Source organism: Streptomyces sp. NPDC050211, assembly GCF_040656035.1.
Taxonomy (GTDB): Bacteria; Actinomycetota; Actinomycetes; order Streptomycetales; family Streptomycetaceae; genus Streptomyces.
Genome location: NZ_JBFALC010000035.1, coordinates 55,919 through 101,635 on the forward strand (window position 1 = coordinate 55,919; position 45,717 = coordinate 101,635).

General features: G+C 68.6%; 39 protein-coding genes and 5 pseudogenes (1 of these 44 running past the window's edge). 16 read left to right on the forward strand and 28 right to left on the reverse strand.

From position 1 onward, the window contains the following. From AB0I98_RS29675 to AB0I98_RS29710, 8 genes are all read right to left on the reverse strand, one after another. Window positions 1-836, reverse strand: the 5' portion of a protein-coding gene (locus AB0I98_RS29675) for an aldo/keto reductase (protein ID WP_362947359.1). It extends 142 nt beyond the left edge of the window; 836 of the gene's 978 nt are visible here — the first part of the coding sequence; the start codon lies at window positions 834-836; its stop codon lies beyond the left edge, outside the window. Window positions 837-883: 47 nt separating this feature from the next. Beyond that, the gene (locus AB0I98_RS29680; protein WP_362947362.1) at window positions 884-2,083 is read right to left on the reverse strand and encodes an XdhC/CoxI family protein; all 1,200 of its coding nucleotides are present in this window, start codon (window positions 2,081-2,083) and stop codon (window positions 884-886) included. A gap of 145 nt (window positions 2,084-2,228) precedes the next feature. Next, window positions 2,229-4,436 carry a xanthine dehydrogenase family protein molybdopterin-binding subunit gene (locus AB0I98_RS29685; RefSeq protein ID WP_362947364.1) on the reverse strand — a complete coding sequence of 736 codons (2,208 nt, stop codon included), beginning with the start codon at window positions 4,434-4,436 and terminating at the stop codon, window positions 2,229-2,231. Further along, entirely contained in the window at window positions 4,433-5,413 is a 981-nt protein-coding gene (locus tag AB0I98_RS29690; protein ID WP_362947367.1) for a xanthine dehydrogenase family protein subunit M, read from the reverse strand. Before AB0I98_RS29690 ends, AB0I98_RS29685 begins: the two co-directional genes overlap by 4 nt. A 5-nt stretch (window positions 5,414-5,418) precedes the next feature. Further along, a complete protein-coding gene (locus AB0I98_RS29695) occupies window positions 5,419-6,060 on the reverse strand; it encodes a (2Fe-2S)-binding protein (protein WP_362947370.1) in 642 nt (213 codons plus the stop codon). Between the two features lie 237 nt (window positions 6,061-6,297). Further along, on the reverse strand, window positions 6,298-7,188 hold the full coding sequence (locus AB0I98_RS29700) for a helix-turn-helix transcriptional regulator (RefSeq protein ID WP_362947373.1): 891 nt from the start codon (window positions 7,186-7,188) through the stop codon (window positions 6,298-6,300). 382 nt (window positions 7,189-7,570) lie between these two features. Next, window positions 7,571-7,777 (reverse strand): hypothetical protein, encoded by a 207-nt coding sequence (locus tag AB0I98_RS29705; protein ID WP_362947461.1) that lies wholly within the window; start codon window positions 7,775-7,777, stop codon window positions 7,571-7,573. A gap of 383 nt (window positions 7,778-8,160) precedes the next feature. Further along, window positions 8,161-9,018 (reverse strand): helix-turn-helix domain-containing protein, encoded by an 858-nt coding sequence (locus AB0I98_RS29710; protein ID WP_362947376.1) that lies wholly within the window; start codon window positions 9,016-9,018, stop codon window positions 8,161-8,163. Window positions 9,019-9,580: 562 nt separating this feature from the next. Between AB0I98_RS29710 and AB0I98_RS29715 the strand changes: the two genes are divergently transcribed. After that, complete coding sequence (locus AB0I98_RS29715; protein WP_362947379.1) at window positions 9,581-10,498, forward strand: alpha/beta hydrolase; 918 nt, start codon at window positions 9,581-9,583, stop codon at window positions 10,496-10,498. A 644-nt stretch (window positions 10,499-11,142) separates the two neighbouring features. Here AB0I98_RS29715 and AB0I98_RS29720 read toward each other — a convergent pair. Next, window positions 11,143-12,099 carry a LysR family transcriptional regulator gene (locus AB0I98_RS29720; protein WP_362947382.1) on the reverse strand — a complete coding sequence of 319 codons (957 nt, stop codon included), beginning with the start codon at window positions 12,097-12,099 and terminating at the stop codon, window positions 11,143-11,145. Window positions 12,100-12,438: 339 nt separating this feature from the next. Here AB0I98_RS29720 and AB0I98_RS29725 point away from each other — a divergent pair, with 339 nt between their 5' ends. From AB0I98_RS29725 to AB0I98_RS29735, 3 genes are all read left to right on the forward strand, one after another. Further along, window positions 12,439-12,738: a hypothetical protein gene (locus AB0I98_RS29725; protein ID WP_362947384.1), complete on the forward strand. Its 300-nt coding sequence runs from the start codon at window positions 12,439-12,441 to the stop codon at window positions 12,736-12,738. A gap of 27 nt (window positions 12,739-12,765) precedes the next feature. Then, window positions 12,766-13,545, forward strand: a complete 780-nt coding sequence (locus AB0I98_RS29730; RefSeq protein WP_362947387.1) for an SDR family NAD(P)-dependent oxidoreductase — start codon at window positions 12,766-12,768, stop codon at window positions 13,543-13,545. 228 nt (window positions 13,546-13,773) lie between these two features. Beyond that, complete coding sequence (locus AB0I98_RS29735) at window positions 13,774-13,944, forward strand: helix-turn-helix domain-containing protein (RefSeq protein ID WP_362947390.1); 171 nt, start codon at window positions 13,774-13,776, stop codon at window positions 13,942-13,944. On the opposite strand, the gene AB0I98_RS29740 is transcribed toward AB0I98_RS29735, so the two are convergent. The 4 genes from AB0I98_RS29740 to AB0I98_RS29755 are packed head-to-tail and all read right to left on the reverse strand — an operon-like array spanning window position 13,923 to window position 17,395. Beyond that, the gene (locus tag AB0I98_RS29740; RefSeq protein ID WP_362947393.1) at window positions 13,923-14,774 is read right to left on the reverse strand and encodes an ABC transporter ATP-binding protein; all 852 of its coding nucleotides are present in this window, start codon (window positions 14,772-14,774) and stop codon (window positions 13,923-13,925) included. The genes AB0I98_RS29735 and AB0I98_RS29740 overlap by 22 nt on opposite strands. A 13-nt stretch (window positions 14,775-14,787) precedes the next feature. Next, window positions 14,788-15,573, reverse strand: a complete 786-nt coding sequence (locus tag AB0I98_RS29745; protein ID WP_362947396.1) for an ABC transporter permease subunit — start codon at window positions 15,571-15,573, stop codon at window positions 14,788-14,790. Continuing rightward, window positions 15,570-16,421 carry an ABC transporter permease gene (locus AB0I98_RS29750; RefSeq protein ID WP_362947398.1) on the reverse strand — a complete coding sequence of 284 codons (852 nt, stop codon included), beginning with the start codon at window positions 16,419-16,421 and terminating at the stop codon, window positions 15,570-15,572. The genes AB0I98_RS29745 and AB0I98_RS29750 overlap by 4 nt, the downstream gene beginning before the upstream one ends. Beyond that, window positions 16,418-17,395: an ABC transporter substrate-binding protein gene (locus tag AB0I98_RS29755; protein ID WP_362947401.1), complete on the reverse strand. Its 978-nt coding sequence runs from the start codon at window positions 17,393-17,395 to the stop codon at window positions 16,418-16,420. Before AB0I98_RS29755 ends, AB0I98_RS29750 begins: the two co-directional genes overlap by 4 nt. A 436-nt stretch (window positions 17,396-17,831) precedes the next feature. On the opposite strand from AB0I98_RS29755, the gene AB0I98_RS29760 reads away from it, so the two are divergent. Further along, window positions 17,832-19,223: a prolyl oligopeptidase family serine peptidase gene (locus tag AB0I98_RS29760; protein ID WP_362947403.1), complete on the forward strand. Its 1,392-nt coding sequence runs from the start codon at window positions 17,832-17,834 to the stop codon at window positions 19,221-19,223. A 79-nt stretch (window positions 19,224-19,302) separates the two neighbouring features. Then, the gene (locus tag AB0I98_RS29765; protein ID WP_362947455.1) at window positions 19,303-20,157 is read left to right on the forward strand and encodes a PaaX family transcriptional regulator C-terminal domain-containing protein; all 855 of its coding nucleotides are present in this window, start codon (window positions 19,303-19,305) and stop codon (window positions 20,155-20,157) included. A gap of 531 nt (window positions 20,158-20,688) precedes the next feature. On the opposite strand, the gene AB0I98_RS29770 is transcribed toward AB0I98_RS29765, so the two are convergent. Beyond that, window positions 20,689-21,165: an AbfB domain-containing protein gene (locus tag AB0I98_RS29770; RefSeq protein WP_362947457.1), complete on the reverse strand. Its 477-nt coding sequence runs from the start codon at window positions 21,163-21,165 to the stop codon at window positions 20,689-20,691. Further along, window positions 21,142-22,857: pseudogene (locus tag AB0I98_RS29775) on the reverse strand (family 43 glycosylhydrolase); the annotation flags it as partial. The gene AB0I98_RS29770 and the pseudogene AB0I98_RS29775, both read right to left, overlap by 24 nt. 867 nt (window positions 22,858-23,724) lie before the next feature. On the opposite strand from AB0I98_RS29775, the gene AB0I98_RS29780 reads away from it, so the two are divergent. The 5 genes and pseudogenes from AB0I98_RS29780 to AB0I98_RS29800 all read left to right on the forward strand — a co-directional run bounded on the left by AB0I98_RS29780 (window position 23,725) and on the right by AB0I98_RS29800 (window position 27,341). Next, the gene (locus AB0I98_RS29780) at window positions 23,725-24,918 is read left to right on the forward strand and encodes an alpha/beta hydrolase (protein ID WP_362947406.1); all 1,194 of its coding nucleotides are present in this window, start codon (window positions 23,725-23,727) and stop codon (window positions 24,916-24,918) included. A gap of 78 nt (window positions 24,919-24,996) precedes the next feature. Continuing rightward, window positions 24,997-26,127: a histidine kinase gene (locus AB0I98_RS29785; RefSeq protein WP_362947408.1), complete on the forward strand. Its 1,131-nt coding sequence runs from the start codon at window positions 24,997-24,999 to the stop codon at window positions 26,125-26,127. Further along, window positions 26,124-26,789 (forward strand): response regulator transcription factor, encoded by a 666-nt coding sequence (locus AB0I98_RS29790; protein WP_362947411.1) that lies wholly within the window; start codon window positions 26,124-26,126, stop codon window positions 26,787-26,789. Before AB0I98_RS29785 ends, AB0I98_RS29790 begins: the two co-directional genes overlap by 4 nt. Window positions 26,790-27,001: 212 nt before the next feature. Beyond that, window positions 27,002-27,106: pseudogene (locus AB0I98_RS29795) on the forward strand (IS481 family transposase); the annotation flags it as partial. A gap of 25 nt (window positions 27,107-27,131) precedes the next feature. Further along, complete coding sequence (locus AB0I98_RS29800) at window positions 27,132-27,341, forward strand: hypothetical protein (RefSeq protein ID WP_362947413.1); 210 nt, start codon at window positions 27,132-27,134, stop codon at window positions 27,339-27,341. Between the two features lie 101 nt (window positions 27,342-27,442). Here AB0I98_RS29800 and AB0I98_RS29805 read toward each other — a convergent pair whose 3' ends face one another. The 3 genes and pseudogenes from AB0I98_RS29805 to AB0I98_RS29815 all read right to left on the reverse strand — a co-directional run. Further along, entirely contained in the window at window positions 27,443-28,876 is a 1,434-nt protein-coding gene (locus AB0I98_RS29805) for a glycoside hydrolase family 43 protein (RefSeq protein ID WP_362947459.1), read from the reverse strand. Between the two features lie 145 nt (window positions 28,877-29,021). Beyond that, a complete protein-coding gene (locus tag AB0I98_RS29810) occupies window positions 29,022-30,533 on the reverse strand; it encodes a family 43 glycosylhydrolase (protein ID WP_362947416.1) in 1,512 nt (503 codons plus the stop codon). A gap of 514 nt (window positions 30,534-31,047) precedes the next feature. After that, window positions 31,048-31,634 (reverse strand): annotated as a pseudogene (locus AB0I98_RS29815) (response regulator transcription factor); the annotation flags it as partial. A 484-nt stretch (window positions 31,635-32,118) separates the two neighbouring features. On the opposite strand from AB0I98_RS29815, the gene AB0I98_RS29820 reads away from it, so the two are divergent. Continuing rightward, window positions 32,119-34,119, forward strand: coding sequence for a ricin-type beta-trefoil lectin domain protein (locus tag AB0I98_RS29820; protein WP_362947419.1), 2,001 nt, complete (start codon window positions 32,119-32,121; stop codon window positions 34,117-34,119). A gap of 149 nt (window positions 34,120-34,268) precedes the next feature. Here AB0I98_RS29820 and AB0I98_RS29825 read toward each other — a convergent pair. From AB0I98_RS29825 to AB0I98_RS29845, 5 genes and pseudogenes are all read right to left on the reverse strand, one after another. Further along, window positions 34,269-34,585, reverse strand: a pseudogene (locus AB0I98_RS29825) (transposase family protein); the annotation flags it as partial. 200 nt (window positions 34,586-34,785) lie between these two features. Then, complete coding sequence (locus tag AB0I98_RS29830) at window positions 34,786-35,028, reverse strand: integrase core domain-containing protein (protein WP_362947421.1); 243 nt, start codon at window positions 35,026-35,028, stop codon at window positions 34,786-34,788. Between the two features lie 151 nt (window positions 35,029-35,179). Further along, window positions 35,180-35,347 (reverse strand): annotated as a pseudogene (locus AB0I98_RS29835) (SLOG family protein); the annotation flags it as partial. Further along, window positions 35,334-36,056: a hypothetical protein gene (locus tag AB0I98_RS29840; RefSeq protein ID WP_362947423.1), complete on the reverse strand. Its 723-nt coding sequence runs from the start codon at window positions 36,054-36,056 to the stop codon at window positions 35,334-35,336. The pseudogene AB0I98_RS29835 and the gene AB0I98_RS29840, both read right to left, overlap by 14 nt. 74 nt (window positions 36,057-36,130) lie before the next feature. Further along, window positions 36,131-36,526 carry a hypothetical protein gene (locus AB0I98_RS29845; protein WP_362947425.1) on the reverse strand — a complete coding sequence of 132 codons (396 nt, stop codon included), beginning with the start codon at window positions 36,524-36,526 and terminating at the stop codon, window positions 36,131-36,133. Between the two features lie 512 nt (window positions 36,527-37,038). On the opposite strand from AB0I98_RS29845, the gene AB0I98_RS29850 reads away from it, so the two are divergent. Next, the gene (locus tag AB0I98_RS29850; RefSeq protein WP_362947428.1) at window positions 37,039-37,245 is read left to right on the forward strand and encodes a hypothetical protein; all 207 of its coding nucleotides are present in this window, start codon (window positions 37,039-37,041) and stop codon (window positions 37,243-37,245) included. A gap of 199 nt (window positions 37,246-37,444) precedes the next feature. On the opposite strand, the gene AB0I98_RS29855 is transcribed toward AB0I98_RS29850, so the two are convergent. The 5 genes from AB0I98_RS29855 to AB0I98_RS29875 all read right to left on the reverse strand — a co-directional run bounded on the left by AB0I98_RS29855 (window position 37,445) and on the right by AB0I98_RS29875 (window position 41,606). After that, window positions 37,445-37,756 carry a hypothetical protein gene (locus tag AB0I98_RS29855; RefSeq protein WP_362947431.1) on the reverse strand — a complete coding sequence of 104 codons (312 nt, stop codon included), beginning with the start codon at window positions 37,754-37,756 and terminating at the stop codon, window positions 37,445-37,447. Between the two features lie 125 nt (window positions 37,757-37,881). Further along, entirely contained in the window at window positions 37,882-38,178 is a 297-nt protein-coding gene (locus tag AB0I98_RS29860) for a hypothetical protein (protein WP_362947434.1), read from the reverse strand. A 554-nt stretch (window positions 38,179-38,732) separates the two neighbouring features. Beyond that, complete coding sequence (locus tag AB0I98_RS29865; RefSeq protein WP_362947436.1) at window positions 38,733-39,449, reverse strand: ParA family protein; 717 nt, start codon at window positions 39,447-39,449, stop codon at window positions 38,733-38,735. 181 nt (window positions 39,450-39,630) lie between these two features. Continuing rightward, entirely contained in the window at window positions 39,631-40,206 is a 576-nt protein-coding gene (locus AB0I98_RS29870) for a helix-turn-helix domain containing protein (protein ID WP_362947438.1), read from the reverse strand. Beyond that, window positions 40,203-41,606 (reverse strand): MarR family winged helix-turn-helix transcriptional regulator, encoded by a 1,404-nt coding sequence (locus tag AB0I98_RS29875; protein WP_362947441.1) that lies wholly within the window; start codon window positions 41,604-41,606, stop codon window positions 40,203-40,205. The genes AB0I98_RS29870 and AB0I98_RS29875 overlap by 4 nt, the downstream gene beginning before the upstream one ends. Window positions 41,607-42,421: 815 nt before the next feature. Here AB0I98_RS29875 and AB0I98_RS29880 point away from each other — a divergent pair. From AB0I98_RS29880 to AB0I98_RS29890, 3 genes are all read left to right on the forward strand, one after another. Beyond that, window positions 42,422-42,970, forward strand: coding sequence for an ATP-binding protein (locus AB0I98_RS29880; RefSeq protein WP_362947444.1), 549 nt, complete (start codon window positions 42,422-42,424; stop codon window positions 42,968-42,970). After that, window positions 42,967-43,659, forward strand: coding sequence for a response regulator transcription factor (locus tag AB0I98_RS29885; RefSeq protein ID WP_362947447.1), 693 nt, complete (start codon window positions 42,967-42,969; stop codon window positions 43,657-43,659). Before AB0I98_RS29880 ends, AB0I98_RS29885 begins: the two co-directional genes overlap by 4 nt. A gap of 117 nt (window positions 43,660-43,776) precedes the next feature. Then, on the forward strand, window positions 43,777-45,375 hold the full coding sequence (locus tag AB0I98_RS29890) for an alpha/beta hydrolase (protein WP_362947449.1): 1,599 nt from the start codon (window positions 43,777-43,779) through the stop codon (window positions 45,373-45,375). Window positions 45,376-45,717: the final 342 nt, after the last annotated feature.

Consider the following 45,717-nt stretch of genomic DNA (forward strand, 5'->3'; position numbering starts at 1 on the left):
GTGCCGGGGATCGGGGCGATGTCGTCGCCTTGCGCGAGGAGCCAGGCCAGGGCGATCTGGGCCGTGGTGGCGTCGACCTCGGTGGCGAGGGCCTGGACCTCGTCGACGATGCGCAGGTTGAGCTGGAGGTTCTCGCCGGTGAAGCGCGGATTGGTCTTGCGCCAGTCGTCGTCGGCGATGTCGTCGGTGGAGCGGAACGTGCCGGTGAGGAAGCCGTGGCCGAGCGGCGAGTAGGGCACCAGGCCGATGCCGAGTTCGCGCAGCAGCGGCAGCAGTTCGGCCTCCACGTCGCGGGTCCACAGGGAGTACTCGGTCTGCAGTGCGGCGACCGGGTGGACGGCGTGGGCGCGGCGGATCGTCTCGACCCCGGCCTCGGACAGGCCGATGTGGCGGACCTTGCCCTCGGCGACCAGCTCGGCCAGGGCGCCGACGGTTTCCTCGATGGGGGTGTCGGGGTCGACCCGGTGCTGGTAATACAGGTCGATGTAGTCGGTGCCGAGCCGCTTAAGGGAGCCTTCGACGGCGGTGCGGATGTTCGCCGGGCTGCTGTCGAGGACGTACGGTCCGCCGCCGGCGTGCGAGTACATGCCGAACTTCGTCGCCAGGACGACCTGGTCACGGCGGCCTCGGAGGGCCTGGCCGACCAGTTCCTCATTGATGAACGGCCCGTAGATCTCAGCCGTGTCGAGATGGGTGACGCCCAGGTCCAGTGCCCGGTGGATGGCGCGGATCGACTCGGCGTCATCGGTGCTCGCACCGGAGTAGAAGGCGGACATTCCCATGGCGCCCAGGCCGATCCGGGAGACGTTCAGCCCACCGAGTGAGACGTGCTGCATCAGATAGCTCCGTTCTTAGGTTTCCGATTTCCGGGCGCACTCGCCCCTCATCCAGGCAACCACCCGTCGGCCACGACCGGGCCCGCGTACGGGGTACTGCTTTTCGGGGGGTCCGCCAGTGCCCCCTTCGACGACGCCGTCACCGGGGCATGGATCGGGCCGGTACGGCGGGACAGGGGCAGGCCGGTGCCGTCGTGGGCGTGGGCGATGATCTCGGCGGTGATGGAAATGGCCGTTTCCTGGGGGGTGTGGGCGCCCAGGTCGAGTCCGATCGGGGAGTTGAGGCGCGCGAGGTCCGCCTCGGGTACGCCGGCGTCCCGCAGCAGTTCCAGGCGCTGTTCATGGGTGCGCCGCGAGCCCATGGCCCCGATGTAGCCGACCGGCAGGCTCAGCGCGAGGCGGAGAAGGGGGATGTCGAACTTGGCGTCGTGGGTGAGGACGCAGATGGCGGTACGGGAGTCCATTTCGGTGGCGGCCAGGTACCGGTGCGGCCAGTCGGCCACGACCTCGTCCGCATGCGGGAAGCGCGCGCGGGTGGCGAAGACAGGGCGGGCGTCGCAGACCGTGACCCGGTAGCCCAGAAAACGCCCCGCCTCGCTCAGCGCATCGGCGAAGTCGACGGCACCGAAGATCAGCATGCGGGGAGGCCGGGCACTGGTGTGGACGAGAACCGACAGCCGCTCGGGGCAGGTGTCGGCGTCTCCTCCGACCTCGATCCGGCCGGTGCGGCCGGCCCGCAGCAGCGCACGTGCCTGCGCCGCGACGACCTCGTCCTCGCGTCGCCCGCCCAGGATTCCGTCGTACGGGCCCTCGGCAGGCACGTAAAGGGTGCTGCCGAGGAGTTCTTCCGGGCCGTCCACGATCTGGGCCACCGCGGCGGGCCGGCCCGCCACCATCTCGGCGAGGGCTGCGGTGAGATGGGGCTGCACCATGGGATCCACCCGCTGTACCAGGATCTCGATCTCGCCGCCGCAGGTCAGGCCCACGGCGAAGGCGTCGGAGTCCGAGTAGCCGAAGCGCGTCAGCACCGGAGCACCGCCGGATTCGAGGGTCTCGCGGCACAGTTCGTAGACCGCTGCCTCCACGCAGCCGCCGGAGACGCTGCCGACCACGTCGCCGTCGGCGCTCACGGCGAGCGCGGTGCCGGGCGGCAGGGGTGCGCTGCCGCTGACATCGACGACGGTGGCGAGGGCGAAGGGCTGGGCTTCCCGGCACCAGGCGTACAGCGTTTCCGCGATGTTCAGCATGGACGGGTCTTCCTCAAGGACGTGGTGAACGGGCCGCCGCCGCACCGCCGGGGGGACGGAGTTCGCGGCGGCGGCCCTGGTGGGCCCTGCATGGCGGGGGGTGGCGGGGGGTGGCCCGCAGGGCGGTCGTGGCGAGCCCGGTTGCTCAGAGCAGGGCTTCGGCCGTGATGGGCAGGTGGCGGATGCGGCGTCCGGTGGCGTGGAAGACCGCGTTGGTGAGGGCGGCGGCCACCCCAAGCTGGACGACTTCGCCGATGCCCTTGACGCCGATGGGGTCGGCCTCGTGGTCCTCGCCGTCGAGGTAGATGGCCTTGAGGTCGGGGATGTCGGCGTTGACGGGGACGAGGTAGTTGGCGAGGTCGGCGTTGACGATGCGGCCGTCGCGCTGGTCCATGACCGTGTGCTCAAGGAGGGCCTGCCCGATGCCGCCGACCATGCCGCCGAGGGCCTGGCTGTCGGCGAGCTTGGGGCTGATGACGCGGCCCACGTCGTACACGCCGAGCATCCGCCGCACCCGGACAAGACCGAGGCGGGCATCGACGGCGACCTCGGCGAACACCGCGCCGTAGGAGTGCACCGAGGCCCGGTGAGACTCTTCGGGGGTGTAGGAGCCGAGCACCTCGAGGTGGGTGCGGTCGTTGCGGGCCAGCAGCCGCTGGTAGGTCTCCCCGCGCGTGGGGTTGTCCTTCACGTACAGCCGCCCGCCTCGTACGACGACTGTGGCGGCGTCGGCGCCGTACAGCGGCGAGTCCTCGTCCTCGACGGCGAGTTCGATTGCCTGCTTGCGCAGCTTGTCGCAGCCGTCCTGGACGGCGGAGCCGACGTTGGCCATGGTCATGGAGCCGCCGTGCGGCGGGGTCACCGGCATACGGGAGTCACCGAGCCGGAAGGTCACGTTGCGCATGGTCAGGCCGAGGGCATCGGCGGCGAGCTGACTCTGGGAGGTGTAGGTGCCGGGGCCCATGTCGCTGGTCGCGGCCTCGACCAGGGCCGTGCCGTCGGCGTTGAGCCGGACCGACGCCTGGGCTGCCCAGTAGAGGTGGTGGTAGACGCCGACGGCCATGCCGGTGCCGATCAGCCAGTCACCGTCGCGGGTCGAGCGGGGCTTGGGGTCGCGGCGGTCCCAGCCGAACTCGCGGGCGCCGGTGGTGTAGCACTCGCGCAGCCGCCGGGTGGAGAACGGCAGTCCGTTCGACTCGTCCTTGGCCGGCTCGTTGCGCCTGCGCAGCTCGATCGGGTCGATGCCGAGTTCGTGGGCGAGTTCGTCCATCGCCGACTCGACGGCGAAGGAGCCGGTGGCGTAGCCGGGCCCGCGCATCCAGCACGGCGTGTTCACGTCGAGCGACACCGTCCGGTACTCCTGGCGGACGTTGGGCGTGCTGTAGAGCATGTGACCGGGGGCCAGGATGCCCTCTTCCGTGAAGTTCTCATAGGTCGAGGTCTCGGCCGTCACGTCGTTGACCATGGCGGTCAGGCGCCCGCGCCGGTCACTGCCCAGGCCCAGCCGGAACTCGTACGTGGGCCGGTAACCGACCCCGAAGTAGAGCTGCTTGCGCGAGAGCACGAGTTTCACCGGGCGGCCCGTCTCACGGGCGGCGACGGCCGCGATCGTGACGTGCGGCCAGGAGCGGATCGCGCCGCCGAACCCGCCGCCGACGAACGGCGAGATGACCCGGATCGACTCCTGCGGGATACCGAACACGGCGGCCAGCTCGACCTGCGTGCCGGGCACCCACTGGGTCTTGTCCCACAGGGTCAGCCGGTTGCCGTCCCAGCGGGCGATGGTGGCGTGCGGCTCCATCGGGTTGTGGTGGTTGCGGCCTGTCCGGTACGTCACGTCCAGCCGTACGGCGGCGGAGTCGAGCGCCTTGTCCGCGTCGCCGCGCGCGTAGGTGACGGGCTTCCAGTCCGGGCGGTCGGCCGGGTCGGCCATGTCGGTCGACGGCTGCCGGGCGTCGTAGGAGACCTTCACCAGGCTTGCCGCGTGCTGCGCCGTCTCCAGCGTGGTGGCGACGACGACGGCGACCGGCTGCCCGTGGAAGAGGACCTGGTCGTTCTGGAAGACGTGCAGTCGATCGCCCTCCAGCGGGTCGATCGAGGCGGGGTTGTCGCGGTAGGCCAGCTTGGGCGCGTTGAGGTGGCTGATCACCTTCAGGACGCCGGGCTGGGCGAGGGCGGCGCGGGTGTCGATGCCGGTGATCCGGCCGCGGGCGACGGTGCTGTCGACGACGACGGCATGGACCACGCCCTTGATGTCGTGCTCGGCGGCGTACGTCGCCTTCCCGGTCACCTTCAGACAGCCGTCCACGCGGGAGAGCGGCGCGCCGACGGCTGCCTGCGGCTGGGGGCTCACTTGGTACCTCCTACGACGCGCAGCTGGCGTTCGACGGTCCGTTTCAGCAACTCGACCTTGAAGCGGTTGTGCTCCAGGGGGCGGGCCCCGTCGGCTGCCTGTTCGGCCGCCGCGGCCCACAGGCTTTCGGACGGCCGCTCGCCGATGAGGTGACGCTCGACCGCGGGCAGTTTCCACGGCACGGTGCCGACGCCTCCGGCGGCGACCTTCGCCTCCTGGATCCGTCCGCCGCGTACGTGCAGGGCGACGGCCGCGGAGGTGAGGGCGAACTCGTACGATTGCCGGTCGCGGACCTTCAGGTAGCCGGACTTGAGGGGACGGGGGTGGGCCGGGATCTCCACGGACGTGATCAACTCGCCCTGGCGGAGGGCCTGTTCGCGGTTGGGGGTGCTGCCGGGCCGCAGCAGGAAGTCGGCGAAGGGGAGACTGCGTTCCCCGTCCGGGCCGAGCAGGTGGACGGTCGCCTCCAGCGCGGCGAAGGCGACGGCCACGTCGGAGGGGTGGGTGGCCACGCAGTCCGCGGAGGTGCCCAGGATCGCGTGGGTGCGGTTGAAGCCTTCCAGTGCCGCACAGCCGGAGCCCGGCTCGCGCTTGTTGCAATTCGCGCTGATGTCACGGAAGTACGTGCAGCGGGTGCGCTGCATGACGTTCCCGCCGATGGTGGCCATGTTCCGCAACTGGGCCGACGCGCTCAGCTCCAGCGCCTGCGAGATCACGGGGTGGAGGGTGCGCACCTTGGGATGGGCGGCGGCCTCGGCCATCCGCACCAGGGCGCCGATGCGCAGGCCCCCGCGCTCGGTGACCGTCACCTCCCGCAGGGGCAGAGCGGTGATGTCGACGAGTGTTCTGGGTCGTTCGACGGTCTCGCGCATCAGGTCGACCAGGGTGGTTCCGCCGGCGATGTAGCGTCCGCCGCGCCGGCCCGCGTCCAGGGCCTCGCGGGTGGTGTCCGCCGTGGTGTAGGAGAAGGGGTACATGGCACTCACTTCCCGTGCGCGGTCTGCTCGACCGCGCGCACGATCTTGACGTAGCAGCCGCAGCGGCAGATGTTGCCGCTCATCCACTCCCGGATCTCCTCCTTGGAGCCGGTGTGGCCCTCCTGGATGCAGCCGACGCCGGACATGATCTGGCCGGGGGTGCAGTAGCCGCACTGGAAGGCGTCCTCGTCGATGAACGCCTGCTGCAGCGGGTGCAGTTCGGCGCCGTCGGCCAGGCCCTCGATGGTGGTGACCTCGGCGCCCTCCAGACGGACGGCCAGCGTCAGGCAGGAGTTGACCCGGCGGCCGTCGACCAGGACCGTACAGGCCCCGCAAGCACCGGCGTTGCAGCCCTTCTTGCTGCCGGTCAGCTCCAGATGCTCGCGCAGCAGATCCAGCAGCGAGGTCCGGTTGTCGACGGTGACGGTGTGCCGCTTCCCGTTGACGGTCAGGGAGACACGGCCGCTGGGCGGCGCGTCAGCGGCGGCCGCCTCCTCGGCGCCGAGGCCGAACGGTCCCGCGACCAGGCCGCCCGCCACCACAGCACCACCGACAGCGGCGGTCGTGGCGACAAAGGTGCGTCGGGACGGTTCCGACGGGGGCGTGACCGGCGGAGGAACAGATGCATCAGTGACTTCAGTAGACATGCGTACGCTTTCGACTCGGTGGAAGGTCAACGGCCTTGCTCATCGGCGCACTTGCAGGAGAAGTGGCGTCATCTGCAAGACGTGGCAACAACCGGCTGGTCTGCCCCGTCGTCTGGCGATGACGGATGCTGCGTCGACGCATGAGGGCGTGCGTCGGCAGGTCCGCTGGACCCATCAGGCGCGCGACCGTCGTTGCCGCTCTGCTCCGGATGCGACCCGGCGCTTGCGTCGCGGGTGTCAGCCGGCGGGGTTGTGTGTCTGTCCGGTGGTGTGGGGGCTGGTGGTGTGCGTGGTGGTCCAGCTGGCGAGGATGTTGAGGGCCTCGGCGGAGGGAGAGGCGGGTTCGGGGGTGTAGATGACGAGGGACTGTTCGGGGTCGCCCTCGACGGCCAGGACTGCGAATTGGAGGGTGAGGTCGCCGACGAGCGGGTGGTGCAGGCGTTTGGTGCCGGTGGTATGGGCGCGGACGTTGTGATCGGCCCACATGCTGCGGAAGGTGTCGCTGTGCAAAGACAACTCGCCGATAAGCTCGGTGAGTTGCGCGTCATCGGGGTGACGGCCGGCGTACAGGCGGAGCCTGGCCACGCACGTCTCGGCCACCTGGTCCCAGTCGGCATACAGCCTGAAGGCGGCGTCGTCGAGGAAGACGTAGCGGGCGAAGTTGCGCTCGCGGCGGGGCCGGGCTTCGAAGTCCGTGTAAAGAGCGCAGGCGAGCTTGTTGGCTGCCAGAACGTCCAGGCGTCGCCCCTCGATCACCGCGGGGACGCTGAGTGCGTCCAGGGCGCGGTAGAGGACCGGGTGGACCCTTTGGGGGGCGAGCGGGCGCTTGCGGCGGGTCCGGGCGGTGGGCTTGGGCTGGGCGAGGGTGAAGAGATGGGCGCGTTCGGTGTCGTCCAGTTGCAGGGCGCGGGCGACGGCGTCCAGGACGGTTTCGGAGACGCCCTGGGTGCGGCCTCGCTCCAGCCGGACGTAGTAGTCGACGCTGACCCCGGCGAGCTGGGCGACTTCCTCGCGGCGCAGCCCCGGTACGCGGCGGGGCCCCGGGTGTGGGGTGAGGCCAGCCTGCTCAGGGGTGATCCGGGCCCGGCGGGTGCGCAGGAACTCACGGATCTCGCTGCTGCGGTCCATGGGACCACCGTAGGACGGCGTTTCGCCCGCCGGGGCCTTGTAAGGGGTACTGGCAGACCCCCCGAAGAGCGGGGCCCGTACGGCGGCGCACGTGGGCACCGCGGGTGGTTGCCTGGACGGCGGGTACTCACGAGCGCGCCCCCATGCCGGCGCTACCGAGGTCGCCGATGCAAAGCCAAGGGAATTCATCGCGCAGCCGATCTGGGCCTGCGGAGTGCGCAGTGATGAGCGCGGCGCCCCGGTCGATGGCAGTCGCTCACCGTCAACGGTCGGCTCGCGCTGACCAGTCAGGGCATACGCGGACGGCGAGTACAGCGGCGGCAGCGGATCCATCGACGTGGCGGTCACCCTCGACGAGGGCGTGATCAAACCGACGTCACCGTCACCCTGCGTGCCACCGACCCGACATCGCACGATCTGCAGGAGCGCTTCGCCAGTCCAGGTCGTACGTGGCGAAGGCTTCGGCGTCGGTCCACTCGGCGCCCGTGAGGTTCGACTGCAGATCCTCGCGCTCGAAGCGGCCGCGGGCGTGGCGGCGGCCGAACTCCTCGAGCTCGGCATTGGTCCAGCGGCGGGAGGCTGCGAACACGTCGATCAGATCGCGAGGCGCCCCGCGGTCGGCGAGGGCGCGCGCTGATCGGCGGTGAGCGCAACCCCAGGTTCTGGCCCGGCTCGCCGTCGGCGCACTGAAGGACAAAGAACCCCCAGTGCACTGGTGGAGCCGGTTCGCCCAGCTCTTCCAGCGATTCGGGCCGCTATCTCAACTGATCGCGGCGGGGCGCTGCACGCCTCGGCCAATCAGGTGGCGTGGCTGACTGCGCTCATCTGGACCCCGAACCTGCTTGCAATCGTCCTCGGTGTCTGGGTCGACCACCGCGTCCACAAGCGGCGCCTGATGGTTCTCGCTGACTTGTGCGGGCGGCAGTGCTGCTCTCTCTCGACCCAGCACGGTTCATAGGCGCAACCGGAGAGTCAGGTGGCCGATGCGTTGATGCGGGTGCTGGCGGCCCAGGAGGCGAGCAGGCGCAGGCCGTCATGCGCGGGCGTGCCGGGTTCGGCGGTCCACACGAGGAGGTGCTGGTCGGGGTCGGTACCGGCGGTGAGCGTGTCCCAGTCCAGCGTGAGATCGCCGGCGACAGGGTGGTGGAGCGTCTTGGTGCCGACACTTCCGGTGGTGACCTGGTGGCTGCCCCACCAGGTGCGGAAGTCGTCGTCCCGTACGGACAGTTCGCCGACCAGGGAGGCCAGGCGCGCGTCCTGCGGGTACTTGGCGGCTTCCATGCGCAGCATGGCCACGGCCAGGCGGGCGACGGCGCTCCAGTCGGGGTAGAAGGTGCGCATGGCGGGGTCGGTGAACAGGATCCGGACGTAGTTGCGGTGCTTGTCGGGGATCTTGGAGAAGTCGGTGACCAGGGCGGCGGCGAGGGTGTTCCAGGCGAGGACGTCGGTGCGGCGGCCGATCACGATGGCCGGGGTGGAGTTCAGGTCGTCCAGGAGGCGTCGCAGCTGGGGCTGGACCTTCTGAACGCTGCGGTGCCGGGGCCGGACGGTGTCCCGTCCCGCCAGCTTGAACGCGTAGTCCCGCTGGTCGTCGCTGAGGTGCAGGACCCGCACGAGCGCCTGCAGAACAGTTCCCGAGGGTTGCAGGCGGCCCTGTTCGAGCCGGATGTAGTAATCGGTGCTGATGGACGCCAGCCGGGCGACCTCCTCCCGGCGTAGCCCCGGGACGCGGCGCGGGGTGTCGGGCAGACCGACGGTGCGGGGGCTGAGTTCGGCACGGCGGGCCTTGAGGAACTCGCCCAGCTCTTTCAGGGGCGCATTGCTGGTCATGGCCCCAGTCTGCACCGTAGCCCGGCCAAGCTGGGTGGGAGAGTTTTTCCTACGGCAGCCGTTTCCCAGGAGGGCTCTCTCCCATTTGCGAAGCACCTGGGCCGTGTGAACGTAGAGGTCGAGGCCGTCCCGGAAGCCTGCGAAGGCAGCCGGAAACGCAGCCCGATCGCACCGTTTCTTGCATGGCAGGAGCCGCACCATGGCAGAGCAGCAGTCCGCAGCGCAGCAGCTGATCGGCGAGTGGCGCCGGAGCTGGCCGACCTGACCCACGACGTCCTCTTCGGCGACATCCGGGGGCGCCCCGGCCTCCGGCACCGCCCTGATCGGCGCCCGCGACGGCACCGCCTCCGAGGCCCACCCCGGCGAGACCGTCGCCTGCCCTCCGTACGAGGAGCAATGGCACGGCGCCGCCCGGCCGCTTCATGGACTACATCGCGCGGTGGGAGTGCAAAGGCGACGGCATCCCCGCGACCACCTGGAACGAGCCGGTCATCGACGACCAGTACCAGGCACCCCGTACCCGCACCCAGTAACCCCCTTTTTCCAGACAAGGAACTCCCTGGTGAAGACCGAAGTCAGCTTCCCGAGCAAGGGCCTGAAGGTCGCAGGCATCCTGTACCTGCCCGACACCTACTCGGGCCGGCCGCTGCCCGCGGTGGTCGTAGGCCACCCCTGGGGCAGCGTGAAGGAACAGACCGCCTCCGTCTATGCCGAGCGCCTGGCCCGCGAAGGCTTCGCCGCCCTCGTCTTCGACGCCGCCCACCAGGGCGAGAGCGAGGGCGAGCCCCGCAACCTGGAGGACCCCTTCCAGCGCACAGAGGACTTCCGCTCCGCCGTCTCCTACCTCGCATCCCGCGGCGACATCGACCCTGACCGCGTCGGCGGCCTCGGTATCTGCGCCTCCGGCGGCTACCTTTCGTCCGCTTCCCAGACCGACCGCCGTATCAAGGCCGTAGCCACTGTCAGCGCCTTCGACATCGCCGGCGGACTGTTCGAGGGCGTGGGTAGGGTGCAGGGCCTCGAGGTTCGCGACGCCCTGCTGGACCAGGCCGGTGTGCTGCGCAACGCAGAGGCACGCGGCGAGGGAGTCATCAACCTGACCCTGGTCCCGCCCACCGCGGCGGAGGCCGCCGCCTTCCCGGAGCGCAGCATCTACCGCGAGGGACACGAGTACTACCGCACCCCGCGCGCCCAGCACCCGCGTTCCGCCAACTGGGCCGTTGTCCGGGCCGACGTGATGGCCCAGTACAGCGCCTTCGCGCACCAGAGCTGGATCTCCCCGCGCCCGTTGCTGATGATCGCGGGCACGGACGCCGACACCCGCTACTTCAGCGAGGAGGCCATCGCCCAGGCTGCCGAGCCGAAGGAGCTGTTCCTGATCGAGGGCGCGACCCACATCGACCTGTACGACAAGGACGCGTACGTGACGTCCGCGGTCGCCAAGCTGTCGGAGTTCTTCGGCAAGCACCTGGGGCTGTAGCACCCCCAGCGGCTGGCCTGCTCATGGCGCGGGTCGGCCGCACCCGGGCTGCCCGCGACAACCACACTTCGACGGGCGGCCACGAAACGAAGACCCGACACGCGACATCACACAGCAGAGGGCAGCACTCCGATCACACTGAACGTCGGAAGCACCGCGATCCCCGCCGCCCTGAACAACACGCTCACCGCCCAGCGTTTTCAAGGACAGACTGTCCTTCACCGCTTGCTGCGAGAGAAGGCGGGCAAGCCGCCGTACCGGGAGATGGCCGCGAAGGCGTGCTACTCGACGCCGGCCCGGGCGAGTGGGAGTGCCGCTGGCGAGAGGCGGACGCGGAGGTTCGGGCGCCCTCGGCCGAGGAGCGGGCGCCGACCTGGCCGGGAACACTTCCCTGCTGGCCCGGCAATGCTCACAGACTCACCGGTCTGGAGACCGGTCGGCTCCAGGTAGCGGCGCGGGCACTCGGCGTACCTGACATGCCGTCACCCGTTGTCACCCCTGCTCACCTCTCCTGCGCGGGATCGGTCTGGGGAATTCGGCGGGATCCCGTGCTGACCCCTGGGCCGCAGTTCCTGAAGAGCGCGTCCGGCAGCCCTCGTCTACGGGGCCGCTGCCGGGGTGCCGCATCCTCCTCTTTTCCCCGATCAGCGTTGACTCTCGGGTGGTTCCTCTTCCGTTCCGGCCATCGCCGGCGGTGTCCGTTTCGGTAGCGGCAGCCCGGTCACGGCGTTCGCGAGGTCGGCAACAGGGTCCCCCCGTTTCTCCCGGTCCTGGCGCCAGACGGCCAGGGTCGTCACTTCCAGGTGGGCACCGTCGATGGGCAGGCAGAGCACCTTCTCGTCCGCGAAAATGCGCTGGACGACGCCGCTTTCGTCGTTCGCCATGACGGTGAAGGCGTGTCCTGTGGAGACGACATGAGGGAGGCCGACCGGGCTGTCGACGGTCAGCCGCCGGTGCACTCCGGCGTCGTGGAGGAGGCCGTCGACGTGTCTCAGCAGCGCCGGGGAGTCCTCCTGCCCGTACATGGCGAAGGTCAGCGGGGCTAGTTCCTCCAGACGGACCGACGCGCGTCCGTCGAACACGGACCCGGCCGCGACGACGATCCCGAGCGGACGGCGGCTGACCGGGTGGGTACGCAGACCCTGGTCCACGACCGGGCCGCAGACCAGGGCCAGGTCCACTTCCCCGGCGTGCACCGAGTTCAGGAGTTGGCGGGAGGCCCCGGGACGGATGTCGATCTCCAGGTCAGGGGCCGCGGCGTTCACGGCGTCCAGGACCCTGGCGCGTACGGCGCCGGGTATCTCCCCGCCGATGCCCACGGTGGCGGTGCGTGACGGACCGTGCACCGCGGACGCCAGGGTGGCGGGGACGGCGTCGAAACGGGCGATGATGTCCCGGGCGAGCGGAAGCAGTGCCTCACCGGCCGGCGTGAGGCACGTGGTGCGGTGGTCACGGAGGAACAGTCGCTGCCCGAGTTCCTTCTCCAGGTCCTGGATCCGCCGGCTCAGCGGTGAACTCGACATGTTCAGGCGATGTGCCGCGCGGGTGAAGTTGAGCTCCTCGGCCACGGCGATGAAGTAGCGCAGGTGCCACACGTCCACCGCTGCACCGTACCCGGTGCGTCCGTCGCGGTCGCACTCACGTCCGCCGATCGGACGTGGACCGGTACCGGGCCCGGCCCTAGCGTGAGCAGTGACGTCGAACGGCTGCGACGAGCTCCTGGCCCGGCCGCCGGCACGAGACCGGCCGGCGGCCGGGCCGTGGCACACCACCCGCCTGAGAAAGGGGCACCTCCATGCCTCCTGCCGGATCTGCGACACCCACCCTCACCGAGAGGCTGGAGTCCTCACTGGCGCATCCGGCGACCGGCGACGGGTTCAACGTGCACGCGGAGCTGGAGGCAGTACTCGCCGGTGTCGGCCTGAGCGCTGAGAACTCGGGTGGTACGGGACGAGCTCGATCTGATCGTCCGTTCCTCGCTCGGCCTGCGTTGGTCCGCCCTCGGCCCGTTCCTCGGCCTTCACCTCGGCGGCGGACCGGTCGGCTACCGCGGCCTCGTCGCGCCCGGCGTACCGGACGAGGAGCACCCGGTCATGCTCCGCGACAAGGTGGTCCAGCTCGTGGAGGACACCTACGGGCTCAACCGGTACGGACACTTCACCACCACGCGGGACGACAGACAGCGGGCGGTCCTCGACGCGCTCGCCGGACTGCCGCTGCCCGAACCCTGCAACAACTGACTGGGCACAACTGAGAGGAAGCGGTCAATGGACCTGCAATTGGACGGCCGCCGAGCCGTCGTCACCGGAGGCAGCCGGGGCATCGGCTTCGCCGTGGCCCGTGCTCTGGCCGCCGAAGGCGCGGACGTGGCTCTCGTCGCGAGGAACGGTGAGGCGCTGGAGAAGGCGGCGGCGCAGCTCGCCGCCGACAGCAGGGGCCGCGTGATCGCCGTGGCCGCGGACACCGGGGACGACACATCGGTGACGGAGATGGCCCGCGGTGTCGTCGAACAACTGGGCGGCGTCGACATCCTCGTCAACGCGGCTGCCCGGCCCAATTCCGGCGCCATCGCCGAAGACGACTTCGAAACGGAGATCAACGTCAAGGTCCGGGGATATCTGCGCACCGTCCGCGCCTTCGCCCCGCTGATGCGGGACCAGGGCTGGGGCCGCGTCATCAACATCGGCGGGGTCGCCGCACGCCAGACCGGCTCGGTGGTCGGGTCGGTCCGCAACATCGCGGTGGCGGCCATGAGCAAGAACCTCGCCGACGACCTTGGCCCTCACGGGGTGAACGTGGTCGTCGTACACCCGGGTCCGACCCGCACCGAGGCGTTTGAGCAGCACGTTCAGTCGCTGGCCCGAGCCCGGGACGTCTCCGTCGAGGAGGCGGAGCGCCTGGCGGCGTCGACGGTCTCGATCGGCCGCATGGTGACCGCCGAGGAGGTCGCGGACGTCGTGGCCTTCCTGGCCAGCCCCCGCAGCGTCGCCCTCAACGGCGACCCGGTCGTCGCCAGCGGAGGAATGCGCGGACCCATCCACTACTGACGGGCCGCGCTAATCGCCTCCCCGAACTGCTCTCTCGCCTGCGTGCGTTGCGGCGCCGGGCCGCGCCCTCGCCGCGGGCCCAGGGGGACGTACCGGCCGGCGGCCTGCTGGGGACCGCCTCCCTGTGCATCGCCCCGGACGCCCGCCGCGCCTGGTGGGCCGACGAGGAACTGCAGCTGCCGAGAACCGAGTTCGATCTGCTGGAGCTGATGGTGCGACGAGGGGATCGTGCTGGCACACTCGACGGTCTCCAGCCGGATATGGGGCTACGACTGCGGGCCGCACACCAACAATCTGGCGTGCTGCGTCGGCTGTCTGCGGCGCAAGCTCGCCGACGCCGGCGCGCCCGACCTGATCCACACGGTGCGTACCGTGGGCTACGGGGTGCGGCGGCCATGAGCCTCGCTTCCCTGCAGTTCCAGGCCGAGATCCTGGGCCACGTCGCCCGAAGCCGTGTCGCCGTTGTGGTGTTTGGCGCGCTGGATCTGCTCGTACACGTGCGCACGCAGTTCGGCGAAGCGCGTGCTGGAGCGGGTGTGCAACTGGTCGCGCTCGTCGGGGAGATCGATCGTCAGGTCTTCCAGCACCACGGTCGGCGAGGTGGACAGGATGATGGTGCGCTGGCCGAGATAGACGGCTTCGTCGATGTCGTGGGTGACGAACAGGACGGTGACGCCCAGTTCGCGCCACAACCGCCGGATGAGGTCCTCCAGTTCGGCGCGGGTCTGCGCGTCGACGGCGGCGAACGGCTCGTCCATGAGCAGCACCTTCGGTTCGAAGGCGACGGCGCGGGCGATGGCGACGCGCTGCTGCATTCCGCCGGACAGCTGCCACGGATAGGCCTGGTGGGCGTCGGCGAGACCGACCACCTCCAGCGCGTGGTCGACCAGTTCCTTCTCGCGGGCCTTGCCGAGCTTCTTGCGGCGCAGGGGCAGGGCGACGTTGTCGCGGACGTTCATCCAGGCGAACAGGGAGCGGCCGTATTCCTGGAAGACGACCGCCATGCCGGGCGGGGGTCCGTCGACCGGGCGGCCGTCCAGGCGTACTTCGCCGCTGGTCGGGTCGAGCAGGCCGGCCATGCACTTCAGCAGGGTGGTCTTGCCGCAGCCCGACGGGCCGACCAGGCATACGAGTTCGCCGGCATCGATATGGAATGTGAGATTCCGAAGTGCTTCGACGCTGCGATTGCGTCCGGTGTAGATCTTCTGCAGGTTGCGTACGTCGAGCATCGACGTCTCCTTGTCAGGGGTTGCGCTGGGCCCGGCGCAGGCCGTGGTACCAGGCCAGGACCCGGTTCTCGGCGATGCGGAAGAGCAGGGAGAGGGCGAATCCGAGCAGGCCGAGCAGCAGGACACCGCTCCACATCTCGGGGATGGCGAAGGAACGCTGGAACTGCACGATGGTGAAGCCGAGTCCGTTGCTGGCGGCGAACATCTCGCTGATGACCATGAGAATGATCGCGATGGAGAGGGCCTGGCGCATGCCGGTGACGATCTGCGGGCTGGCCGAGCGCAGCACCAGGTGCCACAGCCGGGACGGGCCGCTGATGCCGTAGGAGCGGCAGGTGTCGCTGAGGACCTCGTCGACGGCGCGGACGCCTTCGACGGTGTTGAGCAGGATCGGCCACATACAGCCGCTGACGATGACGATCACCTTCATGGTGTCGCCGATGCCGGCGAACAGCATGATGACGGGCACGAGCACCGGGGGCGGGATGGCCCGGAAGAGTTCCAGGACGGGCTCCAGGACATCCCGCACGACGCGGCTCATGCCGACCACCAGGCCGAGCCCCACCCCGACGACGACGGCGAGGAGATAGCCGGCGACCAGCCGGGCCAGGCTGGGTACGACGTCTGACAGCAGCCGCTCGCCCGTCCACACTTCCCCGAACCTGCCCAGGATGGTGGACAGCGGGGGGACGTAGAAGTCGGTGCTGTCCGCGGTGGCGAACCACCACACGGCGAACAGGACCGTGGGCAGGCCCAGGACCAGCCCGGTCCGCCTGGCCAGTATGAGGACGTTCGTCACTGTCCCTCCCTGCGCATCGATTGGTGCCAGTGCAGTGCCCGCCGCTCGACCGCCCGCGCCACCAGGTTGACTGCGACCCCGAGGAGTCCGGTGACCAGGACCAGGGCGTAGACCCGGGGTACGGCGCCGGAGGTCTGCGCGACCGCGAGCTGGTTGCCGAGGCCGGGCGCGCCGATGACGAGCTCGGCGGTGATCGCCAGGACCAGTGCCACCGTCGCGGCCAGCCGCACGCCGGTCATCACGTACGGCAGCGCGGTGGGCCATACGACATACCGCACCCGCCCCCAACTGCCCATGTGATAGCTGCGGGCGGTGTCCTCGGCGACCGGGTCGACGTCCTGTGTGCCTGCCAGCACCTGGACGAGCACCTGCCAGAAGGAGGCGTACACCACCAGCAGCAGCTTCGACTCCAGGTCGGTGCCGTAGAGCAGCACCGCCACCGGGATCAGGGCCACCGACGGGATGGGGCGCAGGAACTCGATGGTGGAGGCGGTCACCGCGCGCAGTACCGGAACGGAGCCGATCACCACGCCGGCGACCACACCACCCACGACCGCGATGGCCAGGCCCAGGCCCCACCCCGTCAGGGTGTCACCGAGCGCCGTCCAGAACGCGTTCTCGGCGAGCAGGTGCCACAGCGCGCGGCCGGTCTCCGACGCGGGCGGAAGGTAGTCGGCCGAGACCGCACCGGTGCGGGGAAGCACCTCAAGGACCGCCACCAGACCTGCCAGGCCGGCGAGTCCGCGCAGTGCGGCGGTGGTGCCCGGGCTGCGCCGGGCGGGAGCACCGCCGGGACCGGTACCGGTCCCGGCGGGCTTCGTCTTCACGGACGTGATGGCCGATGTCATGAGAACAGGGCGTTCAGGTCGGGCTTCTTGTCGCTGAAGAGACCGTCCTTCTCGCCGAGCGCGGCCAGCTTCTCCAGGGAGGCCATGTCGTACTGCGCGGGCCAGGAGGGCAGCGTCAGGTTCTTGAGCACCGCGCCGTCGATCTTGGTGTACGTGGTGAGGATCTGGCGTGCCTCGTCCGGGTGTGCGGAGGCGTAGGTGAGCGACTCGGTCATCGCCTCGGCGAACTTCTTCACCAGGTCGGGGTTTTCCTTCGTCAGCTGGGTGGAGGTGAAGTAGGTCGCCACCGTGAGCTTGGGGTCGGTCTCGGCGAACGGCGACGCCACGACCCGGGCCCCCTGGGACTTGGCGATCGTCAGCGCGGGCTCGCCCATCCAGGCCGCGTCCACCTGGCCGCCGTCGAGGGCGGCCGGCATCTGGTCGAAGGCCATCTCCACGAACTTGACCTTCGAGGGGTCACCGCCGTCCTTGCGGACGGCCTCGCGCACGGTGGTGTCACCGATGTTCTGCAGGGTGTTCACCGCGACCGTCTTGCCGACGAGATCCTTGGCGGACTTGACCGGGCTGTCCTTCTTGACGGCGACGCCGGTGACGTCGGCGCCGACCTTGCCGTTGGTGGCCGCTCCGTTGACCACCGACGTGACCGGAACTCCCTTGGTCTGGGCGATCATCAGCGACGTGGTGTTGCTGAACCCGAACTGGAACTGTCCGCTCACCACACCGGGGATGATCGCTGCACCGCCCTGGGCGCTCTCCATTTTCAGATCGATGCCGCGGCTGCTGAAGAAGCCCTTCTTCTGGCCCAGATAGAGCGGCGCGACATCGACGATCGGGATGATGCCGACCTTGACCTGTGTGGTTTTGCCGCCGCCCGAGGACGACGAACCACTCGTCCCAGCGGACGAGGACCCGCATCCGGCCGCACCGGCGACCGTGACCACTGCTATCGCAAGCCCGAGAATGCGCCGTCGCATAGGGCTCCTCCTGACGGAAGTGTGAATGAGAAAATGATTAATTTGCGCAGTTATGCGCCGAGTTGAGCGAGTTGCGCGAACGTTATGACGCTGTCGAACAAGTCGTCAATGGGAGAGTCGCGGACGTTTCGCGCATGGTGCCTGGCTTCCGCCGGCGTGGTTTGTGGGGTGGGGCTGGGCCTCCCGCGATGACTCCGTGTGGAGTGAGGTGGATCGCGTCGGGGTCGAAGCTGTGTATGTTGTGCAGCTTCTTGACGGCCGCAATCTACACGCCTAACTTCGCGGTGTCATGCCCCAGCACAGAGGGACCGTGAAGGCTTGCCCCCGGCTTCCCGGTCTCCGGCTGCGCCCCTTCCCCGGAGGAGACGGGACTCCCCTGTCGCTCCACGCGCAGTGCTGTTCCCGCCACCTTCACCGAGACAATGGAGTCCGCATCGTGAAGTCCCGCATCCGCAGACGTACGGTCGTCGCCCTGGCGGCACTGCTGCTCGCCACACCCCTCGCCCCGTCCGCCCAGGCGGCCGAGACCGACGCCCACGTCGAAGGCACGTTGCCGTCCGGCGCGAGCTACGTGATGGACAAGCCGGAATCCTGGAACGGCACGGTCCTGCTGTTCAGCCACGGCTACACCCCGGCGGGCCTGCCCAATCCCGCGCGGAACGCCCCCGACGACGCCACCAAGTCCATTCTGCTGAAGGAGGGTTACGCCCTCATCGGCTCCTCTTACGCGAGCAACGGGTGGGCGGTGAGCGAGGCGGTCCCGGACCAGCTCGCCACGCTCGACGCCTTCACCTCGCGCTTCGGCACGGCCCGGCGGACCATCGCCTGGGGCGCCTCCTACGGTGGGCTCGTGACCTCGATGATCGCCGAGCGCCACCCGGACCGCATCAGCGGATCACTGTCCATGTGCGGTCTGCTCCAGGGTGGCGTGGCCAACTGGAACAGCACCCTCGACCCGGTCTTCGCGTTGAAGACACTGCTCGCCCCGGATGCGGACATCCGCCTGACCGGTCTGGGGAGCCAGGCGGCCGCTGCCGAGGCGTCCGGCACTCTGGCCGGGGCCGTCACCGAGGCGCAGAACACGGCCTCGGGGCGGGCCCGTATCGCGCTGGCCGCCGCCCTGCACAACATCCCCGGCTGGAACGACACCTCCCAGACCCAACCGGAACCGACTGACTGGGACGCCCAGCAGGCCAACCAGTTCCAGACGGTCATGGGCCTGGTGCAGATGCCTGCCTTCTCCTGGCGTCAGGAAGCCGAAAGCCGGGTCGGGGGCAACATGTCCTGGAACACCGGTGTCGACTACGCCGCGATGCTTCACGACTCCCCCCTCTACAAGGAGGTCAGCGAGCTCTATACCAAGGCTGGTCTGTCCCTGACCAAGGACCTCACCACGCTGAACGGCGCTCCTCGGATCGCCGCCGACACCGAGGCCGTCGACAAGATGGCCCTCACGAGCTCCTTCACCGGCCGGCTGGCCAAGCCGCAACTGACCGTGCACACCACGGGCGACGGCCTCATCCCGGTACAGTCGGCGAGCGCCTACAACCGTGCGGTCACCGCGGCAGGCGCCGCCCCCCTGCTGCGTCAGGCCTTCGTCGAGAACGCGGGGCACTGCACGTTCAGCAGCGCCGAAGGGGTCGCCGCCCTGCACACCCTGGAGACCCGTATCACCACCGGCCACTGGCAGGGCACCGATCCAGCCGCCCTCAACGCCCGTGCCACGGAGGTCGATCCCTCCGAACCGGCGCGTTACGTGAGCTACCAGCCCGCACAGTACCCGCGCCCCTACGACCTGGCCCACCCCACCGACCGGTACCGCCCCTGACGCCACGCCGCCCGCCGTGCCCACGGCGGGCGGCCATACCCTTGCCAAGGTGGCGCTCTCCCAGGTGAACTCCCTCGACGTGGACGACAGGTACCCCGACGCCGCCCCGGACTCCCCGGTCGGCCCGCAGCTGCGCCCCCAGTCACTGCTGCTCGCCTTCTTCGGCAACCACGTCCTGGAAGAGGGCCCGCTGTCTGTGTACTCGGGCAGCATCATCGACGTCCTCGCACGTGTGGGAGTCGGGGAGCAGGCCGTCCGCTCCACCCTCACCCGTATGGTGGGCCGCGGCCTGCTGCAGCGCCGGCGACAAGGGCGGCGCATGTACTTCGGCCTGACCCCGCACGCGGCGCAGATCCTCCACGACGGCCGGAAACGTATCTGGCACACCAGCGCGGTCAACGACGACTGGGACGGGAACTGGACCCTGTTCGGTTTCTCGCTGCCCGAAGCCTGGCAGCGTCAGCGCCACGACCTGCGCTCACATCTCACCTGGTCCGGCTTCGGTTCCCTCTACAGCGGGCTGTGGATCGCGCCGGGTGATGTCGACGTCTCCGAGATCGTCGCCGAGCTGGGCATCGCAGACCACGTCAAGATCTTCCACGCGCGGGCCGACGCGGCAACCGACATCGACGTGATGATTCGCGACACCTGGGACCTTCAGACCATCGCCGCCCGCCACACCGCCTTCGAGAACCGATGGATCGCCCACGTCGGCAATCCGTCCGGCGACCCACTGGCCACCCACCTGCGCCTGGTCGCCGAGTGGCTGGACACCATCCGCACGGATCCCCGGCTGCCCGCCCGGCACCTGCCACCCGACTGGCCCGCCCGATCGGCGGAGGAGACTTTCCGGCGCATCGCGGAACAGGCGGGGGAGCCTGCCCGCCGGGTGGCCGCCGAGCTGCTGGAGACAGCGCCGCTGCAAACCTCCTGAGCGGTTCCCTGTCGTTGGGCTCCGTGTACCGGGCCCGCGGCGCAGGGTGGCGTCCCGCAGTCGGACCGTCGCAGGCAGTGAACCCACCACGTCCGCACGCCGGTTGAGCGGGCTCACGACCAGCGCCCCGGCTTGTACGCGCCGGGCGCCCGTCGGACCGCCAACTCGGCCCGGAAGCGGGCGATCTCCTCCGGTGTGAACACGGTGGCTTATCCATGAGCCTCCTTCGGACCGGCGTGCTCGTCGACCGACCTCGACCTGCGACAGGCACGGCCGCGCACCGCGACGGGCTGATGGTGCGCGGCCTTCGCCTTGCCTCTCCCGGTTCTCGGTACTCCGGCGACTGGGCCGTCGGAGAGCGGGCATCGTTCACGCCGCGAGGGTCTCGGGGCGCTCTGTAAGGTGGCGTTCCACGAGATGGCGTCCGACGAGATGGCCGCGCAGCATGTTCCGGCGCGGGCCAGGGTGACGGAAGACAGGTGACCCGCGCGGCAGAGCCGTACGGGTCACCTGGCGGGCGAAGGAATGCGATCAGGCCCAGGGGCTGACCGCCTTGAAGGAACTGTCGGCGCGGAACGTGGCGTTGTCCTGGAAGGGGTCGACGCGCAGCTCGTAGTTGAAGTGGCGGAGGTAGCGGCCGGGGTAGTTGTACGACTCCAGGCCGACCGAGCCGGGGGCCGAACCCGGCCGGGCGCAGTAGGTGGCGTCCTTGTTGAAGAGCGTCGTGCCGTTGCTCGCGTCGAAGCGGATCCGGAAGTCCAGGTGGCGCAGGTAGCGACCGGACGCGTCACGGAACGAGTAACAGCTGCCGTCGGCCAGGCCGGGGACGACGGTGAAGGTGGCGCTCTGCTTGACCGCCGTGGTGCTGGAGGACGTCACCGAGTCGAGGTAGCCCAGGCTGTCCGACCGTACGACGGCGTAGCGGCCGGGGAAGTTGACCGACTGGAGCGAGCGGGTGGTGTTCGTGGGCAGGGTGGTGCCGCCGGAGACCGGGTCGATGCTGCTCAGGGTGGGGACGACCTTCTTGATCAGGCCCGCCGAGTCGAACTCCATCTTGTCGATGGTGGTTTCGCGGTGGGTGCCGTCACCGCCGGGGATGGCGAACCGGTGGTAGGCGATGTACCAGTCGTCGGTGCCCGGCACCTGGACGACCGAGTGGTGGCCGGGTCCCTTGATGCCGAGGGAGAGGTCCTTCTCCAGGATCACGCCGCGCTTGGTCCACGGGCCGGTGGGGGAGGAGCCGGTGGCGTAGGCGACGCGGTAGTTCTCGTCCCGGGTGTCGTTCTCCGACCACATGAGGTAGTAGGTGCCGTTGCGCTTGATGACGAAGGTGCCCTCGTTGTAGCCGGTGGGGGTGATGTCGGTGACCTTCGAGGAGTCGAAGGAGACCATGTCGTCGTTCAGCGGGACGACGTAGGCGTGACCATTGCCCCAGTAGAGGTACGACTGCCCGTCGTCGTCGGTGAAGACCGCCGGGTCGATCATCTGGCCGGTGTAGGCGCCACGGGCGACCAGCGGCTTGCCCAGGGGGTCCTTGAACGGGCCGGTGGGCGAGTCGGAGACCGCTACGCCGATGTTCGTGTCGGCGGAGTAGTAGAAGTAGTACTTCCCGTTCTTCGCGGTCGCCGTCGGGGCCCAGGCGCGGGCGTCGGCCCAGCTGATGTCGGGACCGAGGTCCAGGATGACGCCGTGGTCCGTCCAGTGGACCAGGTCCTTGGAGGAGTAGGCCTTGAACTGCGTGCCGCTCCAGCCCGCGAAGCCGTCGGTGGTCGGGTAGATGTAGTACGTGTCGCCGAACCGCACGATGTTCGGGTCGGCGTTGAGCCCCGGCAGGACCGGGCTCTTCATGATGAGCGCCGAGACCGTCCAGGTGCGTTTCGCGCCGTCGGAGCCGGTCACCTCGTACGTCACGGGCTTGGTGAAGTCGCGCGGGGTGCCGGAGGCCGGGCTGATGGACGCACCCTGGGCAATGGTGAACTGCGGGGCGAGCGCGGTGAGGTCTGTGCCCTCCTTCACCGGCAGCGTGATCCTGCTGCCCGCGTCGTCGACGATGGCGGCGATCTTCAGCGACGGGTGGGTGGCCGCGGCGATGCCCGTGGTGTTCCCGCTGAGTTCGAGGACCTCTCCGGGTGCCAGCGCGCGGTTGTAGACCCGGAAGTCGCGCATCTTGCCCTTGAAGAGCTTGTCACCGCTGTAGAGCGACTTGCCTATGGAGTTGGCCGTGGTGATGCCGGACCCGATGGAGCCGGGGGTGAGGGTGACCGACGTGTTGCGGGCCACCTCCACGCCGTCCTGGTAGAGGACGCCCGTGGTGCCGGTCTGGGTGTAGGTGACGTGCTTCCAGACCGAGCGCGGCAGCGCGGCGGAGGTCTGGGTGTTCTGTTCGGTGGAGAAGTTCCCGGAGGCGATGGCGGTCCGGAACGAGTTGCCGGTGGTGAACAGGTACCCGTTGCCGGCGCCGTTGGCGGTGTTGCCGAAGCCGTAGAGGAAGTACGGCGTGGCCTGGGCGGTGTCGATCTGCACGTCCATCGAGACGGTGATCGAGTTCATGCCGCTCATGATGTTGTCCGGCACCTTGATATAGGTGTCGGAGCCGTTGAAGGTGAGCCCTTCGGCACCTGACCAGCTTGCAGTGCCGTTGACGGTTCCGTTGCGGCCGTTGCCGGAGGCGTCCACCGCCACGGTGCCCGAGGTGGCGTCGAGTCTGTACCAGAGAGCCAGGCCGTCGGTGATCTCCGCCGCCTGGGCGGGGGCCGCCGGGCCGACGACGCCCACCAGGAGCGAGGCGGCGGCCGCGGCGGCCAGAGCGGCGGGTCGGAATCTTCGGCGGCCCTGAGGTCTCACGCTGTGCATGGGTTCACATCCCCTGAAGAAGAGAAGAAGACATGCCTGAGGAGGGGGCTGGAGACCTCGGCCGAGGCCCTGACGTTCCGCCCGTATGACATCGCGTTGCGTGAGTGTGAATTGGGGCATGAGTCACCGTCAATAGTTTTCGAACAGCGTCCGACAGGTCGAACCATTTCTTTCCGGCTCGGCAACTCGCAGCCGCCCGCGGACGCTTGGTACGTCCGACCGCCGGACAAACACGAGAGGTCTTCACCGTCGCCGGCATCCGCCGCCGGGGAGGATTCGTCCCTTCTGTGAATACTCTCGCCGTCACCGCACAGACCGGCGCGGTGCTCCGAGCGCCGGCGACTTCGTGGTAGCGGCCCGCAACCGCGCGAGAAAGTGAGGGCAACGGCGGCCTTCGCCGCCCGGCGGATTGCTTCCGCACGGCTGCCGCCGCGCGGCGCGGTGATGCACTGCTTCACCGAGTGGCGCGACGAGGGCACCGACCAGACCATCGACGACCTGCGTGCGGGAGCAGCGGCTCGCAGTCAGCGCTTTGCAGTGTGGGTGATGTTCGTACGGCCCTGGCCGCAGCTGAGACGGTGTCCTACCGCATCCGCAGTAGGACACGGCCGTCAGCCTGCTGATGCGGTAGGTGAGAGCCTGCGCATGAGGGACGAGTCCACCTGGTGATCCTTGCGACACTGCCGGCCCAGCAGTCGATTTCAAGGAGTACAGATGAGGCTCGGAAGGGTCCCGGCCCTGGTGTGCGCGGCATTGGCGATCACTCTCACAGGCGCGTGTTCGTCCACGTCGTCCGGCACCGCGGCATCCAAGGCCACCGCGTCGTCGTCGGCTGGCGACAACTGCACGGACACGGGAAGCAGCCAGCCGCCCGCAGCGCCGCCCGCCGCTGCTTCGCAGGGGGAGCCGAGTGCCGGGGCCCCCGGCAGCAGCGTCGGCCCGGGCGGCCTGGCACAGGCGATGAAAGGCTTCGGCAAGACGGTCAAGCCCATCGACGACAGCACGAGTACGGTGCTCGACACCAAGGGGCAGCGGCTGGTCACGTGTGAGACGTCGTCGGTCAAGGTGACGACGAAGAAGGACGTCATGTTCTCTACGGTCACCACCCGCTACGGCGACAAGCAGCAACTCAAGCTCGACCTGTTGATCCCGCAGGGCAGCGGCGACAAGCCGCTGGTCGTGTACATTCCCGGCGGCGGCTTCCACACCCCCATGAAGGGCGGCGGCGCGACCGGCGTGCAGACGTACCTCGCGCAGCAGGGGTACGCGGTGGCGAGCATCGTCTACCGCGGCCTGGAGGACGGTATCTATTCCGACGCGGTCGTCGACGCCAAGTCCGCGATCCGGTTCCTGCGCGCACACGCGAGCGAGTACGGCTACGACGCCGCGAACGTAGCCGTGTGGGGTCAGTCCGCCGGCGGCTGGCTCGCGGCGATGGTCGGCACTACCAACGGGGTGAAGAAGTTCGACAAGGGTGCCAACCTCGACCAGAGCAGTGTCGTGCAAGCCGTCGTCGACGAGTACGGCCTGTCCGACCTGACCAAGGTCGGCGCCGACTTCGACGAGGCGGCCGAGAAGGAGCACCAGACCGCCACGATCACCGAGGCACAGTTCGTCAACGGCAAGAACAGCGGTAAGACCATCGCCGACGACCCTGCCGCCGCCAAGGCCGCCAATCCGATCAATTACATTGACGGTGAGGATCCCGCCTTCATGCTGGCGCACGGCAGCGCCGACAACATCGTGTCACCCAGCCAGTCCCTGCTCCTGCACACGGCCCTGCGCAAGGCCGGGGTGAGCAGCAACCGCTATGTGATCGAGGGCGAAGGGCATGGTGCAGCCGGTTTCAACACCGTGCTCTACATGACGAAGATGGTCGGCTTCCTCAACAAGCACATCGGGAAGTGATGGATGGACGACGGCCGGGGTGACACCGGGCACACGACACCAGCCGGCAGGAGCCGGCCGGGTCCTGTGCTGCACCGAATGATCAACAATGTCTCACCGGCCAGCGCCGCCCTCCTCGCTGTCGTCCTGGTCCTTCTTGCACTGCCACCGCACGGCGGTTGGCGCCAGCTGCTGGCGCTGGCCGCGATGGTCATCCTTTCCTTCGCACCGCTGGTCCTGCGCACCCGTGCGCCCCTGGCCACGGTCGCCGCGACCACCGCCATCGAGTCCGCCTACATGGCACTGCTGCCGTTCGTCTTTCCCATTCCGATCACCACCATGTGCGCGCTGCACTCGGCCGCCCTGCACAGCTCGCGACGCAGGACTTGGACGGCGGCCGCAGCGGCCGCGCTCTGCATGACCGCCTGCGCCTCAATCGGACGCCCCGTACCCCTCTTCGGAAACGGATATCTGATCATCATCGGCTGGATCGGTTTGGCCACCGCCCTCGGCGACTCCGCACGCAACCGCACGGCATACGTGGAAGCACTGCAGGAACGCGCCGCCCACGCCGAAGCCACCCGCGAGGAGGAGGCCCGTCGGCGGGTCCTCGACGAACGGCTGCGCATCGCCCGTGAACTGCACGACTCTGTCGCCCACCAACTCGTCTCGATCACCGCCCAACTCGGCGTTGCCCGCTATCTATTCGCCCGCGGCAGGGCCGTCCAGCCGCAGACCATCGACCAGGCACACCGCAGCAGCCAGGCCGCTATGCGCGAATTGCGCTCCGCGGTGGGGCTTCTCCGCGCCGAATCCGGCGGTGAATCGCCGCGCACGCCCTTGCCGGGGCTCACGATGTTGCCGGAGCTGATCACCTCGGCCGAGGCAATGGGCATCACGGTACGGTCGCAGCACTCCGGAGCGCCCCGCCGGCCACCGCCCGGAGTCGGGCTGGCCGCCTACCGCATCCTGCAGGAGTCCCTCACCAACGTCGCCAAGCACGCCGGACCGCGCGCCGAGGCGCGGATGACGGTCGAGTACCGAGACACCGCCCTGCATCTGACCGTGCGCAACCGCCTCCTCGGGCCGGTGGCCCCACCCGATCCGGCGTGTTACGGCATCGCGGGCATGCGCGAACGCGCCGCTGCCGTCGGCGGCACCCTGAACGCCGGCCTTGATGGAGGAGACTTCCTGGTCGAGGCCCACCTGCCGCTGGAGGTGGCTTCGTGACCATCCGTGTCCTGCTCGTCGACGACCAGACACTGCTGCGAGCGACGTTCAAGATGCTCATCGACTCCGAACCGGACCTGGAAGTGGTCGGCGAGGCCGCCACCGGACGGGAGGCCGTCGAGCAGGTCCGGGCCCGGCGGCCCGACGTTGTCCTGATGGACATCCGCATGCCCGGTCTCGACGGCATCGAAGCCACCCGGGAGATCACCCGTCTGGGCACCCCGGCGAAGGTCCTTATCCTGACCACCTACGAGACCGACGAGTACGTCACCGAGGCGCTGCGCGCCGGCGCCGCCGGATTCCTTGGCAAGACCGCCGACCCGGAAGAGGTCGTCCACGGCATCCGCCGTGCCGCACAGGGTCGGCCCCTCTTGTCCGCGGTCGCCACCGAGATGCTTGTAGAGCACTTCCTCGCCACACCCGATGAGACAACCACGGCCGTCGATCCGCGCTTGGAAGAGCTCACCCAACGCGAACTGCAGATGGTCGCGCTCGCCGCCGAAGGGCTCTCCAACGAGCAGATCGGGCAACGGCTCAACCTCGCCGTCCTCACTGTCAAGACCCACGTCAACCGCGCCATGGCCAAATTGGGGGTCCACGACCGCGCCGGCCTTGTCGTCCTTGCCTACCGCTCAGGGCTGGTCAACCACCTTCTTGGCTGAACCGCAGCGGATGAACGGACCCCAGGCCACGAACGCCGTTGGGTGCAGATCCAATGAGCCTCACTGGTCTCGACCCTTTGCACGGGCGGGGGCGTGCTTCGGGTAGAGGCTGCGGATGGGCGTGACAACGCCCGTCTGACCCCTCCCAACCGAAACGGGGAGGTTCGACGACACTCCCGGCGTCGGTCACCACCGCCAAGCGGTGGGCCTACCGCTCCAGCCGACCGCACCACAGTCTGCGTCGCACGCCGACCCGCACCGAGCGGCGCATCATCAAGGTACGGCTGCTACGGCGGTGGGGTCCGGCACAAGTCGCCGGTCTGCTGCACCACCCTCTTCCCGGTGCTGTGGACCTTGGACACCGAGGATCGGAAGTCCCCCGACGCGGCGAAGGGCACCCGGAGCGTCATCGACAAGGCCAAGCGCAACGACGTCGTCCTCATGCATGACATCCACGCCACGTCGGTCGGCGCCGTCCCGCGGATTTTGCGCACGCTCACCGCCCAGGGCTGCCGCCTCGTGAACGTGAGTCATCCCGCGCGCCACATGTGACGCGCGGGATGACTCGTGGGTGGGATGCCGGCGCCTTGCCCGCTGGGGGCGGCGGGCGGCGGGTGGGAGGGCGCCGTGAGGGCGCCGGCATCCCGGTCGGGTCAGCTCGTCACGCGGAAGGTGGCGTCACCGCGTCCCGTCGCGTTGGTGATCGGGTCGAGCCGCAGTTGGTAGGAGTAGTGGCGGATGTAGCGGTCGGGGTAGTTGTACGACTGGAACGACGACCATGTGGAGTCGGCGAGTCCGGCGACCTGGCGGAAGGTGGCGTCCTGGGCGAACGCGGTGGTGCCGTCGTTGTAGGCCAGTGAGAAGTCGAAGTCGGTGTGGCGCAGGAAGTATCCGGGGAAGTTAACCGACTCGAAGGAGACGGTGCCGGAACCGGCCAGGCCGGTCCTCAACCGGAACTGGGAGTCGTCGACGGGGCTGACGTTCTGGTCGATGCGCACGTCGAAGTTGGTGTGCCGCACGTACCGGTCCTGGAAGTTGTACGACTGGAGCCGGTTGACCGTCGTGTTGGGCCAGCGTGCGAGCACGCGGCTCTCCTCGGCGGCCGTCATGTTCAGGATCCAGCCGTGGCGCTTCTTGGTGCCGCCCATGTTGTAGCTTCCCGACGCCTGCCTCTGGTAGCTGGCTGGGTCGGAGGGGTTGGTCGTCAGGACCGGCATGTACCCGCCGCCCGTGGCGTACTGGTCGAGGTAGAGGGCCCACTTGTTGCTGCCGTTGAACTTCATCCACATCGGGCCTTCGACCTGGGAGCCGGTGAGGCCGATGCCGGAGAGGTTGCCGAGGTTGGTCCACGTCCCCAGGATCGAGTTGCTGCCTTCGAGCGTGATCTGGCCGTCGCCGGAGGCCCGCACGTACCGGTAGTTGCCGACGCCGGACGGCGTCTCGATGATCTGGGTGTCGATGATGCCCTGGGTGCCGGCGCGGTCGATGTAGAGCTGGGGGGTGGTGATGGTGCGGAAGTCCATGGTGCGGGCGTAGTAGATGCGGTGCTTCAGCACGCCGTTGAGGGTGGCGTTCGTCGCCCAGTACAGGACGTAGTCGTTGGTCTCCGGGTTCCAGATCGCCTCGGGCGCCCACGCGTTGCGGCCGTCGGGGATCGCGCCGGCGACGTTGAGGAGCCGCGGCTGCGACCAGGTGGCCAGGTCTGTGGACTCCCACACCACCAGGTTGCGGCTGCCGTTGGACATGGAGTCGCCCCACGTCTGTCCGCAGTTGATGCACAGGTCGGTCGCGATGATCCAGTACTTGCTGCCGTCGGGGGATCGCACCAGTGCGGGGTCGCGCACCCCCTTCGTACCGACCGTGGAGCGCAGGACCATGCCGCCGCCGTTGAGGTCGTTCCAGTTCACGCCGTCCGTGCTGTGCGAGAGGTACATCTGCTGATTGGTCGAACCCTCCCCGGTGAAGTGCACCATCAGGTAGCCCGGATCAGCGGCGGCGGCCCGCTGCGGTGCGGTCAGAGTCTGGCATGTGAGGAGAAGGCCGACGGCGACCAAGAGCGTCGCCAGCCGTGAGAACAGCGCGGATATGTGCATTTTTTGTCTTTCTTCGAGTGCATTGATCACATGAGAGTGGGGTCAGCGGACCGTGCAGCAGGCGGCCGGTGCTGTTTCCAGGGACGTCTGGGTCTGCCAGGGGATCAGTGATGACGGCGGCCAGGCGCGTGTGTGGCTTTCACGTTCGTGACCACTGGAAGCTGGCGGCGGTGCCGCAGGTGCGCTGTTCGAGCAGGGCGGCGTCCGCGGTCGAGGCGCCGACGACGTTGACGCACTTGCCGCTGTGGCGGACTTTGAGCTGGTTGTATCCGTCGACGGCGACCCACTGGAACTGCTGGTTCCGGCCGGAGTGGCAGGGGTACTGGATGATGTTGGCGCCGTCGGCGGTGGACACGCCGTTCACGTCCAGGCACTTGCCGCTGTTGAGGCTCTCGATCTGGAAGTAGCCGTCGCCCACGTCGACGAAGCGCCACTTCTGCCAGGGCCTGCCGTTCGAGGTGTACTGGCCGATCTTCGCGCCGTTGTCGGTGTTGGGTGCCTGGACGTCCATGACCTTGCCGCTGTTGCGGTTGGTCAGCCGGTAGTACGTCACCACCGGCTCGCCGGACGGAACGGTCAGCGCGGTGCCCATGGCCACCGGCACGCCGAGGTTCGGTGACCCGTCCGTGTTCCAGGTGATCTTCTGGATCCGGGTGGTGCGGGTGGTGCCGCAGCCCTGGGACGACGAGGAGTTGGCGTGGTAGACGATCCAGTCCTCGGTGCCGTCCGGGGACCGGAAGAAGCCGTTGTGGCCCGGACCGTACACGCTGTTCGTGTCACTGCGCTGGAAGGCCGGCTCCATGCTCTTGACCCAGGAACTCGCGTTCAGCGGGTCGCCGCCGGTGAGGGTGAGCAGGCCCAGCTTGTAGTCCGGGCCCTGGCAGGCGCTGGCCGAGTAGGTGAGGAACGTCTTTCCGTCGTGCTGCACCGCGACCGGGCCCTCGTTCATCGGGGTGCCCTGCTTCTCCCAGGAGTAGGTCGGGGTGGAGATCTGCGTACGGGATCCGGTCACGGTCCACGGATTGCTCAACTCGACGATGTAGATGCTCGGATCGGATCCGGCCCACTGCGGCGTCGGCACCCCCGACCAGGTGAAGTACAGCCGGCCGTTGATGGTGACCACGTTTCCGTCGATGCCCCACCAGTCGTTCGCACCGAAGATCATGCCCTTGTACGTGTACGGGCCGAGCGGGTCGGTGCCGGCGCTCTCCAGCACGTGCACGCGCTGGTCCTCGATGTCGCCCGTACCGGCGGAGTAGTAGATGTACCAGCGTTTGCCGTTGGGGCCATCTAGCAGGTGCATCTCCGGCGCCCATATGTAGTGGTCACGGCCAGCGGCGTGGGCACTGAACACCGGCACCGGCGCCGCTGCCTTCAGCGCCTCGATCGTGGGCGCCTTCCGCATCGTCAACGCCCCGCTGTACGGCGTCGTCATCAGGTAGTAGTTGCCGTTGTAGTAGGTCATGTACGGGTCGGCGCCGGAACTGTTGAGCGGGTTCGTGAACGTCGCCGTGGCCGCCTGCGCGCCGGGTGCGGTCAGCACCGTCCCGAACGTCAGACCACCGACGAGGGCGGCGAGAGCCGTCGCCGTGGCGCACAGCCGCCGGAGGAGAGAAGAGCTTTTCCGCACCCGGGTGTTTGAATTGCCCATGACAGAAACATCCTTGTTCGCGTCGGGGAGCGTAAGCGCGGTGTTCTTCCAAAACGCGTTGTCGTGTCGGGCCGTGCGCTCGGACGCCGTCGCGTTCCTGTCATGGCCCGGGGTATTGGGGCTGGTCGTGCCGTTCGTCCGAACGAGGTGGTAGAGGACGACCAGACCGTTCACTGCAGTCGCTTGCGCAGGTCGATACGCGAGCGAGGCGAGGACCAACGGCCCATTTTGTTCGATATTTAGAATGCCGTTTGGAAATTCGGCCAGACGCTATAGGGGCGGTAAGAAGGTGTCAAGACGGCTGGGGAAAGAGGGGCGGCTGCCGTGGCGATGAGATCGGCAGAAAGCTGTTACGGCGATCCGTCCGGCAAGGGGCCGCCGCATCCTCGCTGGTAACCTGCGGCGCCAACCGTCGTTTGTCGGAAAGTCGTTGAATTTGGTATCAGCGGTTTTCAGCCCGGTGAGCCCGAGTCCCCGCTTTCATGGTCCCGGGCATGGGCGATGGTCCACGTTTCAGCTGGGTCATGTGGGTCTTGACGGTCTGCTCGGCCACCACCAGCCTCGCGGTGATCTCGGTGTTCGACAGGCCCTGCGCGACCAGTAGCAGGACCTCCCTCTCCCGTGGCGTGAGGCTGTTCAGTCGCAGGCGGGCGTTCCGGGCGGGGCGGCGCCGGGAGACGCCCTCGATGAGGCGGCGGGTGACGGACGGGGCGAGCAGCGCGCCTCCGGCGGCGATCACCCGTACCGCCTGGACGAGTTCGGCGATAGGCGCGTCCTTGAGCAGGAAACCGCTGACTCCTGTCTGCAGAGCCTCGTAGACGTAGTCGTCACAGTCGAAGGTGGTCAGGATGATCACCTTGGGGCAGTGGACCACACCGGGCGGCGGGTCGAGCAGCCGCCGCGCGGCCTCCAGGCCGTCCATCTCCGGCATCCGTACGTCCATCAGGACCACGTCGGGGTACGTGCTGCGCCTGACGTCGATGCCGAGCCGGCCGTTGGGCGCCTCACCCACGACGTCGATGTCGCTCTACGCGGACAGCACCGCGGCGAACCCCGAACGCACCATGGCTGGTCGTCCACGACGACCACTCGGATAGTCATGCCCATCTCTCTCTTCCGGCTCCTCTGACGAACTGGTGCGCCCCGGTCGCCTCGCGGCGCGTAAGCGTGGCTGCGGCGACATCGCCGCGCTCCTGCAGGCGGGGCGAAGACCGCGCTGCAGTCTTCCCGCGCCGCGGGGACCACCGCCTCGGTCGAACGGCCTGAACAACCGGCCCTGACAGGTGAACCTCAGCCGAATGGCGGATTGATCGGGCACGGGCAGGCGGAGTCCGCATGAGTCCTCGAACGGCGCCCGCAGCATGCGGCCCCCATCCGGCAGCCGGATCGTCGGCCTCGCCAGGCGCGTGGACGCCGCCAGCTGATTCAGCCACACAGAAACCTATGAGAAACGACAGAACCATTGACCTGCCGGTGCCCCACCTCTACTTTCTGACCGACCCAGCGAACCCCGTGCGGTATTTCGGACGGGACCCAGTGTCCTCGCGATGTCAGTTTTCTCCCTCCCTTCCCCCTGGAGAGCCGCATGTCGCACAGCCCTGCTCGCAGATGGGCCAGACGCGTCACCGCCCAGGTCCTCGCCGTCGGGCTCGGCGTCATAGGTCTGGCGGCCCTCGACCGACAAGAACCCTCGGCGCCCCTGTCCGCCGAACCGGCCGCCGTGAGCACCAGCCAGATCGGCGTCACACCGCCGCCGATGGGCTGGGCGTCCTGGAACAGCTTCGCCAGCAGCATCGACTACAACGTGATCAAACAGCAGGCAGACGCCCTGGTCTCCTCCGGCATGGCGGACGCAGGCTACAAGTACGTCAACCTCGACGACGGCTGGTGGCAGGGCGACCGGGACGCGAACGGCAACATCGTCGTCGACGAGAACCTGTTCCCCGGCGGCATGAAGGCCATGGCCGACTACATCCACAGCAAGGGCCTGAAGGCCGGCATCTACACCGACGCCGGCAAGCAGGGCTGCGGCTACTACTACCCCACCACCCGCCCGGCCGCCCCCAACACCGGTATGGAGGGCCACTACCAGCAGGACCTGGAGACCTTCCAGCGCTGGGGCTTCGACTACGTCAAGATCGACTGGTGCGGCGGCCGCGTGGAGGGCCTGGACCAGGAGACCCAGTACAAGCAGATCGCCGCCGCCAACGAGGCCGCCTCGGCGGTGACCGGCCGCAAGCTCGTGCTGTCCTTCTGCGAGTGGGGCACCGGACGGCCCTGGAACTGGGCGACCGGTTACGGCGACCTGTGGCGCACCAGCACCGACGTCATCTTCTGGGGCCAGACGCCCACGACGGCCATGATGCTCACCAACTTCGACCAGGCCCTGCACCCGGCCGCCCATCACACCGGCTACTACAACGACCCCGACATGCTGATGACCGGGATGAGCGGCCTGACCGCCGCGCAGAACCGGCTGCACATGGGCCTGTGGGCGATCTCCGGCGCTCCGCTGCTGGCGGGCAACAACCTGGCCACGATGAGCACCGAGACCCGTGATATCCTCACCAACCGCGAAATGATCGCCATCGACCAGGACCCACGCGGGCTGCAGGGCGTCAAGGTCGCCGAGGACACCCGGAACCTGCAGGTGTACGGCAAGGTCCTCTCCGGCACGGGCAAGCGCGCCGTGCTGCTGCTCAACCGCACGGGCTCGGCGGCATCGATGACCGTGCGCTGGGCCGACCTCGGCCTCACCTCGGCCACCGCGTCCGTACGCAATGTCTGGACGGGCACCGATGCCGGCTCCTTCGCCACCAGCCACACCACGACCGTCCCGGCGAACGACGCGGTCCTGCTGACCGTCTCCGGCACCGAGGCCCCCGGCTCCACCTTCGAGGACACCACCACCGCCCCCACCCCGACCTTCAGCAACGTCACCACCTCCACGGCGGGCACGAAGCTGGTGGACATCACCTACGCCAACGGCGGCAGCACCACCCGCAAGGCCACCATCCAGGTGATTGGCCAGTACAAGTACGTCGTGGCCTTCCCGCCGACCGGCTCGGCCACGACCTACCGCACCGTGTCCGTGCTCGCACACCTGGCCAAGGGTGCCAACACCGTGAAGTTCGCGACGGTCTCTGGCAGCACGGCCCCCGACGTCGACGCCCTCCGCGTCCAGGGCATCCCCGGCACCGACGGTGTCGCCCTCGTCGGCTCCGCCTCCAACCGGTGTGTGGACCTTGACAAGAACACCAACGTCAACGGCACCCAGGCACAGATCTGGGACTGCTCCGGCGGACGCAACGAGACCTTCACCCAGACCTCGCGCGGCGAACTCGTCGTCTACGGCAACAAGTGCCTCGACGCCGACAACAACGGCACCACCAACGGAACCAAGGTCATCATCTGGGACTGCACAGGCGGCACCAACCAGAAGTGGACCGCCAACTCCAACGGCACCATCACCAACAACCTCTCAGGCCTCTGCCTGGACGCCACGAACGCGGCAACAGCCAACGGCACCAAGCTGATCCTGTGGACCTGCAACGGCCAGAACAACCAGAAGTGGACCCGCAACTGACATCCACCACAGGAGCATGATGCAGAACCGGCGAGGCGCGACAGTGCCTCACCGGTTGTGCCTTCGCGTCGCAGGAACGCAAACGAGGGTGCGCTACGGGCGTGCAGCGGCTGTGCCCTCGTGGGCGTGAGCCCGGACGGGGACTTCGAGGCGAAAACGTCCTCCAGTGTGCGCAGCCGCAGCCGCAGCCCGGGCCGGTCAGGGACGGCGAAGCCGCGGGCCGTCAGCAGCGGGCGGACCTCTCGGACCGCTGCGGAGACGGTGGAGCGGTCCACGCCGTACAGCTGTGCCAGAGCGGCGTGCGGCAGCCCCAGCCGCAGGTGCACCAGCGTGACCAGGAGCCGGTCAACGAAGACCGGCGGTGCTTGGGCCCGGCACCAACAGCCCGCCTGCGGTCCCCGCCCCGCCGCTCACGCAAGGCCGACTCACGGGCGGCATGCCACTTGGGGGCGAGTTCTTCGAGCAACTCGCCCCCAAGACGCAGGCCGCACGGGCCCAGGCTTGCGTCACCGCTTGCCCAACCCGTGCGGACCCTCGCCGGTAACGGCCAAGGCGCCTGCCATGATCGTCATCATGGGGATACACATTGCACCGGCCGGGGTGGCCGACTTCCACCGGATCCTGACTGATCACCTGTCAATCCCCTATTTTTCGTAGAGGCGTTGGTTATGCGGCCCGGCCTTCCTGATCGGTCCGGGCTCGCGCCTCCTGGATGATCCGTTCGAACTCGACGGGCGGTTTCCCGCCGGCCGCGCTGTGACGCCGCTTCGCGTTGTAGAAGTCCGCGATCCACGTCGCGATCTTCAGCCTCGCCTCGGCCCGCGTCGCGAAGGTGTGCCGGTGGACGTACTCGACCTTGAGGACCGAGTGGAACGACTCCGCAGCGGCGTTGTCCAGCCAGGCGAGCATGGAAGGCGATGATCAGCCGTGGTTGCTCCCGCAAGAGCATCCGGGTGTTCCGCTCGGGCCCGGCCGAGCGCCACGCCCTCGGCCTCGTGCGTTGCTCGGCCTGCCAGTCCACCGGGTGACAGCGGTGGCGGTCGCCGCCGAGTCCGTTCCATTCGCACCAGAGGTGCGCCGCCCGGTCAGCACCTGACGCGGCACCCTCGATCACGACGAGCCGATCACCGTGACGCGCCGCCAGGCGGTTCAACACTGCGGCGACGGTGCAGGGCCAGGCCCACTGGCGGTCGCCGCACACCAGCACGCGAGGATCAGCCAGTTCCACACTGCTCCCCGTTCTCCCGAGCCCCGTCGCCGGCCGGTCTCTCCGCGACCGCTTCGTCGTGCGGCATGCAGGATGTGGAGCAGGCCTTCCGACGCTCGCATTCCGCAATCGCGAGCGCGTCTTCAAGTTCCCTCAGTTCTCGCTCACTGATCAGCGAGGCGATGGGCTCGGTGTTGTCCGTGAAGACGATACGCGTTCCGGAATGGGAGATTCGTCGGACAAGGTTTCCGAGTCGCACTGGGAGTCTTGAAATGGGGATGCGGTCCGTGTCGCTCAGTGGTGAATCAAGCCAAGCGCAGGTATGTGGCAGAAAATTCAGTAAACATTCCTGACCTGCTGTCCCCGTAGAGCGATCGCGAGCCAGCGCATCTTTGATCGCCTGGCTCAAGAACTCCTCCGCGCTCTTTCCTGCCACCCTGGCCCAGGCGCGGATTCTCCTCTTCACGCTGGGCGCGAATGGAATGCTCATCCGCACCATCCCGTCCGGCCCCGGGAAGAGGGTGCACAGTACGTCAATCGGAAGCGAGTCCTGAAGCCGCCGCCATACCCTTCTGATGGCCAGCTCCTCGTCCCGTGCCGATACGAGAACGGCGATGCTCTTTCCGTCGCGCGACGATGCCATCGGCATGCCGCTGATCCGCCGAGCTGCTTTCAGCTCGACTCCGTTTACGGTCCGAGTCAGGATGATCTCAATGGCGTGCAGAGGCATGGGGACTCCAGATCAATAGAGCGAGATAGGGCCGTCGGGAAGCCAACCTTCCACGTATCCGGAGACCAGCAGGGTCACGCCCTCAGGTGAGATGTCCGGTGGTGATTCTTGAGCTCGCTGATTTCCCACCGGGTGTGCGACGGAGACATCGCCTGAAACGAGTCCGACTCTTCGGTGCTGATCCTCACGATGAAAACGCGGGAAACTGTGCGCTGGTCATGTTCCCAGCAGTCGGACTCTCGCGTTTCACGAACGCCATAGACGGATCCGAAGCGGGGATTCTCGATGTGAAATCGCTCGGTCAGATACTGAGTGGCCCCATCCGTGAAATCGGCGCCGGCTCCGAGCAGCGCCTGCGGGACTGTCCAGCCGCCGCAGCATCCGCCGCACAGCATCAGACGATCCTGGTCGTCCAGGAGGAGCAGGAGGATGCGGCGGTCGGCGACCGACGCGGCGTGGGAGGTTGCCATGCGGCGAGACTGCCGTCTGGCTATTCAAGTAGCACCGCGGGTGCCGTCCCATGGGTGACAGCTTCACTCGAGCAGTCGCAGATGTGTGCTGCGTGCCGTGGCCTGCCTACCCCCGCCAGCGTGCACAGGTTGCACTGAATTCGGGCGCTCTACTGCACCCTGTGAACGCGTCATGAGCTGCGAAAACGCTGAAACGGCGTTTGGGATTCGGGGCTACCGCGTTTTGGGGCGTCGCACGCCACCGGGCCTGACCTGCGGCGACGGAATTTCCCACACATCCCGCTTTGTCACGTTCAGGTGCATGGTCCGACGCGCAAGCCACAGCGGCATTCGCGCTGCATGCTGCCTCCCAGATCGTTGACTCTCTGCCGCATGAGGCCTCGACATGGCTCAGCAACGCGTACGCTGGCCTGCATCGGGCGACGCTGCCCTCGCACCGGCAGCGCAACCTTCAGGTGCTTTGCTGGCAGATCCTCACTCAGTCCTGGATTTCGACGCCCTCGCTCCCGTTCGTGCTGACCGGCCTGCGCGCCGGCAGGGAGGCAGTCGCCGATACCGACGCCCCGCTGCAGGCCGCCCTCACTCAGTACTACGGCGCCCTCATCGACCAAGTCGACCATGTCACCGCCGCGAGCGCGCTCATGGGTCTGTTCGCCCTCACCGACGAGGAGGACAAGGCCATCGCGGCGCGCACGGTGTTGACCTACCGCGCCCGGTAGACAACAGGGGGCAGCGGCGCCTGGCAACACCGCGCCGCAGTCCGAGGCCTACACCGATGGTATGGAAGCGGAGGGTGCCACCGACGCTGAGGACGTGAAAGGGTTGGGCGCCTGAAAAGGGACAACTGTTCCTCGGCGCCGGGCGTGGCACGAGCTCTGAGGCGACGCCGTCCGCCGGGATTCAACCGTGGAGGCCTGCTCACGGTGCGTCTCTCTCGGGCGGTTTGAGATCAGGCGGGTAGCCCTTGGCGCGCAGCCAGATGTCGAGGGCGAGGGCGACGACGTCGCCGTGAGCTATATCGTGGTCGGCGTTGTAGCGGCGGATGCGGCGCTGAAGCTGCAGGGCATCAGGGACGGCGTAGTTGAGTTGCCCCCGTCTGGCGTGCCGGTTGCGGATGGTGTCCATCGTGTCAGGGTGCGGTGCGAGAACGTCTTCGAACGGCTGTACCTCGGCGTCGAGCGCGTCGGCGATCTCACGCAAGCGGCGGGCGTACAGGGAGTGATCAGGCACGAGAGCTGCTCCGGTCGGTCCGGCTAGGCGGATAGCTAGCCGCCTATTGGGCTATTGGAATAGTCGGCAGAAGGGGCGGCCGCACCCCGACATGGGGGCGGCCGCCTCGTGTACTGCGGTCGGGTTCAGAACCCGCGGGCGGTGAGCCACTCGTCCAGCGCGACGGAGACGATGTCGCCGATGGGCAGGTGATCGAGTTCGTTGTCCAGTGCGAAGCGTTTGATCCGCTTCTTCAGCTTCAGTGCAGTAGGGACTGACGAGTCGAGGCTCTCGCGCGCGATGATGCGCTGGTTGAGAATGACGGCCGTCTCAGGAATGTCTTTGGGACGGCCGGATCCCTGAGCCCACGGTGTTCCTTCGCTGGGCGCTGCCTGCGATTGCACGTTCTGTTCCTGGCGAGCCCGTGGAACATCGTTCTTCACAGGGAAACCGTTGCCGCCTGCCGCCGGAGGAGCTACCGGGCGAAGCGCCACCTCGGCGGCCGGGGCTGCGCCAGGAGCCGTGGCCGGGCCGTGCTGCGGAACGGGCTCGGTCGGCTGCGTGGGCTGGACCGCATGTGCTGTGGGTTCGGAAGCCGGGAGGACAGGCGGTACCCGTGTCTCCATTGGCTCCCCAGCGGAATCCATCCTCGTCCCGTGGGCGGCGACGCCCAGATGCCCGGTGTCTGGTTCCGTCACGGGGCCGCTCTGTGTGACCTCAACGGTCGGCTGGGCGGAGGGCTCCGCCACTTCGTGCGCCGCCTCGGTCCGGCCCCGTGCCGACCGCTCGACGGGAACCGTCGAAGGAGCGGACTGAACCTGAGGCTCGCCGGTGGGGGGAGGACCTTCGCCGGGGGCGGCGGCCTGTTCGGCGACGAACTGCTCCGGCGTGAGTTCGGCGGCCGGTGGAGGGGGCGGCGGGGTTGTCTTTTTGGCCCCGCCCAGGGTGCGACCGACTGTGCGGCGGGCCGGAGGCTTCGGCCTTTCGTTCTTTTCGCTCATGCCTGGGTCAGCTCCGTCATCAGGTTGGCGTACTCGCTCAGTTCGGTCGGGATCTCGCCGAAGGCCTCCATGTAGTGCACCCAGGAGTGGATGGTTGTCTCGGCGAGCGGGAAGGGTTCGTCGCGGTCCGGGCCGATGCCCTCGCCCTGGGCGGGCTGAAGCAGCTTGTCCTTCGCGGTGCGGGGCAGGCTGGTGCGGTCGTCGGCCTTGACCATCACGACGTGGGCGGTGACGTCGCGTTCGTTGCGGGCGGCGGCGCGCTCGGCCTCGTCGAAGGTGGCCACGAGCTTGCGGCGTTCGATCTTGGTGGGGGCGACCGGCACGATCAGCCGGTTCGCCTCGGTAACAGCCTCGTGGAAGATGCGGGCGCTGCCGCCGCCGGCGTCGACCACGATCGCGCCGAACTCGGCGCGCCTGGCGCGGATGTACTCGGCGATGTCGTCGAACGGGTACCGCTCGATGACCAGGTTGGCGGGGATGTCGAAGCCTTCGGCCTGGGCGACTTTGAACCAGTCCCAGGCGGACTGGCTGGTCGCGTCGGCGTCCAGCAGCAGCGTCGGCAGGTCGAGGACGACCGCGTAGTACAGGGCGATGAACCAGGCGGAGGTGGTCTTGCCGGTGCCGCCCTTGAGCATGCCGACGACGATCACGAAGGCGTCCCAGGCGTGGGCTGTGGCCGCCGCCAGGGTCTTGTGACGGGTGTTCTCGTTCACGTGTGTTCGATCTCCAGAAGGTAGAAGGGTGTTGTTTGTGCGGCCGGTGCGGTCGCACGCGCTTGGCGCGGCGCTTGGGGAGGGGCGCGTGCCGCGCGGCTGCGGCGGGGATGGCACCACTGCGCAGTCGGCAGCTGACCGGTACGCCCGGCAAGACCAGCGAGGGCACAGCCTGGGTGGGTCACGACCGCTCCTCATCGCCGGGAGTAGGGCCATGTCGGTGCTGGGGCCGCATGAGGGTCTTCGCTTGGTGAAGGAGCCGGTAGACCGTGGCGACCGAGTAGTTGCAGTCCTCAGCGAGCTCCGGCACGGAGGCGCCAGCCTCGTACCGTGCCCGCAGGGACACCGCGAGCTTCTGCCGCTCGGCGGCCCGCGCCGCGGCGCGCATCCGCAGCGTCTGCTGCGGGGTGCGCACAGCGCCGCCGGCCTCGGTCAGCAGGCGCCGGGCAGCACGCCTCGTCCCAGCCCCCGCCGCGGCGAGCTCGGTGAGGGTCGCGCCGTGCTGCTCGTACAGGGCGCGCAGGTGGGCCGCGAGCCGCTGGCGCGCTTGCGGATCCTGGCGCATCCGGCGGCTCTGCCACGACGTGCGCATCACCGTGCCGGCATCGTGCAGCCGGTTGAGCACCGTGCCGTACGACAGGCCGCTGACGGCGACGAGTTCGTCGACCGTGGCCCCGGACTCGTACTGCTGGCGCAGAGCCTCCGGGGTCACCGGCCGGTTCTCGGCTGCGGTGGTTGGAGGGCGTTGTGGGTTCATGCGGCGCAGTTCCATTCGCTGAGGGCTTCGGCATGGGCGGCGGCCAGCTCGTCGTAACTGCGCTGGTCCGATGGGGTGATGAGGATCAGGCGGCCATCGGTGGCGATGCGCCAGTCGGCGGCAGGGCGGCCGGTGGCCGGGTCGAGAACGCACCCGCCGGGGGCGTGCCACGTCGGTGGGATCTCGTCGGGACGTGGTGCGGGGACCAGCACCTGGCGCCCGTCACGGACGATGACCACGGCCCTGCTGCGGTGCTCTGCAAGGTGGTCCAGCGCCTCCCGGTACGCCGCACGCTGAGCCGCGTGCAGGGCCTTACGCCGGGATGCAACGCCGGTGGTGCCGTGCTGCTCGGCGACCTCGTCCCAGCCCTGTGCCGGCGCTGCTTCCGGGCCGGCATCAGCCTCAGTACGGCTGTTACCGATGCCCTCCAGAGCCCGGGGCGCGAGGGACCAGGTCTCCCCGGTGTGGTGGACGAGGCCGTGGTCGGCGAGGTGTTGCAGGGTCCGGTAGGTGGTCGCTCGGGAGACCGAGGAGGTACCGACGAGCTCGCTGACCGTCTGGTCAGGACGTTGGTGCAGAGCGCTGATGAGCATGAGGGCGGCGCTGCCGAGGCCGTGTCGGGCGAAGGCGTCATGGCCCATCAGCCGGCCGAGGACGATGGAGTCGATGTCGGCCGTCGTGGCCGTCTCAGGGGTGGTCCACTCCTCAAGTGCCGGGTCGGGGGGGAACTGAGTGGTCCGGAAACGAGACGGCAGAGCAGGGGCATCGTGGCTGGGGGCGCTGCCGTCGCCCAGGTACCAGGTTGAGCCCTCCCGGCCGTGGCCGGTCCGCAGTCGGCGCAGCCAGCCCTGGGGGTTGAGGACCGTTTCGTAGACGGCCCGCAAGGTGGTGCGGGAGATGCCCGCTTCCTCCGCGGTCTGCCGTTCACTGGCGTAGTGCAGGGGGCCGCCCGCCATCTCGGCGAAGGTCAGATGCGCCCGCAGCACCCGCAGCGCGTTCCGTCCGCGCTCCCCGCGCCAGGGCGTCGTCTCGATCCGGTCCCGCAGCGCGGCCAGAACCTCGTACGCGTCGTGCCGGGAGCCCATCGCCCTGGTGGTACTGACCGCTTCCGAGGCGCTGGCCCAGACCCGGCGGATGTAGTCCAGCGCGCGTGGATGCCCGGATCGCAGGGCGATGTTCCTCGCGTGCCGTCCGCCTTCGTGCTCGGGGTGCAGCAGGAGCTGTGTGAGCTGGTCGACGGTGCCGCCGGCGCGGGCCACGTGGCAGGCGATGGCCGCGGTGATCCGGTGCCCGTGCTCGGCCGCCCCCTGTCGGTCCGCGCGCAGGACCAGGCTCTGATGGTCGGAACCGAGTCGGCTGTAACTGCCGGTGGCGTAGCGACCGGTGAGGTCTCCGAGCAAAATGAGATCGGTCGCGGCCGACGGTAGTCGGGGGTATTCCAAAGGGCCGCGGAATTGGGTGGAGTGTCGTTGAGAGAGGGCGTGATGGGTGCTGTTTGGCACGGTGGGGTCGTCTCGCAAAAACGTGGACGCCACCCAGGCCCGCTAAAACCACGGGTGGTGTCCGAAACCGACCTCTATCGGCGCCAGAAAGGTCTCCAGAATGGCCGTCCTGGAGGCCTTCATAAGCCTGGCTCCGAGTGGAGGCAGGCGTCCCCATCGCAGCTCGACCGAGGTCGAACCAGAGCCCCGCCAAAGTGGTCCACTCGTGATCCACACCGGCCAACTCAGGTCCCTCAGAGCCCAGTTGCAGAGGCTGATGCCTCTGACTGCCTCTGAGCGGCCCGGGTCGAACCGGGGTCGAATCAGAGTGTTTTCCTCTGACTGCCTCCGCTCGCCTCTGCAACCCGTCCTAGCAGGCCACAGCCTCATCGCCCCCACACAAGCGCAGGTCAGAAAGGTGCGCTAGCTGTACCACTGGTTCCTGGCGAAACTGGTCGTGTGCGGCATGGGGGCGACTCCCGTCTCTGATGGGTGGTGGCATCGTCGACGAGAGCGTCATAGGGTCGCAATGCCTCTTCCGCCTCGCGGAAGCTCTCGAATAAAGCGCCTGGTTAGAGCCGCGGTAGGGATGCAGGAACAGAGCCGATAGTCGGCCGAGTCGCAGTCTCGATGAGTGGCCGTGCTGATGGGCTGCGTCATCGTGGTGTTCAAGAATTGCGTTCACGTGACCGTTATTAAGGGTTCTGTGGCAATTTCGATGCCACAAACTATTGGTGGTCACCGAGTCGCCGGACCGCGTCAACGAGGCCCTCGTCGCCATCAACGGCACCGGCCGCCGCGCGCTGGCCGAACTCCGGTTCCTGCTCGGCGTGCTGGAGGCGACCGGCGATTCGGTGCCCCGGACGCTGATGCCGGGCCGGGTGCCTGACCTGGTGGAGCAGACACGAGCGGGCGGCCAGCCGATCGAGCTGGTCGAGGACGGAGAGCAGCCGGACATGGCCATAGGTGCCCACCTGATGACGTATCGCGTCGTGCAGGAATCCCTGACGAACGCTGTGAAGTACGCCGCGGGCAGGCGGACGCTGGTACGGCTCGCGCACACCCCCGGCTGGACGGACGTCGAGGTCACCACCGCCGGGACGGCCGACGGCACGTCCGAGTCCGCCGCCCTCCGCAACGGCGGCCCGCACGTCTCGGGAGGCCGGGGTCTGACCGGGCTGCGGGAACGGGTGGAGATGCTGGGCGGCGAGTTCGCGGCAGGGCCCCGCTCCGAGGGCGGGTTCCGCGTGCACGCACGTATCCCCACGGGAGGTTCCGCGTGAGTGTTCCGCCCGCTGCGGTCAGGGTGCTGGTCTGCGAGGACCAGGTCCTCGTACGCACCGGCTTCGTCACGATCCTCTCCGCCCAGCCCGACATGGAGGTCGTAGGAGAGGCCGTGGACGGCCGAGCGGCGATCCGGAGCGCGGAGGAGCTGAAGCCGGACGTCGTCGTCATGGACATCCGCATGCCCCTGCTCGACGGAATCGAGGCCACCCGCCACCTGGCGGGTCCCGATTCCCTCAGTCCTGCGAAGATCCTGGTCGTCACCACCTTCAACGTCGACGAGTACGTGTACGAGGCCCTCCGCGCCGGTGCCAGCGGCTTCATGCTGAAGGACGCCACACCTCCCGAACTGGTCAGCGCGGTGCGCACCGTTGCCCGCGGCGAGTCCCTGCTGGCCCCCGCCGTCACCCGCGCCTTGATCGGCCGCTTCGCCGAACGCGTACGTCCCTCCGCCGCCTCCGCGTCCCCCGAACGCGACCGCCTCAAGGTCCTCGCCCCCCGCGAGCACGAGGTCCTCCTCCTCATCAGTGAGGGCCTGTCCAACGCCGTGATAGCCGCCGAGTTGATCATCAGCCCTGAGACGGTGAAGACCTACGTCTCCCGCATCCTCACCAAACTGAACCTCCGCGACCGCGTCCAGGCGGTGGTCCTGGCGTATCGGGCGGGGTTGGCGGGGCGCGGGGACTGAGTGCGTTGTCCCCCGAGCGAGCTACCTGATGTGTCCACCCAGGGGTGAAGTGCGGCACCGGCGGTCTCTTGTTGACTCCGTGACTGTCAAAGCAGCGGACAGCAGGAGGGCAACACCATGAGAAAGACGCGCAGTTCCGGGAAGTCCGGTTTCCCGGGGAGCCGCCGTTTCGCCGCGGCCCTGGTGATTTCGACGCTGGCCGGAACCGGGCTGGCCGCATGCGACGCGAACGCCGGGGACACGCCGCAGGCCCAGTCCGCCAAGCAGACCGCGGACCACGCCGAGTTCACCTGGGGCACGTGCCCGGAGCCGGCCGAGGGAGCGAGCCGAAATCCTCGTCTGACCTGCGGGACGTTGAAGGTCCCGATGGACTACCGCGATCCGGGCGGCACGAAGATCGACGTGGCGGTCTCGCGGCTGGCCACAGCCAAACCCGGGAAGAGGCGCGGCGTCCTGCTGCTGAACCCCGGCGGCCCGGCCGTGGGCGGTCTCGACATGCCCGCAACCATGGCGCCCACGCTGCCGAAGTCGGTGCTGGACAGCTACGACCTGATCGGCTTCGACCCGCGCGGCGTCGAGCACAGCACTCCACAGAGCTGCGGTCTGAAGGACCCCAGTGTGTTCGGGCTCTTCCCCTATCCCGCCGCGGACGGCTCGATCACCAAGAACGTGGCCTTCGCCAAGGCCCACGCCGAGACGTGCGCCGACACGGCGGGCGACAACCTGCAGTACTTCACCACCGCCAACACCGCCCGCGACATGGACCGCATCCGCCAGGCGCTCGGCGAGCGGAAGATCTCCTACTGGGGCCAGTCCTACGGCACCTACCTCGGCGCCGTCTACAGGTCCCTGTTCCAGGACCGGACCGACCGGATGATCCTGGAAGGCAACATCGACCCCACCAAGGTGTGGGCCGACGAAGTGGCGGACAAATGGGGCAAGGGCATGGCCGACCGGTTTCCCGACGCGGCCGCCGTCGCCGCGGCCCAGGACGACACCCTCGGGCTGGGCAACAGCGTCAAGCAGGTGACCCAGAGTTACCTCACCCTCGCCGAGCGGCTCGACCGCAAGCCCGTCCCCGTGCCCGGCATGCCGCTGTCGTTGGACGGACCGCTGCTCCGGACCATCACCTACGGCATGCTTCTGCGCAACGAGACGCTTCCACCGCTGGTCGGTTTCTGGAAAGCCGCCGCCGACCTGGCCGACGGCAGCGCCACCGACGCCGACAACGCAGTTCTCCAGCAGATCCTCGCCGACACCCCGCCGGCTCCGGGTGTCCCTGCGGACAACCAGGCCACCATGTTCCTGGCACTCCTCTGCGGCGACGCCGAATGGCCCCACGACACCGACGGCTACGCCACCCGCACCGCCGCCGACCGCAAGGCGTGGCCCCTCACCGCGGGAATGCCGGCCAACATCTGGGCGTGCGCCTACTGGAAGAAGCCGGCTGAGCAGCCCGTCACCGTGACCGGCGAAGGCCCACGCAACACCCTGATCCTCCAGAACCGCCGGGACAACGCCACTCCGTGGGAGGGCGGCATAGGGCTGCACAAGGCCCTCGGCGACAGTTCTGCCTTCGTCGGCGTGGACAACGGCGGCCACTACGTCTACAACGACGGCTCCGCCTGCGCCGACAAGGCGACCGTCGACTTCCTGACCACCGGTCACCTGCCGGGCAAGGACGTCTACTGCACCGACGTCAACCGGAAGGGTTGACGTCGGTGACGCGAGCGAGTGCCTGAAGAGGCGGAAATAGCCGAGCCTATACGCGAATTGATCAACCGTGCACTGACGGGAGAACAGGCATGAGTGGAACGCTGGTCGTGGCGGACCGGGCTCGCCGCAGGCCTGGTCAGGGCCGACATGTCTCCGGCGGACGCCGTGCCTGTGGTATTCCCGTACTACGCCCAGCTGCTAGCCACAATCACCGACGAACTCGCGCAGAGCAGCGAGATGCTCAACCTAGCCTCGATCTTGCGTGACGGTCCGCCGACGGAGTCGGTGGGCCGTTTTGCATTCCCTGCGGGTTGATGGGCAGGCCGAGGGCCCGACTTTCGT

Excerpts from the sequence above, each read along its gene's own strand:
- AB0I98_RS29730 (WP_362947387.1), top strand. The coding sequence starts at position 12,766 with ATGGACCTGCAATTGGACGGCCGCCGAGCCGTCGTCACCGGAGGCAGC.
- AB0I98_RS29830 (WP_362947421.1), bottom strand. The coding sequence starts at position 35,028 with ATGCTCGCCTGGCTGGACAACGCCGCTGCGGAGTCGTTCCACTCGGTC.
- AB0I98_RS29755 (WP_362947401.1), bottom strand. The coding sequence starts at position 17,395 with ATGCGACGGCGCATTCTCGGGCTTGCGATAGCAGTGGTCACGGTCGCC.
- AB0I98_RS29695 (WP_362947370.1), bottom strand. The coding sequence starts at position 6,060 with ATGTCTACTGAAGTCACTGATGCATCTGTTCCTCCGCCGGTCACGCCC.
- AB0I98_RS29870 (WP_362947438.1), bottom strand. The coding sequence starts at position 40,206 with ATGAACCCACAACGCCCTCCAACCACCGCAGCCGAGAACCGGCCGGTG.
- AB0I98_RS29840 (WP_362947423.1), bottom strand. The coding sequence starts at position 36,056 with ATGCCTCTGCACGCCATTGAGATCATCCTGACTCGGACCGTAAACGGA.
- AB0I98_RS29740 (WP_362947393.1), bottom strand. The coding sequence starts at position 14,774 with ATGCTCGACGTACGCAACCTGCAGAAGATCTACACCGGACGCAATCGC.
- AB0I98_RS29710 (WP_362947376.1), bottom strand. The coding sequence starts at position 9,018 with ATGACCAGCAATGCGCCCCTGAAAGAGCTGGGCGAGTTCCTCAAGGCC.
- AB0I98_RS29780 (WP_362947406.1), top strand. The coding sequence starts at position 23,725 with ATGAGGCTCGGAAGGGTCCCGGCCCTGGTGTGCGCGGCATTGGCGATC.
- AB0I98_RS29750 (WP_362947398.1), bottom strand. The coding sequence starts at position 16,421 with ATGACATCGGCCATCACGTCCGTGAAGACGAAGCCCGCCGGGACCGGT.
- AB0I98_RS29700 (WP_362947373.1), bottom strand. The coding sequence starts at position 7,188 with ATGGACCGCAGCAGCGAGATCCGTGAGTTCCTGCGCACCCGCCGGGCC.
- AB0I98_RS29785 (WP_362947408.1), top strand. The coding sequence starts at position 24,997 with ATGATCAACAATGTCTCACCGGCCAGCGCCGCCCTCCTCGCTGTCGTC.
- AB0I98_RS29810 (WP_362947416.1), bottom strand. The coding sequence starts at position 30,533 with ATGGGCAATTCAAACACCCGGGTGCGGAAAAGCTCTTCTCTCCTCCGG.
- AB0I98_RS29890 (WP_362947449.1), top strand. The coding sequence starts at position 43,777 with ATGAGAAAGACGCGCAGTTCCGGGAAGTCCGGTTTCCCGGGGAGCCGC.
- AB0I98_RS29820 (WP_362947419.1), top strand. The coding sequence starts at position 32,119 with ATGTCGCACAGCCCTGCTCGCAGATGGGCCAGACGCGTCACCGCCCAG.
- AB0I98_RS29845 (WP_362947425.1), bottom strand. The coding sequence starts at position 36,526 with ATGGCAACCTCCCACGCCGCGTCGGTCGCCGACCGCCGCATCCTCCTG.
- AB0I98_RS29690 (WP_362947367.1), bottom strand. The coding sequence starts at position 5,413 with ATGTACCCCTTCTCCTACACCACGGCGGACACCACCCGCGAGGCCCTG.
- AB0I98_RS29680 (WP_362947362.1), bottom strand. The coding sequence starts at position 2,083 with ATGCTGAACATCGCGGAAACGCTGTACGCCTGGTGCCGGGAAGCCCAG.